Below are 57,671 nucleotides of genomic sequence, written 5' to 3'. Positions count from 1 at the left end.
AACGGGGTCAACTACATCAAGCGCTTCAGCTTCAAGCGCGGCGAGTACGACCTGACCGTTACCTACCTGATCGATAACCAGAGCGCCCAGCCCTGGAGCGGTAACCTGTTCGCTCAGTTGAAGCGTGACGCCAGCTCGGATCCATCCTCGAGCACCGCCACCGGTACCGCGACCTACCTGGGTGCGGCCCTGTGGACAAGTTCGGAGCCCTACAAGAAGGTGTCGATGAAAGACATCGACAAGGGAAATCTGAAAGAAAATGTTACCGGTGGTTGGGTAGCCTGGCTGCAGCACTACTTCGTCACCGCCTGGATTCCAAACAAGTCTGACAACAACATCGTTCAGACCCGCAAGGACAGCCAGGGCAACTACATCATCGGTTTCACCGGCCCGGCGCTCAACGTAGCCCCTGGTGCCAAAGCCGAAACCAGCACCATGCTGTATGCCGGTCCGAAGATCCAGGAACGCCTGAAAGAGTTGTCCCCAGGCCTGGAACTGACCGTCGACTACGGCATCCTGTGGTTCATTGCCCAGCCGATCTTCTGGCTGCTGCAACATATCCACAGCCTGCTCGGCAACTGGGGCTGGTCGATCATCGTCCTGACCATGCTGATCAAGGGCCTGTTCTTCCCGCTGTCCGCCGCCAGCTACCGTTCGATGGCGCGCATGCGTGCCGTGGCGCCGAAACTGGCTGCCCTGAAAGAGCAACATGGCGATGACCGGCAGAAAATGTCGCAAGCCATGATGGAGCTGTACAAGAAAGAGAAGATCAACCCGCTGGGCGGCTGCCTGCCGATCCTGGTGCAGATGCCGGTCTTCCTCTCGCTGTACTGGGTTCTGCTGGAAAGCGTCGAGATGCGTCAGGCACCTTGGATGTTCTGGATCACCGACCTGTCGATCAAGGATCCGTTCTTCATCCTGCCGATCATCATGGGCGCGACCATGTTCATCCAGCAGCGTCTGAACCCGACTCCGCCGGATCCGATGCAGGCCAAGGTGATGAAAATGATGCCGATCATCTTCACCTTCTTCTTCCTGTGGTTCCCTGCAGGTCTGGTGCTGTACTGGGTTGTGAACAACGTGCTGTCGATCGCACAGCAGTGGTACATCACCCGCAGCATCGAAGCAGCTACCAAGAAAGCTGCCGCTTGACGGGTTAGCCAGCTAACCTGTGGAAAAACGCCCCCTCGTGGGGCGTTTTGCTATCTGTCGTTTTTGTCGTGAGGCCTTCGAGCATGAACACTGTGCGTGAAACCATCGCCGCCATCGCTACCGCCCAGGGACGTGGGGGGGTGGGGATCGTGCGGCTTTCCGGCCCCCTGGCGCAGCAGGCGGGCCTGGCCATCTGCGGACGCAGCTTGACCCCGCGCCACGCCCACTACGGTCCATTCCGCGCCGAAGACGGGCTGGTCCTGGATGAAGGCATTGCGCTGTTTTTCCCGGGCCCCAACTCGTTCACCGGCGAAGACGTGCTGGAACTCCAGGGCCATGGTGGCCCGGTGGTGCTGGATATGCTCCTGCAGCGCTGTGTACAACTCGGTTGCCGACTGGCCCGTCCCGGTGAATTCAGCGAGCGGGCCTTCCTCAATGACAAGCTCGACCTCGCCCAGGCCGAGGCCATCGCCGACCTGATCGAAGCCAGTTCTGCACAGGCCGCCCGCAACGCCTTGCGCTCGTTGCAGGGGGAATTTTCCCGACGTGTGGATAACCTCACCGAGAAGTTGATCAGCCTGCGCATCTACGTGGAAGCTGCCATCGACTTCCCCGAGGAAGAAATCGACTTCCTCGCCGATGGCCATGTGTTGAGCATGCTCGATGACGTGCGCGGCAATCTGTCCACAGTGCAGCGCGAAGCCGGGCAGGGTGCCTTGCTACGTGACGGTATGACGGTGGTCATCGCCGGTCGTCCGAATGCCGGCAAATCCAGCCTGCTCAATGTCCTGGCCGGACGCGAGGCGGCTATCGTCACCGACATCGCCGGCACCACCCGGGACATCCTGCGCGAACATATCCACATCGACGGCATGCCGCTGCATGTGGTGGATACCGCGGGGCTGCGCGATACCGATGACCATGTGGAAAAGATTGGCGTGGAGCGTGCGCTCAAGGCCATCACCGAAGCCGATCGGGTGTTGCTGGTGGTGGATTCGACCGCACCTGAAGCCAGCGATCCTTTCGCCCTGTGGCCGGAATTCCTCGACCTGCGTCCGGATCCGGCCAAGGTCACGCTGATTCGCAACAAGGCTGACCTCAGCGGCGAAGCCATCGCCATGGAGCAGAGTGAAGATGGTCACGTCACCATCACCCTCAGCGCCAAGGACACGGACATGGGCCTGGAGTTGCTGCGTGAGCACCTGAAAGCCTGCATGGGTTATGAACAGACGGCCGAAAGCAGTTTCAGCGCGCGCAGAAGGCACCTGGAGGCACTACGCCAGGCCAGCGCACACCTTGAGCATGGCCGTGCCCAACTGACACTGGCCGGGGCAGGGGAGCTGCTGGCGGAAGACCTGCGCCAGGCTCAACAAGCCCTGGGCGAGATTACCGGTGCCTTCAGCTCTGACGACCTGCTGGGTCGCATCTTCTCCAGCTTCTGCATCGGCAAGTAAGCGTTCTTATCCACACCCGGGCCTGCCCAAGGCCTGGGTGCTGACCCAACCTCTGCATTTTTCCTTTCCTCCCAGGACCACCTTGCGTGGTGCTGCGATTTTTCCTGCCCGTCTGTCCACATTCTGGCGAAATAAGCCCTGTGGAAAACTCAGCCTCAGCTCCGTTGATAACTGGCCTTCAAGCCTGGAGATAATCTCGCTTGTGGGTAACTGGTACTTTCATCCACAGGCTTAAAGCGCTTATCCAGAACGCTCATGAGCGGTAGACCACAGGGTTATAAATCTCTGTACATCACGTCATTCAAAGGCTGTAGAACCTTATCCACAGATAGGGTGGTGCATAAGAATAAACATAAAAACAAAGCTTTAATAAATTTCTCTCTTTTAATTTCTATTGCTCGCCATTCATCCACAGCCTGGTTAAATTTTGTCCAAGCGGTTCCTTTAGAGGGGGGTAAGTCCCTATACTTGTGCGTTATCCCTATCTATTCCCGAAACAGGCACGAGGTGCGTGGTGGATTTCCCTTCCCGTTTTGAAGTGATCGTCATCGGCGGCGGCCATGCCGGTACCGAGGCTGCGCTTGCGTCTGCACGCATGGGCGTAAAAACCCTGCTGCTGACCCACAACGTGGAAACCCTCGGTCATATGAGTTGCAACCCGGCCATCGGTGGCATCGGCAAGAGCCACCTGGTCAAGGAAATCGATGCGCTCGGCGGCGCCATGGCGCTGGCCACTGACAAGAGCGGTATCCAGTTCCGTGTATTGAACAACCGCAAGGGCCCGGCGGTGCGTGCGACACGCGCCCAGGCCGACCGCGCCATCTACAAGGCTGTAGTGCGCGAAATTCTCGAGAACCAGCCCAACCTGTGGATATTCCAGCAGTCCTGCGATGACCTGATCGTCGAGCAGGACCAGGTACGCGGTGTGGTGACGCAAATGGGCCTGCGTTTCTTCGCAGACTCCGTGGTGCTGACCACTGGCACCTTCCTCGCTGGACTTATCCACATTGGTCTGCAGAACTATTCCGGCGGTCGCGCCGGCGATCCGCCCGCCATCGCCCTGGCTCACCGCCTGCGCGAGCTGCCGCTGCGGGTCGGTCGCCTGAAAACCGGTACGCCGCCGCGTATCGACGGTCGCTCTGTGGATTTCTCGGTAATGACCGAGCAACCTGGCGATACGCCGATCCCGGTAATGTCGTTCATGGGCGACAAGGCCATGCATCCGCGCCAGGTCAGTTGCTGGATTACCCACACCAACGCCCGTACCCACGAGATCATCGCCTCGAACCTCGACCGTTCGCCGATGTACTCGGGGGTGATCGAAGGTATCGGCCCGCGCTATTGCCCGTCGATCGAAGACAAGATCCACCGCTTTGCCGACAAGGAAAGCCACCAGGTGTTCATCGAGCCTGAAGGCTTGAACACCCACGAGCTGTACCCGAACGGGATATCCACATCCTTGCCGTTCGATGTGCAGCTGGAGATCGTCCGTTCGATCCGCGGCATGGAAAACGCCCACATCGTGCGTCCGGGCTACGCCATCGAATACGACTACTTCGATCCGCGCGACCTCAAGTACAGCCTGGAAACCAAGGTGATCGGCGGCCTGTTCTTCGCCGGCCAGATCAACGGCACCACCGGTTACGAAGAAGCCGGCGCCCAGGGCCTGCTCGCCGGTACCAACGCCGCGCTGCGTGCCCAGGGCCGTGAAAGCTGGTGCCCGCGTCGGGACGAGGCGTACATCGGGGTACTGGTCGACGACCTGATTACCCTCGGTACCCAGGAGCCGTACCGCATGTTCACTTCACGTGCCGAGTACCGGCTGATCCTGCGTGAAGACAACGCCGACCTGCGCCTGACCGAAAAAGGTCGCGAGCTGGGTCTGGTCGATGACGAACGCTGGGCCGCCTTCAGCGCCAAGCGCGAGGGCATCGTCCAGGAAGAACAGCGCCTGAAATCCACCTGGGTACGCCCGGGTACCGCGCAAGGCGAGGCCATTGCCGAGAAGTTCGGCACGCCGTTGAGCCATGAGTACAACCTGCTCAACCTGTTGTCCCGCCCGGAAATCGACTATGCCGGCCTGATGGAAGTGACCGGCGGTGCAGAAATCGATCCACAGGTGGCCGAACAGGTCGAGATCAAGACCAAATACGCCGGTTACATCGACCGGCAACAGGAAGAAATCGCCCGGCTGCGTGCCAGCGAAGACACCCGCCTGCCCGACGACATCGACTACAGTGGTATTTCCGGTCTGTCCAAGGAGATCCAGGGCAAGCTCGGCCAGACCCGGCCGGAAACCCTGGGCCAGGCATCGCGTATCCCCGGCGTGACCCCGGCGGCGATTTCCCTGTTGCTGATTCATTTGAAAAAACGTGGCGCAGGCCGCGAGTTGGAGCAAAGCGCTTGAGTTCTCTGGTCACCCCGCAACACGCCGAAGAGTTGTCCACAGGCGCCCGCCAGCTCGGTGTCGAGCTGAGCGAAGGCCAGCACGCCCAGCTGCTGGCCTACCTGGCCTTGCTGATCAAGTGGAACAAGGCCTACAACCTGACCGCCGTGCGCAATCCGGACGAAATGGTTTCCCGCCACCTGCTCGACAGCCTGAGCGTCATGCCGTTTATCCACAGCGAGCGCTGGCTCGATGTCGGCAGCGGCGGCGGCATGCCCGGCATTCCCCTGGCTATCCTGCATCCGGACAAGCAAGTCACGGTGCTCGACAGCAATGGCAAGAAGACCCGCTTCCTGACCCAGGTGAAGATGGAGCTCAAGCTGGACAACCTGCAAGTTATCCACAAGCGGGTGGAGGAGTACCAACCGGCCCAGCCATTCACCGGAATTGTTTCCCGGGCTTTCAGCAGCATGGAGAACTTTACCAACTGGACCCGCCACCTCGGCGACGAGAAGACGCAGTGGCTGGCAATGAAAGGGCTGCATCCTGCCGATGAACTGGTAGCATTGCCGGCAGATTTCAAAGTGGATAGCGAGCAGGCCTTGACCGTTCCGGGTTGCCAAGGCCAGCGCCATCTGCTGATACTGCGCCGCACGGCATGACTGGGAACACAAGCAAGAATGGCTAAGGTATTCGCAATCGCGAACCAGAAGGGTGGTGTGGGCAAGACCACCACCTGTATCAATCTCGCAGCATCGCTGGTGGCCACCAAGCGCCGCGTGCTGCTGATCGATCTCGATCCACAGGGCAACGCCACCATGGGCAGTGGTGTGGATAAACACGTCCTGGAACATTCGGTCTACGACCTGTTGATCGGTGAATGCGACCTGGCCCAGGCCATGCATTTCTCCGAGCACGGTGGTTATCAGCTGCTGCCGGCCAACCGCGACCTGACCGCCGCGGAAGTGGTGCTGCTGGAAATGCAGATGAAGGAGAGCCGTCTGCGCACCGCGCTGGCGCCGATCCGCGAGAACTACGACTACATCCTCATCGACTGCCCGCCGTCGCTGTCGATGCTGACCCTCAACGCCTTGGTCGCCGCCGATGGCGTGATCATTCCAATGCAATGTGAATACTTTGCCCTGGAAGGCTTGAGCGACCTTGTGGATAACATCAAGCGCATCGCTGAACGCCTGAACCCGAACCTGAAGGTCGAAGGCCTGCTGCGGACCATGTACGACCCGCGCCTGAGCCTGATCAACGATGTGTCGGCGCAGCTCAAGGAACACTTCGGTGACCAGCTGTACGACACGGTGATCCCGCGCAACGTGCGCCTGGCCGAGGCGCCGAGTTTCGGCATGCCGGCGCTGGCCTATGACAAGCAATCGCGTGGCGCACTGGCTTACCTGGCCCTGGCCGGGGAACTCGTACGCCGTCAGCGGCGTCAATCCCGCACTGCACAAACAACTTAAGGAATCCGTATGGCCGTTAAGAAACGGGGTCTCGGACGCGGGTTGGATGCACTGCTCAGTGGTCCGACCGTCAGCGCGCTCGAAGAGCAGGCTGTGAAGGTCGACCAGAAAGAACTGCAACATCTGCCCCTCGACCTGATCGAGCGCGGCAAGTACCAGCCACGCCGGGACATGGACCCGCAAGCGTTGGAGGAACTGGCTCAGTCGATCCGCAACCAGGGCGTGATGCAGCCGATCGTGGTGCGCCCGATTGCCGAGGACCGCTACGAGATCATCGCCGGTGAGCGCCGCTGGCGCGCCAGCCAGCAGGCCGGCCTGGACACCATCCCGGCCATGGTCCGCGAGGTGCCCGACGAGGCGGCCATCGCCATGGCCCTGATCGAGAACATCCAGCGCGAAGACCTCAACCCGGTGGAAGAGGCCATCGCCCTGCAGCGCCTGCAGGTGGAGTTCCAGCTGACCCAGCAGCAGGTCGCCGATGCCGTGGGCAAGTCGCGGGTGACCGTGGCCAACCTGCTGCGCCTGATTTCGCTACCGGATGTGATCAAGACCATGTTGTCCCATGGCGACCTGGAAATGGGTCATGCCCGGGCGTTGCTTGGCTTGCCGGAAGAACAACAGGTCGATGGGGCGCGTCATGTTGTCGCACGCGGCCTGACCGTGCGCCAGACCGAAGCACTGGTTCGCCAGTGGCTCAATGGCAAGCCGGAACCGGTGGAACCGGCCAAGCCGGACCCGGACATTACCCGCCTCGAACAGCGTCTGGCAGAGCGTTTGGGCTCGGCAGTACAGATACGCCACGGCAACAAGGGCAAAGGCCAGTTAGTTATCCGCTACAACTCGTTAGATGAGTTGCAAGGTGTGCTAGCTCACATCCGCTGAAACAATTCCATTTGTAGCGCGCAGTCGGAAATCACTACCCGACAGTTGAATAGGGGTTAAACCGCCCCTATACTCTGCGCGCATTTTGTCGGCACAAATTATGCCAAGTCATTGCTGACTGGTTGGTCGACTTTCGAGGAGCAGTTGTGATGGAAACCCGCACGCCAAACCGCTTGCCTTTCCATCGCTGGGCGGTTTTTCCGGTACTGCTGGCTCAATGTGTCGTGTTTCTGCTGGCAACTTTGGCGTTGTGGCAGTGGCACGGGGCGGTCAGTGGATATTCAGCGCTCTGCGGAGGGTTGATCGCCTGGCTGCCAAATGTGTATTTCGCCTGGAAGGCATTCCGTTACACGGGCGCCAGGGCAGCGCAGGCCATCGTCAAGTCGTTTTACGCGGGCGAGGCAGGCAAATTGATTTTGACGGCAGTGCTGTTTGCACTGACGTTTGCAGGAGTGAAGCCATTGGCGCCGTTAGCAGTGTTCGGCGTCTTTCTGCTGACTCAGTTGGTCAGCTGGTTCGCGCCCCTGCTGATGAATATAAGACTTTCGAGACCTTAGGGCGTTTGAGGCAACCATGGCAGCAGAAACCGCTTCGGGCTATATCCAGCACCACTTGCAGAACCTGACCTTCGGTCAACTACCAGACGGCGGTTGGGGCTTTGCCCATTCCGCAGCAGAAGCCAAGGCAATGGGCTTCTGGGCTTTCCACCTGGATACCCTGGGTTGGTCGGTCGCGCTGGGTCTGCTTTTCGTATTCCTGTTCCGCATGGCAGCCAAGAAGGCGACTTCTGGCCAGCCTGGCGGCCTGCAGAACTTCGTTGAAGTGCTGGTAGAGTTCGTCGACGGCAGCGTCAAGGACAGCTTCCACGGTCGCAGCCCGGTGATCGCCCCACTGGCGCTGACCATTTTCGTCTGGGTCTTCCTGATGAACGCCATCGACCTGATCCCGGTCGACTGGATTCCTCAGCTGGCCATCCTGATCTCCGGTGATCCGCACATTCCGTTCCGCGCGGTATCGACCACCGACCCGAACGCCACCCTGGCCATGGCCTTCAGCGTGTTCGCCCTGATCATTTTCTACAGCATCAAGGTCAAGGGCATCGGCGGCTTCATCGGCGAGCTGACCCTGCACCCGTTCGGCAGCAAGAACATCTTCGTTCAGATCCTGCTGATTCCGGTCAACTTCCTGCTCGAATTCGTCACCCTGATCGCCAAGCCGATCTCGCTGGCCCTGCGTCTGTTCGGCAACATGTACGCCGGCGAGCTGGTGTTCATCCTGATCGCCGTGATGTTCGGTTCCGGCCTGCTGTGGCTGAGTGGCCTGGGTGTGGTGCTGCAATGGGCGTGGGCTGTGTTCCACATCCTGATCATCACCCTGCAAGCGTTCATCTTCATGATGCTTACCATCGTCTACCTGTCGATGGCTCACGAAGATAACCATTAAGACCGCCTGGCGTGTCTGATGACCCTTCCGCCTGTATCGGGGAGGGTCGAAATCGTCCGCAAGGGCAGCTGTAAAAAACGATTTTGTTTTACCGCTTCAAACTAAAAAACCTAACCAATACGACGTAAAAGTCGGGAGGAAAGATGGAAACTGTAGTTGGTCTTACCGCTATCGCTGTTGCTCTGCTGATCGGCCTGGGTGCTCTGGGTACCGCCATTGGTTTCGGCCTGCTGGGCGGCAAGTTCCTGGAAGGCGCTGCTCGCCAGCCAGAGATGGTTCCAATGCTGCAAGTCAAAATGTTCATCGTTGCCGGTCTGCTCGACGCCGTAACCATGATCGGTGTTGGTATCGCTCTGTTCTTCACCTTCGCGAATCCCTTCGTTGGTCAAATCGCTGGCTAATCACTCGGATTCTCGAGTGGATTGGTGTGATGGACAAAGAACGAGCGAGGTGTTGGCGTGAACATTAATGCAACCCTGATTGGCCAGTCCGTTGCGTTCTTCATCTTTGTGCTGTTCTGCATGAAGTTCGTGTGGCCTCCGGTCATCGCGGCATTGCAAGAACGTCAGAAGAAGATCGCGGATGGACTGGACGCTGCCAACCGAGCAGCTCGCGACCTGGAGTTGGCCCAAGACAAAGTGGGTCAGCAACTGCGCGAAGCGAAAGCTCAGGCAGCCGAAATCATTGAGCAAGCAAAGAAACGCGGTGCTCAGATCGTCGAGGAAGCCCGTGATCAGGCCCGCGTCGAAGCTGACCGTGTGAAGGCTCAGGCTCAAGCCGAGATCGAACAGGAAATCAACAGCGTCAAAGACGCGCTGCGCGCCCAAGTGGGTAGCCTGGCCGTTGGCGGTGCTGCGAAGATCCTTGGCGCCACAATCGATCAAAACGCGCATGCGGAGCTGGTTGACAAACTGGCCGCTGAAATTTAAGCGAGGGCGATCATGGCAGAACTGACCACGTTGGCCCGACCTTACGCTAAGGCTGCCTTTGAGCATGCCCAGGCCCATCAGCAACTGGCCAATTGGTCAGCCATGCTCGGCCTGGCTGCTGCGGTGTCGCAAGACGGCACCATGCAGCGCCTGCTCAAGGCCCCGCGACTGACGAGCGCAGAAAAGGCCGCCGCGTTTATTGACGTGTGCGGTGACAAGTTCGATGCACAGGCACAGAATTTCATTCATGTTGCCGCGGAAAACGACCGTCTCCTGCTGTTGCCGGAGATTTCGGCTTTGTTCGAGCTGTTCAAGGCCGAACAAGAGAAATCCGTGGACGTGGAAGTCACCAGTGCTTTTGCGTTGAACCAAGAACAGCAAGACAAACTCGCCAAGGTTCTCAGTGCACGGCTCAGCCGGGAAGTGCGCCTGCATGCGACGGAGGATGCCACCCTGATCGGTGGTGTCGTGATCCGCGCCGGCGACCTGGTAATCGATGGCTCGGTTCGCGGCAAACTCGCGAAACTGGCCGAAGCATTGAAATCTTGAGTTTGAAGGGGCAGCAGAGCAATGCAGCAACTCAATCCTTCCGAAATTAGTGAAATCATCAAGGGCCGCATCGAGAACCTCGATGTAGCCTCTCAAGCCCGCAACGAAGGTACCGTCGTCAGCGTTTCTGACGGTATCGTGCGGATTCACGGTCTGGCCGACGTCATGTACGGCGAAATGATCGAGTTTCCAGGTGGCGTGTACGGTATGGCCCTCAACCTGGAGCAAGACTCCGTTGGTGCGGTAGTACTGGGCGCATACGACACCCTCGCCGAAGGCATGAGCGCCAAGTGCACCGGCCGCATCCTCGAAGTTCCGGTTGGTAAGGAACTGCTGGGTCGCGTTGTCGACGCACTGGGCAACCCAATCGACGGCAAAGGCCCACTGGGCAACACTCAGACCGACGCGGTCGAGAAAGTTGCTCCAGGCGTGATCTGGCGTAAGTCGGTAGACCAGCCTGTACAGACTGGCTACAAATCCGTCGACGCCATGATCCCGGTTGGCCGTGGCCAGCGCGAGCTGATCATCGGTGACCGTCAGATCGGTAAGACCGCCATGGCGATCGACGCCATCATCAACCAGAAAGACTCCGGTATTTTCTGTGTTTATGTTGCTGTCGGCCAGAAGCGTTCCACCGTTGCCAACATCGTTCGCAAGCTGGAAGAAAACGGCGCCCTGGCCAACACCATCGTGGTCGTTGCCAGTGCTTCGGAATCCGCCGCACTGCAATTCCTGGCGCCATACGCCGGTTGCACCATGGGCGAGTTCTTCCGTGACCGCGGTGAAGACGCGCTGATCGTATACGATGACCTGTCCAAGCAGGCCGTTGCCTACCGTCAGATCTCCCTGCTGCTGCGCCGTCCACCAGGACGTGAAGCGTACCCAGGTGACGTGTTCTATCTCCACTCCCGTCTGCTGGAGCGTGCATCGCGCGTTTCCGAAGAGTACGTCGAGAAGTTCACCAACGGTGCTGTAACTGGCAAGACCGGTTCCCTGACCGCACTGCCGATCATCGAAACCCAGGCTGGCGACGTTTCCGCGTTCGTTCCGACCAACGTGATTTCCATCACCGACGGTCAGATCTTCCTGGAATCGGCCATGTTCAACTCGGGCATCCGCCCTGCAGTTAACGCCGGTGTTTCGGTATCCCGTGTGGGTGGTGCCGCTCAGACCAAGATCATCAAGAAGCTCTCCGGTGGTATCCGTACCGCTCTGGCTCAGTACCGTGAACTGGCTGCATTCGCCCAGTTCGCTTCTGACCTGGACGAAGCCACCCGTAAGCAACTCGAGCACGGCCAACGTGTTACCGAGCTGATGAAGCAGAAGCAATACGCTCCAATGTCCATCGCTGACATGGCGCTGTCGCTGTATGCCGCTGAGCGTGGGTTCCTGACCGACGTTGAAATCGCCAAGATCGGCAGCTTCGAGCAAGCGCTGATTGCTTACTTCAACCGTGATCACGCCGACCTGATGGCGAAGATCAACGTGAAGGGTGACTTCAACGACGAAATCGACGCTGGCATCAAAGCCGGTATCGAGAAGTTCAAGGCCACCCAAACCTGGTAAGCCGCAGCGGGGGCTTTGCAGCCCCCGCTTGCTAACCTGATAGGTGTTACATGGCAGGCGCAAAAGAGATTCGCAGTAAGATTGCGAGCATCAAAAGCACGCAAAAAATTACCAGCGCCATGGAAAAAGTGGCGGTCAGCAAGATGCGCAAGGCACAAATGCGCATGGCTGCTAGCCGTCCTTACGCGGAGCGCATCCGCCAGGTGATTGGTCATCTGGCCAACGCCAACCCGGAATACCGCCACCCGTTCATGATCGACCGCCCTGTAAAGCGCGCCGGTTATGTCGTGGTGAGCAGTGACCGTGGTCTGTGCGGCGGCTTGAACACCAACCTGTTCAAGGCCCTGGTCAAGGACATGGCGGTAACCCGCGAGCAAGGCATCGAGATCGACCTGTGCGTGATCGGCAGCAAAGGTGCGGCATTCTTCCGCAACTTCGGCGGTAACGTCGTAGCTGCAATCAGCCACCTGGGCGAAGAGCCGTCGATCAACGATCTGATCGGCAGCGTCAAGGTGATGCTGGACGCTTACCTGGATGGCCGTATCGATCGCCTGTCCGTGGTATCGAACAAGTTCATCAATACCATGACGCAAACGCCAACGGTCGAGCAGTTGATTCCGTTGGTTGCAACCCCGGATCAAGAACTCAAGCACCACTGGGACTACCTCTACGAACCTGACGCCAAAGAGCTGCTGGACGGCCTGATGGTGCGTTACGTGGAGTCGCAGGTCTACCAGGCGGTGGTCGAGAACAACGCAGCTGAACAAGCTGCCCGGATGATCGCAATGAAGAACGCCACCGATAACGCCGGCGACCTGATCAAAGAGCTTCAGTTGATCTACAACAAGGCGCGTCAGGCAGCGATCACCCAAGAGATCTCGGAAATCGTCGGCGGCGCTGCCGCGGTTTAACGGTTCAAATATTCAGAGGATCCAGCTATGAGTAGCGGACGTATCGTTCAAATCATCGGCGCCGTCATCGACGTGGAATTCCCACGCGACGTGGTGCCGAATGTTTACAACGCGCTGAAAGTACAAGGCGCGGAAACCACCCTGGAAGTTCAGCAGCAGCTGGGCGACGGCGTGGTTCGTACTATTGCGATGGGCTCCACCGAAGGCCTGAAGCGCGGTCTCGACGTTGTCGACACCGGCGCAGCCATCTCCGTACCGGTCGGTAAAGCGACCCTGGGCCGGATCATGGACGTCCTCGGCAACCCGATCGACGAAGCTGGCCCGATTGGTGAAGAAGAGCGCTGGGGCATCCACCGTGATGCGCCGTCCTTCGCTGACCAGGCAGGCGGCAACGACCTGCTGGAAACCGGCATCAAGGTTATCGACCTGGTTTGCCCGTTCGCCAAGGGTGGTAAGGTTGGTCTGTTCGGTGGTGCCGGTGTAGGCAAGACCGTAAACATGATGGAACTGATCCGTAACATCGCCATCGAGCACAGCGGTTACTCCGTGTTCGCCGGTGTGGGTGAGCGTACTCGTGAGGGTAACGACTTCTACCACGAGATGAAGGACTCCAACGTTCTCGACAAAGTAGCACTGGTCTACGGTCAGATGAACGAGCCACCAGGAAACCGTCTGCGCGTAGCGCTGACCGGCCTGACCATGGCCGAGAAGTTCCGTGACGAAGGTAACGACGTTCTGCTGTTCGTCGACAACATCTACCGTTACACCCTGGCCGGTACCGAAGTATCCGCACTGCTGGGCCGTATGCCTTCGGCAGTAGGTTACCAGCCGACCCTGGCTGAAGAGATGGGCGTTCTGCAAGAGCGCATCACTTCGACCAAGGAAGGTTCGATCACCTCGATCCAGGCCGTATACGTACCTGCGGACGACCTGACCGACCCGTCGCCAGCGACCACCTTCGCCCACCTGGACGCCACCGTCGTACTGTCCCGTGACATCGCCTCCCTGGGTATCTACCCAGCGGTCGACCCACTGGACTCGACTTCGCGCCAGCTGGACCCACTGGTTATCGGCAACGAGCACTACGAGACCGCTCGTGGCGTTCAGTTCGTACTGCAGCGCTACAAAGAGCTGAAGGACATCATTGCTATTCTGGGTATGGACGAACTGTCCGAGTCCGACAAGCAACTGGTAGCCCGTGCTCGTAAGATCCAGCGCTTCCTGTCCCAGCCGTTCTTCGTGGCAGAAGTCTTCACTGGTTCTCCAGGCAAATACGTTTCCCTGAAAGACACCATTGCTGGCTTCAGCGGCATCCTCAAAGGTGACTACGACCACCTGCCAGAACAAGCGTTCTACATGGTCGGCAGCATCGAGGAAGCAATCGAGAAAGCCAAGAAACTGTAATCCCGGCGCCCCGCAAGGGGCGCTAATCAGGTTGAGGCAAGCAAATGGCTATGACAGTCCATTGCGATATCGTCAGCGCGGAAGGAGAAATTTTCTCCGGTCTGGTCGAGATGGTGGTTGCGCACGGTAACCTGGGTGATCTTGGTATCGCTCCAGGCCACGCGCCGCTGATCACTAATCTGAAGCCAGGTCCGATCACGCTGACCAAGCAGGGTGGCGCCCAGGAGGTGTTCTACATCTCCGGTGGTTTCCTCGAGGTTCAGCCGAACATGGTCAAGGTGCTTGCCGATACCGTGCAACGTGCTGCTGACCTGGATGAAGCTCAGGCTAAGGAAGCCCTCAAGGCTGCCGAGAACGCCCTGAATACCAAAGGCGCGGACTTTGACTACGGCGCCGCTGCTTCACGTCTGGCCGAAGCCGCAGCCCAGCTGCGCACCGTCCAGCAAATGCGCAGGAAGTAATTTGGCCTTCGAGCCGATTGCTTCAGGCGTGATTGAGTTAAAGGGTAGCCTCGGCTACCCTTTTTCTTTTTCTGATTTTCCTCTTTTGGTCACAGCGCTGACCACCCAGGATTGGTAGCCCGTCAATGTCTCTCGATATCGTTATTCTCGCCGCAGGCCAAGGCACCCGCATGCGTTCGGCGCTGCCCAAGGTTCTGCACCCGGTCGCCGGCGACTCCATGCTGGGCCATGTTATCCACAGCGCTCGGGCGCTCGAGCCACAAGGCATTCATGTGGTGATCGGGCACGGCGCCGAGCTGGTTCGTGAGCGTCTGGCCGCCGACGACCTGAACTTCGTCCTGCAGGACAAGCAACTGGGTACCGGTCATGCGGTCGCGCAAGCCCTGCCGGCACTGAGCGCCGATACCGTGCTGATCCTCTACGGCGATGTGCCGCTGATCGAGGTCGACACCCTCAAGCGCCTGCTGGCCAAGGTCACCCCGGAGCAACTGGGCCTGCTGACCGTCACCCTCGATGACCCGACCGGCTATGGCCGCATCGTGCGTGATGCCCAGGGCCAGGTGGCGGCGATCGTCGAGCACAAGGATGCCAGCGACGCGCAGAAAGCCATCAAGGAAGGCAACACCGGCATTCTCGCGGTGCCGGGTGCACGCCTGGCCGAGTGGCTGGGCCGTCTGTCGAACAACAACGCCCAGGGCGAGTACTACCTGACCGACGTGATCGCCATGGCCGTTGCCGATGGCCTGGTGGTTGCCACCGAGCAGCCGCACGACCCGATGGAAGTGCAGGGCGCCAACGACCGTCGCCAACTGGCGGAACTTGAGCGTCACTACCAGTTGCGCGAAGGCCGCCGCCTGATGGCCCAGGGGGTGACCCTGCGTGACCCGGCGCGTTTCGATGTGCGTGGTGAAGTGACCGTTGGTCGTGATGTGCTCATCGATATCAACGTGATCCTCGAAGGCCGCGTGATCATTGAAGATGACGTAGTGATCGGCCCGAACTGCGTGATCAAGAACAGCACCCTGCGCAAAGGGGTGGTGGTCAAGGCCAACAGCCACCTGGAAGGCGCCGTCATGGGCGAGGGCAGCGATGCAGGTCCTTTTGCCCGCCTGCGTCCGGGCAGCGTGCTGGACGCCCGTGCCCATGTGGGTAACTTCGTCGAACTGAAGAATGCCCACCTGGGCGAAGGCGCCAAGGCCGGCCACCTGGCCTACCTGGGCGATGCCGAGATCGGTGCGCGCACCAATATCGGCGCCGGCACCATCACCTGCAACTATGATGGCGCGAACAAGTTCAAGACCACCCTCGGCGAGGACGTGTTCATCGGCTCCAACAACTCGCTGGTCGCCCCTGTGGATATCCTTGCGGGCGCCACCACGGCGGCCGGTTCGACCATTACCCAGACGGTCGAAGCCGGCCAACTGGCTGTGGGTCGTGCACGCCAGCGCAACATCGACGGCTGGAAGCGTCCAGAGAAGATCAAGAAGGGCTGAAGTTACCCACAGCCATGAAGCGGGGCCGACTGTACGGTGTATAAGTCGGCCCTTTTTCCTTCTGTGGATAAGCCGGTCCTGTGGATCAAGTTATACACATAGGAATTTCATCGGATCAGCTTGACGCATCCAGTGCTTTAGGTTTTGATTGGCATCATTATCTTTCGAAACGAAACTTAATTGCCAAATGTCGAAACGAAACACCCCGCAACGTCGCCACAACATCCTGGCTTTGCTCAATGAGCAGGGTGAGGTGAGCGTCGATGCCCTGGCCAAGCGTTTCGAAACGTCGGAAGTGACCATCCGCAAGGATCTTGCCGCCCTGGAAGCCAATGGCCTGCTGCTGCGCCGCTACGGTGGCGCGGTGACCATGCCCCAGGAGCTGATCGCCGACCAGGGCCAGCCGGTTTCTCTTTATAAGCAGGCGATCGCCAGGGCCGCGGTGGGTCGTATCCGTGAACACGCGCGTATCATCATCGACAGTGGCAGCACCACCGCGGCCATGATCCCGGAACTGGGCCATCAGCCAGGCCTGGTGGTGATGACCAACTCGCTGAATGTCGCCCGTGCCCTGAGCGAACTGGAGCACGAGCCGGTGCTGTTGATGACCGGCGGTACCTGGGACCCGCATTCCGAGTCCTTCCAGGGCCAGGTCGCCGAGCAGGTCCTGCGCTCCTACGATTTCGACCAGCTGTTCATCGGTGCCGATGGCATCGACCTGGAGCGGGGCACCACAACTTTCAATGAGTTGCTCGGTCTGAGCCGGGTCATGGCCGAAGTGGCCCGTGAAGTGATCGTGATGGTCGAGTCCGACAAGGTCGGACGCAAGATTCCCAACCTTGAGCTGCCCTGGGGCAGCGTCAACACCCTGATTACCGATGAGCGCTTGCCCGTTGAGGCGCGCGAACAAATTGAAGCCCGCGGCGTCCATGTGATTTGCGCCGCTCTCTCCAAGGAGCATGTCTAAATGTGTGGAATCGTTGGTGCCGTCGCCGAACGTAATATCACTGCCATCCTGATCGAAGGCCTCAAGCGCCTGGAATACCGCGGCTATGACAGCGCAGGCCTGGCGGTCTTCACCCAGCAGGGCGCACTTGAACGCCGCCGCCGCATCGGCAAGGTCAGCGAGCTGGAAGCGGCCGTCGCCGCCGAACCACTGACCGGCTTCCTGGGCATCGCCCACACCCGCTGGGCCACCCACGGTGCGCCGAGCGAGCACAATGCCCACCCGCACTTCTCGGGCCATGACCTGGCCGTGGTGCACAACGGCATCATCGAAAACCACGAAGAACTGCGTGAGCACCTCAAGGGCCTGGGCTACGTCTTCAGCTCCGAGACCGACACCGAAGTCATCGTCCACCTGCTGCACCACACCCTCAAGACCCTGCCGGACCTGGCCGACGCCCTCAAGGCTGCGGTCAAGCAACTGCACGGTGCCTATGGCCTGGCCGTGATCAGCGCCAAGCAGCCGGACCGTCTGCTGGCCGCCCGCAGTGGCAGCCCGCTGGTGATCGGCCTGGGCCTGGGGGAAAATTTCCTGGCTTCGGACCAACTGGCCCTGCGCCAGGTCACCGACCGTTTCATGTACCTGGAAGAAGGCGACATCGCCGAGATCCGTCGCGAGCAGGTGACCATCTGGGACGTCGCCGGTACCAAGGTCCAGCGTGAAACCGTGCAGTACCACGAAGGTGCCGAAGCGGCCGACAAGGGCGAATACCGCCACTTCATGCTCAAGGAAATCCACGAGCAGCCAACCGTGGTGCAACGCACCCTGGAAGGCCGCCTGGGCAAGGACCACGTCATGGTCCAGGCCTTCGGTCCGCAAGCCGCCGAGCTGTTCGCCAAAGTGCGCAATGTGCAGATCGTCGCCTGCGGCACCAGCTACCACGCCGGTATGGTTGCCCGTTACTGGCTCGAAGGCCTGGCCGGCATTCCGTGCCAGGTCGAAGTGGCCAGCGAGTTCCGCTACCGCAAGGTGGTGGTGCAGCCGGACACCCTGTTCGTCTCGATCTCCCAGTCCGGTGAAACCGCCGACACCCTGGCCGCTCTGCGCAACGCCAAGGAACTGGGCTTCCTCGGCAGCCTGGCGATCTGCAACGTCGGTATCAGCTCGCTGGTACGTGAGTCTGACCTGACCCTGCTGACCCAGGCCGGCCCGGAAATCGGCGTAGCCTCGACCAAGGCCTTTACCACCCAGCTGGTCTCGCTGATGCTCCTGACCCTGTCCCTGGGCCAGGTACGCGGCACCCTGGAAGCCGGTGTCGAAGCCGAGCTGGTCGAAGAACTGCGTCGCCTGCCGACCCGCCTGGGCGAAGCCCTGGCCATGGACGCGACCGTCGAGAAAACCGCAGAGCTGTTCGCCGACAAGCACCACACCCTGTTCCTCGGCCGTGGCGCCCAGTTCCCGGTGGCGATGGAAGGCGCGCTCAAGCTCAAGGAAATCTCCTACATTCACGCCGAGGCCTACCCGGCCGGCGAGCTCAAGCATGGCCCGCTGGCCCTGGTCGACAACGACATGCCGGTGGTCACCGTGGCGCCGAACAACGAACTGCTGGAGAAGCTCAAGTCCAACCTGCAGGAAGTGCGCGCCCGTGGCGGCCAACTGATCGTCTTCGCCGACCAGGCCGCCGGCATGAGCAACGGCGAAGGCACGCATGTGATTGCCGTGCCCCACATCATCGATGCCCTGGCGCCGATCCTCTACACCATCCCGCTGCAACTGCTGTCGTACTACGTGGCCGTGCTCAAGGGCACCGACGTCGACCAGCCGCGTAACCTGGCGAAATCGGTAACTGTCGAGTAACGGTTGCTGTTGTAACGCCCAGATTTGGTTTTAGAGAATTAAAACTGTCGCTAGCTAATAAAAACTGTCGCAGCGTGAAGGGAGCTACCCGTCGGCTCCCTTCCGCGACAGATCGCCGCCTCCCCCGATTGCTCGACGGGTACACATCCCGACCCATCTCCCATGCTCTTGAAAATACAACCCGACGAATCGCTCACTTCTTATGTAAGGCGGAACCTCTTCCTCAGCTGGTATGCGCCTGGTGTCGCGGTTTTCAAAGAGCTGGCAAAACGTCCTGCATTTTGGAAAGCAGAGGTCCAAGCGATCGCTTCGGCGTTTGGATGGCCAGGTTGTTACGGCTTCAATCGTCTGATTCACCAGCACACCATGCTGGCGGCTATCTACGTCATTAAAAATGCCCAAGACTTTTCTTATTCTGAAAATCAGTATGCTTCTGAGGATTTCCGCTTATGTAATTGGGACGCTTCATACTGCCCTGACTGCGTGAGAGAAGATCTTGAGAGCCTCGGGTTTTCGTACTGGAGACGCTTCTGCTCCCCCCACGTGAAGGTCTGTCACAAGCACAACACCGTTCTTTTGGACCATTGCCCCTTTTGTGGAAAGTCGTTTTCGCGCTACGGGCATACTCTGGATGTGATGTGGCGAAAGTGTGAAGGCAGGCATCTTGGTGATGCGTCATCAATCCCTAACGATGACCCAGCGGCACTAAGACGGGCCATTGTGTTTCATGGAATATGTTCGTCCCCACATCACATCAGTGATGTGGGAGCACTCCGCGTCTTACGAGACAAGGCAGCATCACTCATTCCGATGCTGTCGGGCGATCTTGCCTTGGAATGAATCGCCCCGGATTCTCTAGACACCTTGCAAGCTCACGGTCTGGTTGGGGTATTCGACAAGTCGCCATCACCCAGCCGTGAAAGTGCAGCGGATAGCCATTTAATTGATTGGCTATTTAGTTAATGGCAATTCATTTCAATGAGCTCATGACAACGGTCTAGCCTTTGCAATCTAGGGATTGCTACCTATGACTAGGACAGTGTTCTCAAGCTTGGTATCACCTTGGAGTGAATTTTTCGTGCTGTTCTCTCACGTTGGGTGAGCCATAGCCTCATTGAGGAGACATTTACTATGGATCCGTGCCGGACAGAAGAAAAATTGGTAATTGAATTGACGCAGCCCGTTCATGACGAGCACGACCTATTGCCTTGCGAGGTTCCTAAACCGCCCCGGCTTCACTTCACTGGGAGCGGCGAGGGGTGGCCACCCCGGCCGGTTGGCCAAAGCGAAGTACATTACCTCGAGGCAACCCCAATCTCTGGCTCCTTAAACGGTGCCTTTGAAGCGGAAGTAAAGCGGGCAGCACTCGAGGACCGGCAAGTCCGGAACCTGTTGGGTGATTGCTTTGTCCACATCCATACCGACACGCTTACCTCATGCAAGGGACGAGACCGTGATTTACGGCAGCCCCTGGCTACACGCCTCGTCTTTTTCAGTCATACCAATAATGTGGCCGTCGAGGTCGAAATGGGGGGGATGCACGTCCATGACGCATTGGCAGTTCCCGCGTTCCAACCCCCGGAGGCGATCGAAGAGGTAGTGGATGCGGTCGCAATCGCACGGGCTGATCCGCGACTGAGCCATCGCGTAAGGGATCTTGAGGGAGTGGCGCTCTTGAATACCTTTGATGCCGAAGATCCATGTCATGGCCTTCGCGTCCTGTGGGTCACCTTTGTTGAGGCTGGGGAGCATGAAGATGAGATAGCAGCTTGTTTTGGCGCCGCGGTGGACATCATTAATCGCCGTGTGCTCGTAATCCGGGAGGAGCCTGCACTGGTTCGACTAGAGGACGGATCCTCTGAGGAGGTAGGCCGTGCCTAACACCAAATCCGGCCACGTCCACTGGGGCTCCTGGGACTTCGATTACGATGTCAGTGGGTTCGAGGGGCTCTCCCTTTTGAATGGTTTCTATCGCGGTCGCTCGGCAATCGGAAAGTTCAGCATGCCAGTGATCCGGGTGCGCTACCTCGTCAATGGTGGTGCATTAGATTGGCGACGGGCAGTCGGCAAAGGCGCGGGCCCCTATGCGGACAGAATTCGCTGGAAGCTCGGCGGCAATTATGGGTTGCAGAAAATAAGCAACCGGAATGACCAATATGTAGGGCTCTTGTACTACATAATGGACGGAGTTCAGTGGCTAGAAATAAGCGTGTACGCACGCATCGGGGCTTATCACCTCTACCAGTGTTGGCATCTGAGTGAGGATGGGTGGATCGCGCCGCGCATCTGGAGTAAAGGGCTCACCATTAATATGGATCATTGGCATCATCCTTATTGGCGCTTGGACTTCGATATTGATGGGGCGGATAATCATCGGGTGTTTGTGCGAAATTTTGGCGCCTGGCGCTTCTATACACGTGAAACGAACGATGCAAAGAACTCTGATCCGCGGGCAAACACAGCCTGGTTCGTGCGCAACGAGCAGACCAACCAGGGCGCGTGGATAATCCCGGGTGACAACGATGGTGTCGCCGATACCTTTTCGCGGATCGACATGGGCGTGAGGCGCTACAACCAAGAAGAGGAACTCCATCCTTGGCGATACGAAAAGTCGCCCTTTGGGAGTTGGGATTGGCAGTTTGACACGGGCGGTTTGCGCTTCGACAATGGGGAAAGCGTTGACCAGACTGATATTGTGTTCTGGTACGTTTCCCACATGTCCCACCACGCAAATGAGGGGAAGGACCACTGGGGCTCGTCGGGGCCTTGGATTAAGTTTGACTACAATGCGCCACCAGCGCGTCCAACGCGGGACTTTGGTATCGTTGTCGACGTCAAACGCAACCAGACAGGCAACGACACGACCGTTCGCGGACGCGGATTCACGCCTGGTGGGTCTGTGGTCATCACCTTCAATGGCATACCGAACCGAGCGCAGACTGTCCGCTCGCGGACTGCGGATGGATCGGGCAAGTTCATCCTAACCGAAGCGTTTGGTTATACGAGCCGGAACCAAGACGATGCTTTTGGGAAGGTTGATATTTACGCCTTCGATGTGACGACAGGCGCGATGGCTACCTACACAGTGACGTCGGCATATTGGGTTCCGTGAAATCTGCGGGCTGAGTCCAGCCGTAGTATGCCGGTGGCTGGAGCCCGCGTACGGAAATAACTATACAAGCTCAATTGTGGAGCTTGGTTGGATGTTCGCTGAGGGCACAACAGCCTTGATGGATGGTGCCTTCGACTCAAGTCGGACCCTCGGGCATGTAGCGGCAAAAGTGAGTGAGGGGCGCACGGAAGATTGTCGTAGACTAATTTGGTTGATGTCCCAGGGATTGAGCGAAGGAAATCTCCCTTAATCCACTCTGCGTCGATCACCTCAGGAATGAAGCACAATTGATCGAAACCGGCGCGCGGTTGCTGACTTGCTCAAGCTTGAGCAGTTCGCTGAACAAATTCATGAGTTGGTCGACCGATTCGACAAAGTTAATCCTGCACTTTTGACTTAGCTGAAAGTTGCTGGCGTTCTATAGCTGGATAGGTGTTTGAATAGCCTTGCTTCAATCACGTCTCCATGCGTAGTCTGTCAGAAACACCTATGGAGACTTTTTATGTCCGATGATTCAACCCCTTTCGACCGTCTCATGGAAGGGCCTATGCTCACCCCTCCGAACCCAACCACTCTCGGGCACTTCATCACGCTACTGCTGGGAGTCGAGAAGCAGTTGGGCCGGAAGCTGTCGGAGGGGGAAGTTGAAACCATCCAGACACTCTCCAAAGGCTCTAGTAACACTGTGGACCAAGCCCTTGCAGCTATCAGGGGTGACCAAGGTAAGAAGCCACGCCTCCCGCAGACAGATAGCGGTCTGACGATCTAATCATCGGGCCCTCCGTATCAATATGACTGTTGGCGCTGATGCGATTTTGACCCTGGCTGCCGGAAATCGTTAACCCACTCGAATACATCAGTAAACGATGTTTTGGCGCGGGATTTCATAGGCCGAATTTAGGTCAGGCAAAATCAGCAGTCTGGGTCAAAATCGCATCAGCGCTATCACCTTTCGGACTCTGTAAGGCGCTTCGCAACAGCCATTTCCTGCATCACACGCGCACCTCGCTATGGTGCGCACACGCTAAGGATGAGGTCAAAGCACGACGAAACGATCGGGGCGTGTACCACGGCTCCTGGATTTGTGAAGCTATCGAGCCGTGGGCGCAGTGTCCTGGCCAAATTGAGATATAGTGAGGTAGCTATCTAATTGCCTCCCGAGGAATCAAACGTCCCGTCTTGCAGAATTTCGCTTCCTGGAACAACAACTTGCTGCTCAGCTTGCTGAGCTTGAGCAACTGAAAAACGATGGCGCGTTAAAGGCTGAGATGGAGTTCGAGGAAAAGCTCCGGGCGCTGTTGGCTGAGTACGGCTTCAGTCTTCGAGACATCGTGAGTATCCTCGATCCCCAAGCTATTCAGCGGCAGACCATCCCTGCCCCCGAGGGCAAGCGCAGTCGCAAACTTCGCGATGTGAAGACCTACAAAAATCCCCATAACGGCGAAGTCGTTCAAACGAAGGGCGGCAACCACGCCGTGCTCAAAGCGTGGAAGGCCCAGTACGGTGGCGACGCCGTTGAGTCGTGGCTCCAGTAATCGTTCAAGTGAAGGGGGCTTCTGCAGGAGAATCCGCAGATAGTCATCAAGCAGTGAGTGGGGCCTGCTCGCAGGTGCTGCTGAAAGGTTGGCTGAGCGGTAGCTTATGAATCGACCCTGGTTTCCTAGACGCCTCCAAACCATCGTTAAGTTTGGAGGCGTCTAGGAAACCAGGGGCGATTCAAGCTTTTTCAACTGCGTGTCCGCTTCGCATCAACCCAGCCCGCGGATATTGTCGCATGTCGTTTTCTGCGCAAACGCTGATTAGTGTTGAAACAAATAGTATGTTGCCCCCTCAAGGGTGCGCCTGACTTATGGCGTTCGAACGCCGCCACGTGTCCAATAGATCCTGTGCGCCGTGCATCAGGGGAGCAAGTTGTTCCCATTGAACGCCAACATTGCGCATATCCTGGAGCAGATCAGGCAGCAGGCCGACATGTTGTAGACCGTCGAGGTTGAAATCCCATCCGCTTCGAAATTTCTTCCAGCGCTTCATCGGGGCAAGCTGAGCCCCTGGCACGTTCCCTCCGTAGTGCCAATCCTCGGAATAGTCCGCCCCGCGATTGTTGTACGTCACGAGATCCTTGATGGGCTTGCCATCAGAGTATGTCTGGAACTTGGGAGCTCTATCCTCTCGATCCTCTGTGCTATCCCGCGCCACTACTTCCTTCCAGCGCTTGGGCATCTGACTGTCCGGCTCCGACCAGTCTTTGGCCCATCGGGAGCTAACCGGAGCTCGACTGGCATAGTCCTCGTACCAGACAGCGCTGTGCTCGATGAGCTGCCGCGCTAACATGATAGCGGGCCACTGCTCCATGCCCGTACTAGTGCCGCGCCCAAACTGGCCGCATGCCGACTTGCCTGGTATTGCGACTCCGAAACGAGGATTGTGCTGACTTGCCATCCCATTAAAGTCGGTAGTCAGCGTCAATCCGTGCCCGGACATCGCCTCTAGCATCCAAAGATACTTGGTTGCGAAGGTCTTCGACGAGCCATCACAATCGTTCACAATGCCGGTGGGCAGCTTGAAGGACCTAAGTGTAAGCTCGGATGCGGTCTGCGACTTACACATCCCGCTTTGGCAAGCACCTCCACTTCCATAACTACCATCCCACGCTGCGCAGTCGCTGTCCCTCGTGCACTGACCACCCGCGGTATTTGGGGCGATGAAGTTCGGCCGTGGAAAAACGCCGACGGTGCCGCCATTAGTGCTCACATAAGCGATCTCCTTGGGCGTGCGGGTCGACTCATCGTTCGAACCAAACGACGCCTGCAGTGGTATTGTGGATGAGCCCTCTTTCTCGAGATCTCGCACAGTCGTGTGCACGCCCATTACTGGGTAGTCTCCGCATGTCTGGCCTTGCGGGCAACCGGCAGCAGCGATACCAGCCTCTCTCGCATAGGTAGCGGCTAACGTATAGACCTGCCCACGCATTCTCTCCGACATGTGGTCGACGTCCAGAAGTATCCCCTTTTTCATCGCGGCTCTAAAAAATGCGATTCCGTCCTCTCCGCCATCTACAAAGATACCTTGCATGTTCCGATGACCCGCCACGTTGACGTATTGAGTGTCGACAGGCTCACCGAACTTATCAACAAACGCTGGAATAAAGGTATTGTGGAGGTCACATCGGCCACTTGCTTGCAGGACACGCGCTAGGTCGTTGCCGACGTACATCTGCAAGATCTGATGGTTCAGCACCTCTGATGGAGTTTTCCAACTTCCATCGCTGTGAAGCAATGTGCGAGGAGCATTTGGACTATCTGGTCGGATCCCACCTTGACCAACTCGGTATGTAACCGGATAGTCGCTGCCGATCACCGGGTCCGGGGTGCTTGTATCGAACTCGAACCAACCTTGAGGGTTCCAGGGCTGTCGGCCATCGCCGCCTAGTTTCTTCGTCAAGCTAAAATCCCCAAAAGCAGCCTTGAGCGGGATGCCCCCGAGACTCATATCAAAAATCAGATTTGTGAGCGGTCCGGAGGACTCCAACGGCGTACCGTCGAGAGGTGTTCCGTTGAGGAAGTAGTTGTTTGCAACGTACCTATCGTCAAATATTGCGGCTCCTCCAATTGGATTGTTGACTGCATGCACCGGCGATATCTTGCGGATACCAAGCGCCCATAAGTCATCGATCTGCTTCTGCATGCTGTCAAAACCAACAAGGGGGGAGCGCGGCCAAGGGAGGCCGCTCGGCCTCATTCGACCGAGCTCGTCTACCTCGCTGCCCAGGATGACCGCCATCCGGCCAGACCGAATGGTTGCTTCAGCTTCCTCCGGGGTATAGACAATTTTCGCGATATGCGAGAGCTTCGTACTCACAACTCGCTTTGCAGCATCTGTCTGGTCTTTTAATGCTTGCCAGTCAGAAGCGACGCCATTGCCATCGCCAACGATAGCCAGAGCGCGACTGTTGACGACATCCCAAACACCAAGACGCATACCACCCTCGTAGGCCCGGCGGATCATATCGGCTTGGTACTGGTTGTGCGTCTTTCCCTGCCCTATGTAACTGTGCCAACCCTCTTCTTCCTTCGGATACCAGGCCAACGTAGGGGTCGCGGCAGGCCATGTGTCGGTTTCGGCGATCAACCCCTTGTTGAACGAGGCGTTAACTTGGACCCCAAGGTTACCGACCGCCCGTGTGTAGCCAAGCCAAGACTCCGAGAGTATGCCGCCGAAGAGCAAAGCCCCGCTGGTTAGCTTTTGCCCCCCATGCAGCGTTAACCCTTCAACGACAGGAGTGGTAAGCAGCAAAGCCGCTGCTGTGCCGGCGACGGTGGCTTGGCACTGAACTGCGGCTCCAAATCCAAACACTGGCACCAAAAATAGCGGGGAGCACACCGATGTAGCCGCTGCGGCACTGACAAAGAGTGTGACCTCTCCGGATAGATAGCATGCGCTCTCTTCGGACGGACTCGCAATCGCTGTCCGGCCACCAGCCCCAAGAATCGCAGGTAGCGGCCGCGAGCAGTCGTAAACGTCTTCGAGAGAATCACTTACATCGCCCCAAATGACGTGCCCGCCAAAGGCCAGGTTTGCCATCGGATGGGCATGAGCGTCGGTGAATCCCCATAAAGGCGGGGACGAAGGTACTACTCCTATGGGCCCACAGCCGCCTGAATTGACTCGCCGCGAGTTGCAAGGTCCACGTCCGACAGGAAGCCAATGAACGTTCTCAGGTGCTGTTTCGGTAAATCGAAAGTCGTCGACATTGATGTGCTCGGGCCTGTACGTGAGGCAGCCCCGCTCCGCCCGTTTCAAGCACTCGGAACGAGCATCGTCAACCACTCGAATTTGGACCTCTCTTCCCACGAATGGTCGAAGATCGAAGACATATACTTGCATCCAGTCGGTCTCATCGTGGTCCACCGACGTTACGGACCGAACGACAGTCCAGGGACCAATGAGCGGAGGAAAGTGTTGAGCGGCAGGCGGCGCTGCCAGCATCTGTGTCGCGGCCCCTAAGAGTTGTGGAAACGAGATTCCTGCATACTGGCTCGCATCGGCGCCTCGTACGAGCAGCTCAACTCGTTGCGAAGGCGAGCGGCCGCCACTCAAGCGGAAGGTAAGAAATGGAGCTTGTAACTCGCAAGGCGGGGACCGTAGTGTTCCTGTAGCCTCCTCGGGTCTCTTGTCACCCGGATGCTGGCGCCACGATGGTCGTAAATACCGTGAGCTGATCCAGAAGTCGCCGTGATGATTTGGGCTCTGACTGAATCGCCAGTAATCGCCACCGATCGTGTCGGCAATCTCCGGCAGCCATCCTGGTGGTTTGATGTTCTCAATAGGGCTAGCGTGTCCATACACGGGAGCGGCCACGATTTTCTGATCAACATTATTGATGTCCTTAAATACCGAAGTCCCTGGATCGTCGCTTTTCCAACCTGCGAAGTCAGCGCGAACCCCATCCCCTTCGTAAATGAGCGACTCAAAGTCCCACCCGTTGCCAGGCGCGCAAACTGAATCCGGTCTAGGGAGCGGATTCACCGCGAAAGGATTAAAGGGTTTGTCCACCGAAGGCTGTGGCGGCGGTGGAAGGTGTATGGGCGGGGCATCGACATCCGGTGATGGTGGCGGTCGCTTGCTATCCAAAGTCACCGGACGATCCGGTAGGGCCACCGGCTGCCTGACCTCCGTAACCCTGAGGCAGCCGCTAGTGGGCAGAGCGTAGCAAGTCTGTCCATCACCGCACGGGAACGTAGTTGCCCAGGGCGGTACGCCATCCTCAGGTACATAACTCCATTCAGTCGCTTTTGAACCGTCAGCACACAGAGGGGACGTTGATGCGGTCAATTGGGCCGACGCAGCACCAACGCCAAGAGCCCCGATGAACAACCCAATGGTCAGCCACCTTGAAATGGCGCCGTGCCTGCCCTCCATTCGCAATAGGGTTGCGCTGAGTTGCTTACCAGCGCCTTTTATTGAAGGCATGTTGTTCCTCCCTAATGGAAGCGCAGCCCCACAATAAAACATACCCATAGCCTCGCCGTTTTGGGAGGGATTCCCCCAACAGCGCTCAACGAGAAACCGCAACAGCGCTGACACCTTTGGTGGCCGAAAGCGCTTGCGGTATTGCTATCTATTAAACTTAGACAACCGCTTGCTAGATGCAACAATTGGCACCTGCCGACCACGTATAAATCTGGTCTGTCTGTAGTGGTCTAATGATTCCGGACACCCATTTAGGCGAGATTGCTCGCCACAGAGAGGTGTCTGATGACCAAGCAACGCCGTACCTTTACCCCCGAGTTCAAGCGCGAAGCTGCCAGCCTGGTGCTCGACCAGGGCTACAGCCACATCGACGCAGCCCGTTCGCTCGGACTGGTGGAATCGGCCCTGCGCCGATGGGTTAACCAGCTCCAGGAAGAGCGAAACGGTGTGACGCCGGCTAGCAAAGCGCTGACGCCCGAACAGCAGAAAATCCAGGAGCTGGAAGCTCGGATCAATCGCCTGGAACGGGAAAAAAGTATATTAAAAAAGGCCACCGCGCTCTTGATGGCCGAGGAACACGAGCGTTCGCGTTAATTGATCAACTCCGTGCTCAAGAGCCTGTTGATCTGTTGTGCTCGGTATTTGAAGTCACCCGATCCTGCTATTACGCGCACTGTCGCAAGCGCCGATTTCCAGACGTTAAGCGGCTGATTCTGCGCAGTCGAGTCAACGAACTGTTTATCCAAAGCCTCAGCGCGGCGGGCAGCCGAAGCATCATGTTCATGATGCGCGAGGACGGCATAGCAATTGGCCGATTCAAGGTGCGCAAGCTGATGAATGAGATGAAGCTGATCAGCAAACAGCCTGGCTCACACGCTTACAAAAAAGCGACGGTGGAGCGACCAGATATCCCTAACGTGCTGGATCGAGCGTTCACCGTGTCGGCGCCGAATGAAGTCTGGTGTGGGGACATCACCTATGTCTGGGCTCAAGGTCGCTGGCACTATGTGGCGGCCGTGATCGATCTTTTCGCTCGTCGTGTAGTGGGCTGGGCGTTTTCATCGAAGCCCGATGCTGAGCTAGTCATCAAGGCTTTGGACATGGCCTATAAGCAGCGTGGCCGGCCTCAGAATGTGCTGTTTCACAGTGACCAAGGATGCCAATACGGCAGCCGAAGCTTCCGTCAGCGGCTGTGGCGTTATCGTTTCAAGCAGAGCATGAGTCGGCGTGGAAACTGCCACGACAATGCACCGATGGAACGGTTGTTTCGCAGCCTGAAAACGGAATGGGTACCGACCGTGGGCTACATGAGCGCTTCGCTAGCACAGCAGGATATCGGCCGGTTTTTGATGCAACGCTACAACTGGCAACGGCCACATCAATTTAACAGCGGGCTGGCGCCCGCTGTGGCCGAGGAAAAACTTAACGCAGTGTCCGGGATTAGTTGACCACTACAACTGAGTTTTAACGGCCGCCGCTTATCCTCGCCCGCTCAATGCTATTAAGGGCTTACTGCCGGGGGGAGCTAGACGAATCAAGCCCTTCAACTCCTCGATTGAATGTTCAGAGGGATCCCACCGGACGACCTCATGCTTGAGGGTGTTGATCAAGCCGTTCACTGAACGTACCTTGTAACACAAATCCCTGAGCACTCGAGCCATTTTCAGCTCATTTTGATCCGGAACACGATAGCGAGTCACCACCTCCATATAACGATCGTTATGCCCATGCGTAACTTCACAGCTATTGCCGCTACGCAGCACGACTAGACGCAGATCTTCCTTGCTTTCAAAATTCGGTAGCAGCTGGCTATAGCTGTCAATGACGCAATTCTCAACGAATGCCAGATGGAACAATAAGGAGTCGTTTTCCAACTTAAACCTATCATTGTAAGTAGAGTAATCAAGGACTTGAGCCAATAAGCCCTCCAGCACTGCAAGCAGCCGTCTACAGTACTCGCCAAGCACCACGTCCCTCTTGAATGAGGCAATCTCTAGAGATGCCTTGGAATGAATAAAACAGAGTAGCGTATCAATGACAATATTCACCTCTTTCTCTAGCGCCAAGATGACCCTGAGATTTTCACTCGACTCGACTATTCTACGACTTTTATAGGCCCGACGGTGCTCGGCTATCCTGTCTTCGAGAGTTGCCAGCAACTCGTTGGCAGCTACCGATAGGCTCTCACATTTGGGCAGCCTGATCCGAAAATCGCTGTACGATATGGAATCATGCCAGTAGCTGTACATGGACTTATATTTGCTGATAACCGTCTGATCACCGGCATCTTTGTGCAACGCGTGAAGCGTCTCAATCACCGGTGCAAAATCAACGAGAACCCGTTCCTGGTGATCCAAGGGCCGCACCATCTCGAAAAACTCAGGAATTGAGAGGCTTTCTGAGAGGTATCCTATCTGGCCGTTGGCTTTTCTAAGCCCTACAAACAGCTGAGTTTTCTTTCCTTTTTCGTCTTCCATTTCGCACCTATTGATCAAGAAAAATCACGCAACCCCCGCAGCAAAACAGGTCGTTGGTCTGTTCCGGATTGAATAAGGAGGATAAGGAGGATTAGTCGATGTGGCTAGGCCTGTGTGCTGCATCGACCGGTTGAGTCCACAGTCGATTGCAGCCATTTGCGACCGAGCGCTATCGCCCCAAAGAGGAAACCATCGCGGTTCACTAAATCGCAGTTCTTTATGCTGACTCAGCCCACACTGTCACAGTAATTGCTCCACGGCGCGGAGTCATTACCATGAGGCTGCGCTTGGTCAATAAGGGGCTTGATCTGAGCCTGGGCAGGCTTGAGACGCTTATGCTAGAGGCAGACAGTCTCAGGATGATTGGTTTATCATAAGTCGGTTGCGAGTTTCCAATTCTCCGGATGGAGTGGGTAATGCTGTTTTATGTCCAGCAGGTGAACAAGGAAAAGGCCTCTGGCCTCCATCAAGTTGTCCTCGATTTCGCGACATCGCAAGATCATGTGAGGTTTGCTCGCACCCTCAACGCCCGATCTACCTTGGATGGTTTGGCGCAAAACAGTAGTCCCTCAATGATCCGCTTTTCCTACGATCCAGTTGGATACAGGAGTTTTCGAGAGGGCTCTTGGTATAACATCGATCCCCGAGCCTTTGACGGTGCAGAGTATGTTCCGGCAGATGTGAATGCTGCTGGCAGTTTGTTCTTGGGCGCGGAAATCAAAAATGTTCCTTGGGATAACGTTTCACGTCTTAAGAATCTTTCCTCGCCTCAAATCGCCAAGGTCTCCACTGCCCCTATTCAATTTCTCACCAATCCGGACACAACTGGCACAATCACTCTTACCGTTGTGGAGTGCGGACATGCAAACTGGAACGAAGTGTTGACCCCGAGCGACAGAATCATTTACGACGTTGGAGCTAGTCGCCTTTTCACCAAGGCCCAAGTTAGAGCCATAGTCGAGAGTCGTAAAATTAGTACTGAAACACGGCCAATATGCCTATTCATTAGTCACTGGGATATCGACCATTATTTGGCATTACTCGAATTCACACCACTAGAACTGGCTAAATTACGCATTGTGGTGGTTCCAAGTCAGGTCCCCAATACGGCAACATTTCAACGCGTAAGCCGTCTACTAGCTAGCAACAATGTAACTTTGACGGCCATTCCTCCAGCGACAAGAGCTCCCAATTCGTCCCGAGCGATCGTTCTTGCACAACATTGGCGTCAAGGCGCGTTTACCTTGTTTCGCGCAACGCCGGGACGTGCTCGTAACCAGACAGGTATTGTGCTGGCTGTTCAAGGGGCGAATCAGGTGGCACTGCTGACGGGGGATCACCATTACGACAAAGTACTGAGCGCCGCGACGGATGTTCCGACCTTCAGGAAATCTCCTTGTGTACTAGTGACACCTCACCATGGCGGTGCTGCCGGCGAGGTATCAGCTGTAGGCTGGAAGAGCTTTTTTTCAAAGTTGACTACGCCGATTTCATGTGGCGTCAATACCTATGGCCATCCGATCGATAAGGTGGAAACGGCGCTGGTCTCTATGCAAGGAGGAACTGAGCTTTGGCGTACTGACCAAAAAGGGACATGGACCACGACGTTGTGATTACGAATATCTCGGAGCTCATACTTGGGGTGGCCGTTAGCCCGTTCCTTGACTGCTATCGACACAGCCGACAATCTGCAAGCTGCTCAACACCGGGCCCCACTAGGCCGTCCAAAAGTTCGTAGTTGTGCTGCTTAATGATTCTGCTGTCTCAACCTATAATCCGTCACTCAATTCAAAATGCACCTGAGACTGTAAGCAAAGGAGTACTTAATGTTCATTGGTCCGGAACAGTATCGAAAGGCTCTTCGCTCGATGGTCGCCCAAGAGGCTTCGTTGGACGTGGCTGTCGCATTCTGGGGTGATGGCGCAGAGGCGATCATCCATCCCGAGGACGGGAAGGCGCTGCGAGTCATCTGCAACCTCAGAAGTGGCGGGACAAATCCTGCGGTGATCAAACTGCTAGTTGATCGAGCAAAGACAATGGATCATGTCCAGATTCGTCAGTGCGACCGGCTACACGCGAAACTAGTTGTGGGGCCTAACTCGGCAATCATTGGCTCAGCAAACATATCCGCAAATGGCTTGGGCTTTGAAGGGTCTGAAGTTGCGCACTGGCTTGAGGCCGCAATTCAAACCGTCGACAAACAGGAAGTCGAGTCAGCACAGAAGTGGTTCGAGCAGCTTTGGCTGTCGAGTGACAGCAGACCTATCACAGCTCAGGACCTAGCCGACGCAGCCGACGCCTATGCGAAGAATCGGGATCGACGCCCTGATTACAGCAGGAAGGTGCCTTTCTCTTTCGATAACTACTCAGTGGCTGATCTAGAGGACCGGAACGCCTACGCTCTTCTGTACACGTCAAGGCCTGGCCCTGAGGCAGAAGCCAGGGCTAAGCAACACGAAGACCAAGAGCGAATTGAGCATGGAGGCGACAGTCAGAACGGCGAGGGCATAGAGCGTTGGTCGTTTGAGAGCTGGCCAGACTCTCTCGACACCACAGAGAAGAACGAATACCTCTGTATTATCTGGAACGAGAACGGTGGTGTAACTGTTGACGGTGCATGTCGTATGACAGGTACAAAACTCAATTTTACTTATAAGGAAAGTAACGAGGAGGGTTGGGTCGATCTCGCCAAACCGTCAACTACGCTGCTTGGTAGGCGTCTTGTTCAAGTAGATCGTCAACGGGTCGCGAGGGCAGTGAGGCCAAAGATCGACGCTATTTGGAACGCTGCCGAGCCGCTTGATGCCGACGCCAGACGCATTCACCTTTCCACGCTTAAACTAATACTTCAAGCGCAATAGAAATTCGTGGAGCCGTGAGCGCCAGGCTTGGGTGATCCCCCACCTTAGGCATTTCGCGGCTAGTCTTCGCTTCGGTGTGAGGTCATTTTTAACCGCTCATGAGCAGCAGCTGATTGCAATCCTACGTGACAGGCAGCAATCGATAGCTGCCATTCGACAAAAATTGCTCAAGCCGCACGGTGTCGAGGCCTATTGAACCAATAGGAGGCCAAGCCGCGAGGATGAGGTTGAGATGGCCTTGGCGTTTGGAATATATTCGAGATGCTGTATCCCCAACCTAATCAAGAGGTTGCTTGACCCATGAACCACCCACGGTCTGAATTGACGAGTAACGGAGGAGTCATCACGTATGACCCCGCTGTGTCATCGTGGGGGGAGAAGGAAACAGCTCGTGAAATTGCGCTTCTTGAAGCATTGGTACTGGAAGACGACATTTGTCGTGCGATTGAGACGGCGTTCCATGCCGTCGAAAATGGCCATTCTGCGAGCGAGCATGATCCTGGCTACAGAGGAACCGGGGCGCTAGCCAGAGAGATCATTCCAGTTGATGTCGATGGAGAAGTGAAACAGTCCTACCTTGATTACGCGATGTACGTGATCTTGGAGGGCCATGTCTCATTACGCAAAGCTGTCACAGTTCTCCGAACACTCTCCCGACGGGCGTTAAGAGCATGCCCATATTTGTCCCATGGTCTAGCTGCTGCTCTAGCTATCCGCCAAATCACCTCTGCACAGAAAAACCTATCTTCGCTTCTGTCCACCCTCAGCCAATCGGCTGATGCTGCCTTCTATCGCATCCCTCTCTTTGCCGACGGTCCAGAGCTCAGCGAGTTTCGGCACCGCCACCGTTAACGCCTCCTCTTCACCAAAAAGATCAGGAATTAACCTTTCTTTATATAGAGGACGGGTCAGTTATGACTTTCCGTACCATTTCCGCTGGCCTTCTGCATGGCGGAACGATTCGTTGTGAACATTGCTTCGACCTAGAAGCGTCTGTCATTGAGCTCTCGTATGCCCATGAGCACGATACTAGGGAGCATCTGGTTCTGTGCCGCGAGTGCAGCAGGCTTGCAGGACTGCTGCGTTGCAAGGGGTGTCACCCTGAAGCATCGATCCAAGTCATGGCTGGGGAAATCAATAGAAGGCTCATTCCCATGTATGCCCCTGCTGATCTGCAGGCTGGGCGGTGCAGTCGACACCTTGCGATTGACTAACGCGGTTACACTCCAGAGGTGATTCCGTAGAACTATCCCCCTGTGAAGGAAAGCGAAGAGGCGACCTTCAACAGGGGCTAGGGGCTTGTACCACTGACCGGAATTACCTGTAACGTCAGGAGTGTCTGAGGGCCAGGAGCTTCGATGGGCTTGGAGCGTACATATTCAGCTGAGGCGATTTCGTCTGAATTCGTCAACTTGATGGTCAACACCCATAAATACGAAGTCAAGGCAGTCACAAGCCAATCCCGGCTTTGACCTTCTCCCCCTGTCCGGAGAATCGGCCATGTACACTATGTTCCTGTTCCCAGGTGACACCCCGGTCGACAGTTCAACCCACGTCTGGTTGATGACCATCGGTCTCGTTGCCTACTTCATCCCTCGTCGATGATTCAGTCACCGGCGGCCGACCAGCCGCCGGTGATCTTGAAAGCGCATGAAAGCCGCGTCGTTTCTGCCTGTGACAGTTTTAATTCTCTAACGCATCAGTCCGATCCGGCGTTTTGGGCGATTGCGACAGTTTTGCGTTTCCTCTCCAAGAGGCTGCAGGCCGCGAAGGACGGGAGCCTCCCGCGACAGTTTTAATTCTCTAAAATCACAGATTGTTGGGGCAGAATCAAAAAAAGGGCCATCGCGGCCCTTTTTTTTCGACATCACATCAGCTTAGAAAGCAAAGCACGAACAGCCCAGCGCACCCCAGAAACCCTGGAAGTCGTTCACCGGTACACTCGATTGACGCGCCTTCTCATGGCTGTGCGCATGAACCCCGCACGGCCCCGAGCACTGGTGCACGGCTGCCGCCAGCGACGGCGTGCCCACGCGCCAGTGCCCCGGCACCTTGGCCACGGGCGACCACTCCGGCAGCACTGGCACCTGTGGTGGGCCGAGGCGATCGAATTCGCCCGCCGCATACACCACCTTGCCGTCGACGATGGTCAGCACCGATTCGATGCCCTTGATCGCTTCTTCTTCGACGCTGAAGAAGTCCAGCGACAGCGCTGCCAAGTCGGCCAGTTGGCCTACCTTGATCTGCCCCTTCTTGCCCTGCTCGCTGGAGAACCAGGCGCTGCCTTGGGTGAAGAGCTGCAGTGCGGTGTCGCGGTCCAGGCCTTCCGGGTACAGCTCCATGCCACCAACGGTCTTGCCGCTAACCAGCCAGTACAGCGAAGTCCAGGGGTTGTAGCTGGACACGCGGGTGGCGTCGGTACCGGCGCCCACCGGCACGCCCATTTCGAGCATGCGCTTGATCGGTGGGGTCTGCTCGGCAGCTTTAGCGCCGTAACGGTCGACGAAGTACTCACCCTGGAAGGCCATGCGGTCCTGAATGGCGATACCACCGCCCAGGGCACGCACGCGCTCGATGTTCTGCGGGGTGATGGTTTCGGCGTGGTCGAAGAACCACGGCAGGCCGTTGAACGGGATGTCGCGGTTGACCTTCTCGAACACGTCGAGCATGCGCGTGATCGATTCGTTGTAGGTGGCGTGCAGGCGGAACGGCCAGCGTTGCTCGACCAGGTGGCGCACCACCGGCTCCAGCTCTTCTTCCATGGTCTGTGGCAGGTCCGGACGCGGCTCGAGGAAGTCCTCGAAGTCGGCGGCGGAGAACACTAGCATCTCGCCGGCGCCGTTGTGGCGCAGGAAGTCAGTACCGCTGTGCAGCTTGACGCTGGAGGTCCACTTGCGGAAGTCGTCCAGCTCTTCCTTGGGCTTCTGGGTGAACAGGTTGTAGGCGATGCGCACGGTCAGCTGGTTGTTGTCGGCCAGCGCTTGGATCACCGAGTAGTCGTCGGGGAAGTTCTGGTAGCCGCCACCGGCGTCGATGGCGCTGGTCAGGCCCAAGCGGTTCAGCTCACGCATGAACTGGCGGGTGGAGTTGACTTGGTACTCCAGCGGCAGCTTCGGCCCTTTGGCCAGGGTGGCGTAGAGGATCATTGCGTTGGGACGGGCGATCAGCATGCCGGTCGGGTTGCCGAATTTATCGCGCTGGATCTCGCCACCCGGCGGGTTCGGGGTGGTCTTGTCGTAGCCGACGGCCTTGAGCGCGGCGCGGTTGAGTAGCGCACGGTCGTACAGGTGCAGCAGGAACACTGGGGTGTCAGGGGCGGCCTGGTTGATTTCTTCCAGGGTCGGCATGCGTTTTTCAGCGAACTGGAATTCGTTCCAGCCACCGACCACGCGCACCCACTGCGGGGTGGGTGTGCGTGCCGCTTGATCCTTGAGCATGCGCAGGGCATCGGCCACCGACGGCACGCCTTCCCAGCGCAGCTCCAGGTTGTAGTTCAGACCGCCGCGGATCAGGTGCAGGTGCGAGTCGTTCAGGCCCGGGATCACCGTGCGCTGCTTCAGGTCGATGATCTGGGTGGCGCTACCCTTGTGGGCCATGGCCTCGGCGTCGTTGCCAACGGCGATGAAGCGGCCATCCTTGATGGCGACTGCAGTGGCCGTGGGCTTCTCACGGTCGACCGTGTGCAGTTTGCCGTTGAACAGAATCAGGTCGGCGGTCATGGAACCTCCTTGAATGGATGCTTGGGCGGAGCCGGCAGCGCCGGTGAAGGGCAATGCAGACCAGATCGCGCCGGCGGCACCGAGTACGGTGCTGGTGGCGAGGAACTGGCGACGAGTCTTGTCGTTGTGATCCTGGGACATATTCCACTCCGTGTGGGTGCGGCGGCGACAGGCGTAACCGCAGAGCATGCCAGCTGATAGATGGCTGAGGGTTGGACGGATGTGCGGTTGGCTATTGCTCAGCCACGCAGCCAGTTCGCACAGCGACGAGTTACCCAAGGCATGATGTAGAACACCACGGGCAAGATGACGAACACGTTGACGATCAGGTTGCTAGTGATTACGCCGCCCAGCTGCGCGAAGCGTGCGAAGAACGGGGCCAGCAGCTGCGGAATGATCATGGTCATCGGGCAAATCACGAGGTAGGTCAGCAGCGCTTGCTTCCAGCGCGGCGGTTGCCGCGCGCTGACGCTCGGCGGGGTGAACCAGAACTCTGGGTCCTCATGTACCTGGGTATGGTCGCCACCTTCGATTAGCGGCAGCACTTCCTCTACCAGCGCTTGGCGTTCCGTTGAATTGACCCAGGCCTGCAGCAGGCTGGAGTCGGCGAAGCGGACCACGGTGGTGTAATGCAAGCCACCATCGTCGGGACGGATAACGTTGACATCTAAATGACCAGGCTGGCGACGCGCAGCGCTTACCGTGCGCTTGAGCCATTGCTCGTAATTTGCCAGCGAGTCAGGACGAGCCTTGTGCTGGATAACCAAAGTAACCACGTTGCGGTTGACTGGGAGTGCGGTGTTCATCGACGTTCCTTGGGATGAGCTTGCCCGCATCCACCGTGCAATGGCGGACGGGCGGAGATTGCGATGGGGGTGCTACCCATAGCGGGTACCGACTGGCGGTGCCCGGGGCGGTCGGCTTACTTGTTGGCGTTGAAGGCGTTGTAGCTGGTCATCAGGTTGCGGTAGTCCGGGATGTGGTTGGAGCACAGCGCAGCCAGGCCTTCGATGTCATCTTCCATGGCATACATCTCCGGTCTTGAGTGGGCGTCACTTCAAATGAACCTTCAGCGCTTCGCAAGCCTGCAGCATTGCAGAGCGTACCGCCGGAACCTGGCTGACCACGTTCAGCAAGCCGTAGTCATGGATCATGCCGTTGTAGCGCACCGCAGTGACCGGAACGCCGGCTTGGTCCAGTTTGCGAGCGTAGGCTTCCCCTTCGTCACGCAGCACATCGGCACTCGCGGTCTGGACCAGTGCTGGCGGCAGGCCTTTCAACTGCTCAGTGGTAGCGCGCAGCGGCGAGGCGTAGATCTCGGCACGTTGCTTGGGGTCGGTGGTGTAGTTGTCCCAGAACCACTTCATCATGTTCTTGGTGAGGAAGTGCCCCTCGGCGTACTGGTTGTACGACGCTGTCTCGAAGTTGGCGTCGGTCACTGGCCATAGCAGCACCTGGTACTTAATGGCCGGGGTACCTTTATCCTTGGCCATCAGGCTGACCACGGCTGCCATGTTGCCGCCGACGCTGTTGCCTGCTACAGCCAGGCGCTTACCGTCGACATTGATTTCCTTGCCGTGCTCGGCCACCCATTTGGTTGCCCCGTAGGCCTGGTTGATCGCTGTCGGGTAGTGCGCTTCAGGGGACGGGGTGTAATTGACGAACACCGCCACCGCCCCGGACCCGACGACCAGATCACGCACCAGGCGCTCATGGGTCGGGAAGTCGCCGAGCACCCAGCCACCGCCGTGGAAGTACATGAACACAGGCAAGGTCCCCTTCACACCCGCCGGACGCACGATGGTCAAGCTGATGTCCTGGCCGTCGACGGTGATGGTCTTCTCGCTGACATCCGCCTCGGGCAGTGTCAGTTTTACCCCGGCCTGAGCGCCGGTCAGTACCGCGCGGGCGTCCTTCGGCGAAAGCTGCTCGATGGGTTTACCACTGCCTGAGTTCAGAACATCGAGGAATGCCTGGGTGTTGTGTTCGACGCCAGAGTCAGCGAATGCGTTACCGATCGACAAGGCAAGGAGCGAGCCAACGAGTGCTTTGGTCAAAACGTTCAATTCATATCTCCTGTTTCTGGTGAGGCGGGAAGTTAGACGGTGACGTGCAGACGGACATCGACGTTGCCACGGGTTGCGTTGGAGTACGGGCACACTTGGTGGGCCGCCTCCACCAACGCTTGTGCATCGGCTTGCTCCAGGCCTGGCAGGTTGATGTTCAGATCGATATCCAGGCCAAAGCCGCCTGGGATCTGGCCAATGCCGACCCGCGCAGTGATCGAGGCGTCGGCGGGCATGCTGCGTTTGCTCTGGCTGGCGACGAACTTCAGTGCACCGATGAAGCAGGCCGAGTAACCCGCGGCGAACAGTTGCTCAGGGTTGGTGGCATCACCACCGGCACCGCCCAATTCCTTCGGAGTGGACAGTTTCACGTCGAGGTTCTTGTCGCTGGAGATGGCTCGGCCATCACGACCACCGGTTGCGGTTGCGACTGCGGTGTAGAGAACTTTCATGGCTTTCCTTACTTTTGAATGTCTTCGGGAACAGGATGCGAGCGCCTGACCCGAACAGCGCTGGGCACTGGAAACCCCCAGAGGTTCCAGGCCAGGCTCGTTGACTCGGTTCAGTCGACTGCGCACCCTTCGCAAGTCTGTAAACAGCCCCCAGGGCAGGGGCTGGCGATGGCTCAGACAGATGCAGCGACAGGCGCCAAGGTGGGGCCATGCTGAACGCGCTCAGGCGCCTTGTGCACCATGGTGTAGGCGTAGTCGACGCCCATGCCATATGCGCCAGAATGTTCCTTTACCAGTTCCATTACGGCGTCGTAGGTGTCGCGGTTCTTCCAGTCCCGTTGCCATTCCAGCAGCACCTGCTGCCAGGTCACCGGCACCACGCCGGCCTGGATCATGCGCTGCATGGCGTAATCGTGGGCTTCCTTGGTGGTGCCGCCGGAGGCGTCTGCGACCATATAGATTTCATAGCCGGCATCGTTCATTGCCGACAGGGCGAAGGTGGCGTTGCAGACCTCGGTCCACAAGCCGGAGACGATGATCTTGTTGCGGCCATTTCGCTTGAGTGCGTCACGCACCTTCTGGTCATCCCAGGAGTTCATCGAGGTGCGCTCCAGCAGCGGGGCGTCCGGGAACACAGCGAGCAGCTCGGGGTAGGTGTGGCCTGAGAAGCTGTGTGTCTCGACCGTGGTGAAGGTGGTGGGGATATTAAAAATCTTCGCGGCCTTGGCCAGGCCAACGGTGTTGTTCTTGAGTGTTTGCCGATCAATGCTCTGAACGCCGAAGGCCATCTGTGGCTGCTGATCGATGAAGATCAGTTGGCTGTTAAGCGGGGTCAGGACTTCAGTCTTAGGATTGCTCATTGTTGTTTCCTTTCAGTTTGATGAAGTTCAATCGCACCCGTTTCGGGGCCCGCACGTTGCAGGCATCACCGTAGCCACGAGTGCTCGCCTCAGCGTCATTGCTTGAGGACGAGCAAAAGATAACGAAACAAAGCGCCTGTCGGTGGCGCACTTTTGCGCCTCTACCGGCTCATTTTTGCGCCATGGAATACGCAGCCACGCTGCTAGCATTCGCCTTTCCATTCGGATCAAGCCGGTCCGTCATGTGCAGGAGAATGCAATGGCAGCTTCACAACCGTTCAACAAGCAGACCGCCTACTGGGGCGTTTCCTGGGAGGAGGCGTATGGCTATCCGCAGGCACGGCGGGTAGGGAACGAGATCTACGTATCAGGTCAATTCAACCATGATGAGGAAGGTCATCTGGTAGCCCCGGCGCCGCTGAACGCCGACGGTAAGCCCAGTGATTTCTCTTCGATGGGAGAGCAGATGCGGGTCTCTTACGACAACATTTCGAAGCTGCTCGCCTTGTATGGTGCAACTATGCAAGATGTTGTCGAGGAAACGCTTTATGTGCTGGATATGGACGCGGCATTCGCGGTGGTCGGCAAAGTGCGCAAGGCGGCCTATGGCACTGAGCGGCCTCAGTGCGCGAGCAATATCATTGGGGTGTCGAGACTTGCCCAGCGTCCGCAGCTGATTGAGATCGTGTGCAAGGCGGTGATTGGCGCCCGAGACATCTGAGCTGCACTCCCGGTTGCGATCTAGGTGGCCGGGAGTATCAATTGCCCCTCGACCAAGGGCTTTTGACTGGCCACGGCAGCGGCGCAGAAGGTCATGAATGCTTTGACCCGCCACGACTTTCGAATGTCCTGGTGAGTCAGTAGCCACAACTCATCCTGAAGCTCTGGCACCACCGGGCCGGCGCGTACCAACCCTGGGGTTATGTCGCCCAACATGCAGGGAAGGAATCCAAATCCCAGACCCGCCGCGATTGCAGTGCTTGCTGCTGCAACAGAATCGGTGCGGTACGCTATGTGCTCAGCAGCGACTCTGCTTTCGACATAGCTTGTCGCCTTCAAACCGCAGAGCGCTGAGGAGTATGACACCCATGCCTGGCCCTCTTCGAAAAGGGGCAAGGCCGTCATCTGCTTGGCGCAGCAGTAAGGTGCCCAGGCAATGTTCGCCAGTTTACGTCCCACCAGGCTTTCTGCAGGTTTTCTCGTCGCTCGAATCGCGATATCCGATTCATCCCGGGCGAGGCTAAGGGTTTCATTGCCCACCAGTACCTCGATGGTGATCCCCTCGTTCAGGGCCTTGAAGTCCGCGATGATGGGGGTGAAGAAGTACAGCAGCAGCGAGTCGCTGGTGGTAATTCTAAGTTTCCCGAGGGGGCCTTGGCCTGAACGTGAAACACGCCGCGTGACGCTGACGATATCCAGCTCCACTCGCTCGGCGAGTGCTCGCAATTCAGCACCCTCGGCGGTGAGCAGATACCCTGATTTGCGGTGATCGAACAGCGCGATGCCGAGCGTTCGCTCAACTTGAGCAACTCGGCGCGAAACGGTGGATACATTGATGCCAAGCTTCTTGGCCGTAGCCGAACGATTGCCGCAATCACTGAGCGTCTTGATGATGCGCAAGTCGTCCCACGAGAGCTGATTGACAGCCTCGCCTACGTCCCACTTCGTCCCATCAGGGGCGGCCGGAGCTTTTTCAGTTGGCGATTTCACACAGTTCGTTCCAGATTCGGAGGCGCTGATGATACGAGAAGGGGTTGGGTGAAGCAGCCATATTGTTTTGGCGATCGGTTGAAAACTATTGTGCCGACTGGCTGCTATGGGTCGATTCTGTTGAAAAAGTAGCTCCCCTGTCTGGCCTTCCAGCGATTCACCCCGGCATTTTGGGTAATCGCGACAGTTTTGCGATTTCTCTCAACGAGGCTGCAGACCGCGAAATTCTTGACCCTCCTGCGACAGTTTTAATTCTCTAAATCCAGGGGTTGGCTTGCTGCCAGGGCTTTGTACCGGCGGGGGCTGTGCGCTTGAGCGTCGTAGCTAACAGGTCGAACTCTTGCGCGCGCGGATGGGTCCGACGCCATACCAGCCCGATGCGCCGATGTTCATCACCACGCAACGGCTTCACGGTCAATCGTGCGCTGTCGGCATTGATGGCCGCCAAGGCTGGCAGCAACGTACAACCACGACCGGCGGCGACCAGATGTTGCAGGGTTTCCAGGCTGGTGGCCCGGCAGTCCGCCGAGTCACCTGCCTGAACCTCACTCATGCCGCATGCTTGCAGAGCCTGCCCACGCAGACAATGACCATCGGTGAGCAGCAACAACTTCAGCTCGCTCAATGCCTCGACCGCCACATCGGTGCCGGCGCCAAGCTTATGCCCCAACGGCAGTGCCGCCCAAAAAGGCTCATCGAACAGCACACGCTCATCATAGGCTTCAGGATCGAGCAGTCGCGGCCCACCCTGCACGGCCGCTTCGCATCGCAGACACTCCGCAGACCCCGACATCGTCTGATAGAGCGGCCGAGGGAGTGCCAGCAATGCGCTGTCGATGGACTGATCGTTGAGCCGCTCGCACAAGTCAGCGGTAAAGCTCTCCTGTATTACCAACTGCAATTTGGGATGGGCGGCTTCTACGGCCTCCAATAGATGCGGCAAGTAATAGGGCGCCAAGGTCGGGATGATGCCCAGGGTAAGAATGCCTTCCAGCGGGTCACGGCGCGCACGGGTCAGGGCAAGAATGGTGTCGGCTTCGGCAAGGATATGCCGTGCGCGCTCGACGATCTGCTCTCCACTGGGCGTGAGGGTGAATTTCTTGGCGTTGCGGTCCACCAACACCTGGCCAAGGTAGTTCTCCAGCTTGCGCAATTGAGTGGACAACGTGGATTGAGTGACATGACAGGCGTCGGCGGCACGGCCGAAGTGACGGTGCTCCGCCAGCGCGACGAGATAACGGAGTTCGCGTAAGGTCATCAACATATCCTTGGAAAAGCGCGCAGCAGAGTTGGCTTCCAGATTGGTTCGCCAAAAGCGATTTTACTTTTTGTAATAGATGGGTGGGTTTCAACTAGAGCAGCAAGGCTGCCAAACAGGGTCTACACAGTGAAATTAAAAAAAGTCATGACCTGCATTGAAATAAATTTCGCCACACTTATTACAAACGATAGTTCAGCACTCCCGTAAGGAGACGTTGAACCACTAACCCGTCCGCAGCGTCACCTTAAGCGTGTTTCTCGAATTGGCATCAGTCAGGTTATCAATCGGTCCCGTTTATAACCTCAATTGTTCGCTTTACGGTGCGCAATTAAAGTTTGTATTGAGTATGCACCCAAGTTACTTCCCTACCTGACTCGATGCCAGTTTCCAGACCAGGTTATTGATTGGCCTGATTTACACTCTTACAAGGATTAAGCCCCCATGCGCATGAAACAGCTGCCCTTGGCGATTGCCCTGATAGTTGGCTTTTCACCCATTGTTCACGCCGATAATACCGGCGCCGCCTCTTTGGCTGGCAAGCACGAACAGATGACCAACAGGGATTGGTGGCCAAATCGCCTGGATCTTTCCTTGTTGCGACAACACAATCCGGCCTCCAGCCCTGCCGACGCTGATTTCAACTATGCCAAGGCGTTCAACAGCCTTGACTTGAGTGCGGTGAAAAAGGATATCGCTGCAACCTTGACCCAGTCGCAAGACTGGTGGCCAGCGGACTATGGCAACTATGGTCCGTTCTTTATCCGTATGGCCTGGCACAGCGCCGGTACCTACCGCGCGATGGACGGCCGTGGTGGTTCCGACGGTGGTCAACAGCGTTTCGACCCGCTCAACAACTGGCCTGATAACGTCAGCCTCGATAAAGCACGGCGCTTGTTGTGGCCTGTGAAAGAAAAATACGGCGCGAGTATTTCCTGGGGCGACCTGATGGTGCTGGCGGGCACCGTGGCGATGGAATCGATGGGGATGAAAACCTACGGCTTTGCTGGCGGTCGTGAAGATGACTGGGAGCCTGATCTGGTCTATTGGGGCCCTGAAAGCACCTGGCTCGGTGATGAGCGCTACCACGGCAAGCGTGAGCTGCAAAAGCCGTTGGCTGCCGTGCAAATGGGGCTTATCTACGTGAACCCGGAAGGTCCGAATGGCAAGCCGGATCCGCTGGCTGCCGCCAAGGACATTCGCGATACGTTTGCGCGCATGGGCATGAACGACGAAGAAACGGTTGCACTGATCGCCGGTGGTCACACCTTCGGCAAGGCGCACGGTGCGCACAAGCCTGAAGGCTGCCTGGGCGCAGACCCTGCCAGCGCACCTACCGAGCAACAAGGCTTGGGCTGGAAAAGTACCTGCGGTAAAGGAAACGCGGAAGACACCATCACCAGCGGCCTGGAAGGTGCGTGGACCTCAAGTCCTGTGAATTTCACCAATCAGTACCTGGCCAACCTCTTCGGCTGGACATGGGTTCAGACCAAGAGCCCGGCAGGTGCAATCCAGTGGATTCCGTCCGATCCATCCGCTGCGGTCATGGTTCCCGACGCACACGTCAAAGACAAGCGTCATGCACCCATCATGTTCACCACTGACCTTGCGCTGCGTTTCGATCCCGCTTACGAGAAAGTTGCGCGTCGCTTCCTGGACAACCCCAAGGAATTCGAACTTGCCTTTGCCAAGGCCTGGTTCAAGCTGACTCACCGTGACCTCGGCCCACGTACCCACTACCTGGGGGCCGATGTACCCAAGGAAGACCTGATCTGGCAAGACCCGATCCCGGCGCTGGACCATAAGCTGATCGACACCAAGGACATCGAAGCGCTCAAGGCCAAGGTACTCGCTTCGGGTCTCAATACCGGCGAGTTGGTGCGTACTGCCTGGGCCTCGGCTTCTTCGTTCCGAGGTTCCGACATGCGCGGTGGCGCCAACGGTGCACGTGTGCGTCTTGCCCCGCAGAAAGACTGGAACGCCAACAACCCGGCCGAACTGAGCAAAGTGCTCGCCACGTTGGAAGCTATCCAGAAGGACTTCAACAGCAACCTCAAAGGCGGCAAGAACGTCTCGCTTGCTGACCTGATTGTGATCTCGGGTTCTGCAGCGATTGAGTCTGCCGCGAAGAAAGGGGGTTACAACGTTCAAGTCCCGGTCACCCTGGGTCGTATGGACACTACCCAGGACAAGACTGACGTCAATTCCTTTGCGGTGCTGGAACCCAAGGCTGATGGTTTCCGTAACTACTACAGCGCTGACGCTCGCCTCTCACCGACCGAAATGCTGGTCGACAAGGCCAGCTTGTTGACCCTCACTGCACCGGAAATGACAGTGCTTGTCGGTGGCATGCGAGCGCTCGGGGCGAATACCGACGGTAGTAAAAATGGCGTGCTCACTACGCGTCCTGGCACATTGTCCAACGACTTCTTCGTCAACCTGATGGACATGTCGACTGTTTGGTCGAAGTCTTCTACCGAGGGCTTGTATGAAGGTCGCGACCGCAAGACTGGCGAGGTCAAGTGGTCAGCCACGCCAGTCGACCTGGTATTCGGTTCCAACTCGGAGCTGCGTGCGGTCTCCGAGTTCTATGCCGCCAGCGATGCCAAGGAAAAGTTCGTCAAGGACTTCGCCAAAGCATGGACCAAGGTCATGAACCTCGACCGTTTCGATATCTGATCGAACGCTCAAGTCGGTGTTTGAGAGCCCCGTGTGAAGGGCCCTCTCGCTGCTAAACACCTGTGAAGCCCTCGCGAATCACTGATTTTCGGGGGCTTTTTCTCGAAGGTGGTTATGGCCCCGAGTCGTTCGAGCTGTGTCACTTTTTATGGCGAAGCAGAAGGGAGACACCACACCCAGGGTCTGCGCGAGCTCCCGGAAGTAATTCAGATGGCGCAGCTCAATGATACCTAAAAGGTATTGTTTCCGACCCAACAGATATTGGACTGCCTGCCATTGCTGACGCAAGCTCATACCCTGTGGATAACCAGACCCTGTGGATATCCTCCAGCAAGAACAAAAAGAGGGCAGCCCGTGAGCAGCCACCTGTTGAGCGAGCGCAGCTGCGTGTTTGAGCGCGCCGATCCTTATGCCGTGTCCGAATACGTCAACCAGCATGTCGGTGGTCACAGCCTGCGCCTGCCCAGGACCGGTGACCTGCAGGCCAGCATCAATCATCGCAAGTTCGCCAGCCTCGACCTGTGTCGCCTGAGCTACGGGGGCAAGGCGCGGATCACCTCGCCGGCGTTGGGCACCCTGTTTCACTTGCAGATCCTGCTCCAGGGGCATTGCCTGTCCAGTTTTCGTGGCAACGAACACCACTATGTGCCCGGTGAACTGTTGCTGATCAACCCGGACGATCCGGTCGACCTGACCTATTCGGCCGACTGCGAGAAATTCATTCTCAAGCTGCCGGTGGGGTTGCTGGAACAAGCCTGTGTGGAACAACGCTGGCAGGTGCCCGATGGCGGTATCCGCTTCACCAGCGCGCGTCATGTCACCGGTGAGCTGGAAGGCTTTATCGGCCTGCTTGGGCTGATCTGCGCCGAAGCCGAATCCGTCGACTCGTTGCCGCAGGTGCAAGAGCACTATGGGCGCATCGTCGCCAGCAAGCTGCTCAGCCTGCTCGGCAACAATGTCCAGCGCGGCGAGCCGGCGGTACAGATGCATTCGTTCGAGCAACTGGCGGAGTACATCGACAGCCATTTGCAGCAGGACATCAGCGTCACCCAGTTGATGGAGGTGGCGCGGGTCAGTGAGCGCACGCTGTATTCACTGTTCGAGCGCCATGCCGGCCAGTCGCCCAAAGGCTATGTGCGCCAGCGCAAGCTGGAGCGAATCCATGCAGCCCTGCAGGACCCGGCCAGCCCGGTGCGCAATGTCACCGAGATCGCCCTGGACTATGGCTTCCTGCACCTGGGACGCTTTGCCGAAAGCTACCGCCAGCGCTTCGGCGAGCTGCCTTCGGTCACCTTCAAGCGCTACCGCTGACCCTCTGTCCTGCGTTGCGCAAACTGGATAGCGATTCGCAGGAAACGGCTATTGGCTCTTTTGCACTGCTCCTAACCTGAGGCTGCGAACCCTGCCCGGCAGGTTCGCCCCCCAGGTTCGGATAACAACAACAAAAGAGACACGCCTCATGCGAACGATCGATATCAATAGCCTGGTCGATCAGGCGAAGTTCAATTCCTTTCACTGGCGTGTGCTGTTCTGGTGCGCGCTGATCATCATCTTCGACGGCTACGACCTGGTCATCTATGGCGTGGTACTGCCGGCGTTGATGCAAGAGTGGGGCATGACCCCGCTGCAGGCTGGCGCCCTGGGCAGCTATGCACTGTTCGGCATGATGTTCGGGGCCCTGGTGTTCGGCCCGCTGTCGGACCGGATCGGGCGCAAGAAAGCCATCATGATCTGCGTGATCCTGTTCAGCGGTTTCACCGTGCTCAACGGCTTTGCCCGCAACCCCACGGAATTCGGAATCTGTCGCTTCCTGGCGGGGCTCGGGATCGGCGGGGTGATGCCCAACGTCGTGGCACTGATGAACGAATACGCGCCCAAGCGCATGCGCAGCACCCTGGTGGCGATCATGTTCAGCGGCTACTCGGTGGGCGGCATGCTCTCGGCGGGCCTGGGCATGCTGCTGTTGCCGGCGTTCGGCTGGCAGTCGGTGTTCTATGTGGCGGTCATCCCCTTGCTGGTGCTGCCGTTGATCCTGCGTTTTTTGCCCGAGTCCCTGGGCTTTCTGGTGCGCCAGGGCCGTACCGAGCAAGCCGGCCAGTTGCTGCAGCGGGTGGAGCCCAGCTACCAGCCGCAGGCCGGCGATCGCCTGGAAGTGCTGACCGGCGTCGCCCAGGGTGGCTCGGTGCCGCAGCTGTTTCGCGAGGGCCGGGCGCTGAGCACGCTGATGCTCTGGGTGGCGTTCTTCTGCTGCCTGTTGATGGTCTACGCCCTCAACTCCTGGTTGCCGAAACTGATGAACAACGCCGGTTACGGCCTGGGTTCGAGCCTGGCGTTCCTGCTGGTGCTCAACTTCGGGGCGATCTTTGGCGCGGTAGGCGGTGGCTGGATCGGTGACCGCTTCAGGCTCGATCGGGTACTGGTGGTGTTCTTCGCCATCGCCGCGCTGTCGATCAGCCTGCTGGGTTTCAAGAGCCCGACGCCAGTGCTGTACCTGTTGATCGCCATTGCCGGGGCGACCACGATCGGTACGCAAATCCTGGCCTACGCCTGCGTGGCCCAGTACTACCCGATGGGCATTCGTTCCACCGGGCTTGGCTGGGCCTCGGGGATCGGACGTAGCGGGGCGATTGTCGGGCCGCTGTTGGGAGGAATGCTGCTGGGCATCCAATTGCCGCTGGCGCTGAACTTCATGGCCTTTGCGGTACCGGGTGCGGTGGCGGCGGTGGCGATGATGGTGTTTGCCAGCCGGGGCGCGCTGAAGGCCGGGGCCGGGGTGCAGTCGGCAGCCTGATCGCCCTCATCGCAGGCTCCGCCAGCGCCCACTGTAGGAGCTGGCGAAGCCTGCGATACAGGCGCCGCCGAATAAACGTCAAAACAACAATAACAAGAGCGCACGTACCATGAACAACCTCCGTCCAACCGGGTTGCTGTCTTTGCTCGCCCTGAGTTTCACCGCCCAGGCCGCCGAACCTGATTTCTTCAAGGACGCCACCGCCACCCTGCAGGCGCGTAACTACTACTTCAGCCGCGACTTCTCCGGCATCGTCGGCGCCAACCAGCAGTCCAAGGCCGAGGAGTGGGGCCAGGGTTTCATCCTCAACGTCAAATCCGGCTATACCCCGGGCGTGATCGGCGTCGGTGTCGATGCCATTGGCCTGCTGGGCCTGAAGCTCGACAGCAGCCCGGACCGTACCGGCACCGGCCTGTTGCCGGTACAGGATGATGGCCGTGCGGCGGATGAATACAGCCGGGCCGGCGCCACCTTGAAAGTGCGCTATTCGAAGACCGAGCTGAAGGTCGGCGAGTTGCAGACCAACCTGCCGATCCTGCAGTACAACGACTCGCGCCTGCTGCCGCCCACCTACCAGGGCGCCAGCATCAGTTCGAGCGAGATCGACGGCCTGACCCTGCAGGCCGGCCACTTGAGTTCCACCAGCCTGCGCAACGAGGCGGGCGATGAAAAACTGATCGCCATGCTCGGCCACCTGCCCCAGCGCCAGGCCGATAGCGATGCTTTCAATTTCGCCGGCGGCGACTACAGCTTCAACGCCAACCGCAGCACCTTGAGCCTCTGGTATGGCCGCCTGGAAGATATCTACCAGCAGGGCTTCGTCGGCCTCAAGCACAGCCAGCCGGTGGGTGACTGGGTGCTGGGCGCCAACCTGGGTTACTTCACGGCCAGCGAGGAGGGCGAAAGCCGTATCGGTGACATCGACAACCAGGCGTTCTACTCATTGCTCTCGGCCAAGCGCGGCGGGCATACCTTCAGCGTCGGTTATCAGGGGATCTATGGCGACGATGCCTTTCCCCGGGTGTTCCCGAACATTTCGCCACTGGGCAACGAAGTGCCGACCTATGAGTTCGCCTTTGCCGACGAGCGCTCCTGGCAGGTGCGTTACGACTACGACTTCGTCGCCATGGGCATTCCGGGGCTGACGGCGACGGTGCGCTACCTGACGGGCAACAATGTCGACACCGGGCAGGGCTTCGAGGGCAAGGAGCACGAGCGCGACCTGGACCTGGGGTATGCGGTGCAGAGCGGGGTGTTCAAGGGGCTGGGGATACGTGTGCGCAATGCCATGGCGCGCTCGAACTACCGTTCGGACATTGATGAGAACCGACTGATTCTGACCTACACCTGGACCTTGTTGTAAGGCTTGGCGGCGCTATCGCGGGGCAAGCCCGCTCCTACAGGGTTATCCACAATCCCGGTGGGAGCGGGCTTGCCCCGCGATGCGTTTGGTAACACACCGCCCATCCCCCGATTGGTCCACAAGCGCTGCGATCGCTTAGACTCCGAGGATAACTACAACGAGTGTCCTGGTATGGAGAGTCCCCTGCTCAGCGAGCGCAGCCGGGTTTTCGATCGTGCCGATCCTTATGCCGTGTCGACCTACGTCAATCAGCATGTGGGCGTGCACCACATCCGCCTGCCGCAAAACGGGCATCCCGAGGCGTGCCTCGACCACCGCAAGTTCGCCAGCCTCGATCTGTGCCGGATCAGCTACGGTGGCGAAGTGCGGGTGATGTCGGCCGCCCTGGAAAACGTCTTCCACCTGCAGATCCTGCTGCGTGGCCATTGCCTGTGGCGCCGCGGTCGCGCCGAACGCTTGCTCGGCCCTGGCGAGCTGCTGCTGATCAATCCGGACGAGCCGGTCGACCTGGCCTACTCGGCCGACTGCGAAAAGTTCATCCTCAAACTGCCCAACCGCCTGCTCGAAAGCGTCTGCGATGAACAACGCTGGCAACGCCCGGGGGAGGGCGTGCGTTTCGTCCAGAACCACTACCAGTTGCTGGCGCTGGAAGGGTTCTCAGGGTTGTTGGCGATGGTCTGCCATGAAGCCGAAGCCAGTGAACCGCTGCTGCGGGTACAGGAACACTACAGCCAGATTGTTGCCAGCAAGTTACTGACCCTGATGCCGACCAACATCAGCCGCGAGGCACCGGGTGGGCCGGCGGCATCGTTCGAGCGGATCGCCGAATTCATCGACAGCCACCTCAAGCAGGACATCGCCAGCGAACAACTGGCCCGCCAGGCCAGCATGAGCCTGCGTTCGCTCTACGCCCTGTTCGAACGCAACGCCGGCACCACGCCGAAGATGTACATCCGCCAGAAAAAACTCGAGCGCATCCGCGCCAGCCTCAGCGACCCGCAGTGCACGGTGCGCAACATCACCGAACTGGCCATGGACTACGGCTTCGTCCACCTGGGCCGCTTCTCGGAACACTACAAGTCGCTGTTCGGCGAACTGCCCTCCGATACCCTCAAGCGTCGTTCCTGACACTTTGCAGAAAACGGATAAAGGTCTGCACAAAGCGGATATTTGCCGTGCCCCTCGCTCCCTAACCTGACATGGCCTGACCACAATAACAACGGAGGCCCCGGCCATGTCCCTGGGATTCGATTACCTTAATGCCCTGCTTGAAGAAGATCAGGAGAAGGGCGTCTTTCGCTGCAAGCGCGAGATGTTCACCGACCCCCGTCTGTTCGAACTGGAAATGAAACACATCTTCGAAGGCAACTGGCTGTACCTTGCCCACGAAAGCCAGATTCCTGAAAAGAACGACTACCTCACCACCACCATGGGGCGCCAGCCGATCTTTATCGCGCGCAACAAGGATGGGGTGCTCAATGCGTTCCTCAATGCCTGCAGCCACCGCGGTGCGATGCTCTGCCGGCACAAGAGCGGTAACCGCTCGTCCTACACCTGCCCGTTCCACGGCTGGACCTTCAACAACTCCGGCAAGCTGCTCAAGGTCAAGGATCCGGTGGATGCCGGCTACCCAGCCAGCTTCAACTGCGAAGGCTCCCACGACCTGACCAAGGTCGCCCGTTTCGAGTCCTACCGTGGTTTCCTGTTCGGCAGCCTGAATCCGGACGTGGTGCCGCTGGTGGAGCACCTGGGCGAGTCGGCCAAGATCATCGACATGATCGTCGACCAGTCACCGGAAGGCCTGGAAGTGCTGCGCGGCTCTTCGTCCTACATCTACGAAGGCAACTGGAAGCTGACCGCCGAGAACGGTGCCGACGGCTACCACGTCAGCGCCGTGCACTGGAACTACGCCGCCACCCAGAACCAGCGCAAGCAGCGCGAGGCGGGCAGTGAAGTGAAAACCATGAGCGCTGGCGGCTGGGCCAAGAGCGGGGGTGGTTTCTACTCCTTCGACAAAGGGCACCTGCTGCTCTGGACCCGCTGGGCCAACCCCGAGGATCGTCCGCTGTTCGAGCGCCGTGACGAGCTGGCCGCCGACTTCGGCCAGGCCCGCGCCAACTGGATGATCGAGAACTCGCGCAACTTGTGCCTGTACCCGAACGTGTACCTGATGGACCAGTTCAGCTCGCAGATCCGCATCGCCCGGCCGATCGCCGTGGACAAGACCGAGATCACCATCTACTGCATCGCGCCCAAGGGCGAGAGCGATGAAGCACGCGCCCAGCGCATCCGTCAGTACGAAGACTTCTTCAACGTCAGTGGCATGGCCACCCCGGACGACCTGGAAGAATTCCGCTCCTGCCAGATGGGCTACCAGGGCGGGCGTGGATGGAACGACATGTCCCGTGGTGCCACGCACTGGGTCGACGGCGCCGATGCCGCCGCCCAGGAAATCGACCTGCACCCGCAAATGAGCGGCGTGCGTACCGAAGATGAAGGCCTGTTCGTGCTGCAACACAAGTACTGGCAGGAAACCATGCTCAAGGCGCTTGCCGACGAGCAGCAACTGATCCCTGTGGAGGCCGTGCAATGAGCATTTCCTTCGAGCAAGTGCGCGATTTCCTCTACGAAGAAGCGCGCTACCTGGACGACAGCCAGTGGGACAGCTGGCTGGAGTGCTACGCCGCCGACGCCACCTTCTGGATGCCGGCCTGGGACGACAACGACCAGCTTACCGAAGACCCGCAACGGGAAATCTCGCTGATCTGGTACGGCAACCGTGGCGGCCTGGAAGACCGCGTATTCCGGATCAAGACCGAACGCTCCAGTGCGACCATGCCCGACACCCGGACCTCGCACAACATCAGCAACATCGAACTGCTGGAACAGAACGATGGCGTCTGCAAGGTGCGCTTCAACTGGCACACCCTGAGCTTTCGCTACAAGACAGTGGACAGTCACTTCGGCACCAGCTTCTACACCCTGGATGTACGCGGCGAGCGGCCGCTGATCAAGGCCAAGAAGGTCGTGCTCAAGAACGACTACGTACGTCAGGTCATCGACGTTTACCACATCTGAATCCAGCTTTCTGCGAGGTGTGCCATGCACAAGATCGCCTTGAATTTCGAGGACGGGGTCACCCGTTTCATTGACGCCACCGCCGACGAGACCGTGGCCGATGCCGCCTACCGCCAGGGCATCAACATTCCACTGGACTGCCGCGACGGCGCCTGCGGTACCTGCAAGTGCTTTGCCGAGGCCGGTCGCTACGACCTGGGCCAGGAATACATCGAAGACGCCTTGAGCGAGGAAGAAGCCACCCAGGGTTACGTGCTGACCTGCCAGATGCGCGCCGAGAGCGATTGCGTGGTGCGGGTGCCGGCCTCGTCACAGGTGTGCAAGACCGAACAGTCCAGCTACCAGGCCAGCATCAGTGCCGTGCGCCAGCTGTCCGACAGCACCATCGCCCTGTCGATCAAGGGCGAGGCCCTGAGCCGCCTGGCGTTCCTGCCGGGGCAGTACGTCAACCTCGGCGTGCCCGGCAGCGAGCAGACCCGTGCCTACTCCTTCAGTTCGTTGCAGAAGGATGGCGAGGTCAGCTTCCTGATCCGCAACGTGCCAGGCGGTTTGATGAGCAGCTTCCTCACCGGCCTGGCCAAGGCCGGCGACAGCATGACCCTGGCCGGCCCGTTGGGCAGTTTCTACCTGCGCGATATCCGCCGTCCGCTGCTGTTGCTGGCCGGTGGCACGGGGCTGGCGCCGTTCACCGCGATGCTGGAAAAGATCGCCGAAGAGGGCAGTGAGCATCCGCTGCACCTGATCTACGGCGTGACCAACGACTTCGACCTGGTCGAACTGGACCGCCTGCAGGCCTTTGCCGAGCGCATCCCCAACTTCAGTTTCAGCGCCTGTGTCGCCAACCCCGAGAGCCAGCATCCGCTCAAGGGTTACGTGACCCAGCACATCGAGCCACGCCACCTCAACGAAGGCGACGTTGATGTGTACCTGTGCGGCCCACCACCGATGGTCGAGGCGGTCAGCCAGTACATCCGCGAACAGGGCATCACCCCGGCGAACTTCTACTACGAAAAATTCGCCGCCGCCGCTGCCTGAAGCCGATTTACGGGGCCGGGCGCATCGTGCGGGTACGGTCGGTCCCTTTTTTATTCGAGGTTGTCATGCACAACAGATTCGACAACAAGATCGCGCTGGTCACCGGCGCGGCGCAGGGCATCGGCCGCCGTCTGTGCGAGCGTCTGCTCGAAGAAGGCGCAACCCTGGTGGCGGTGGACCGCTCGGAGCTGGTTCACGAACTGCAAGGCGAGGGCGTGCTGACCCTGACCGCCGACCTTGAGCAACACAGCGATTGCAGCCGGGTCATGGCGGCGGCGGTGGAGCGCTTCGGCCGGCTCGATGTGCTGGTCAACAACGTCGGCGGCACCATCTGGGCCAAGCCCTTCGAACACTACGAGGCGGCACAGATCGAGGCCGAAGTGCGGCGCTCGCTGTTCCCCACCCTGTGGTGCTGCCATGCGGCGCTGCCGTACATGCTCGAGCAGGGCAGCGGGGCGATCGTCAACGTTTCTTCGATCGCCACCCGCAGCGTCAATCGCGTCCCTTACGGCGCGGCCAAGGGCGGCGTGAATGCGCTGACCGCCTGCCTGGCCTTCGAAACTGCCGGCCGCGGTGTGCGGGTCAATGCCACGGCACCCGGTGGCACCGAGGCACCGGCACGGCGGGTGCCGCGCAACAGCGCCGAGCAGAGTGCCGAGGAGAAAGTCTGGTACCAGCAGATCGTCGACCAGACCCTCGACAGCAGCCTGATGAAGCGCTACGGCAACCTCGACGAGCAGGTTGGCGCCATCCTTTTCCTGGCCTCCGACGAGGCTTCCTACATCACCGGCACGGTCCTGCCGGTCGGTGGCGGCGACCTCGGTTGAACCCCTGGAGAACCTCGATGAGTCATCCCCTGATTGAACGCATCTCGACCCTGATCGTCGACTTGCCCACCATTCGCCCGCACAAGCTGGCGATGCACACCATGCAGCAGCAGACCCTGGTGATCATCCGCCTGCACTGCTCCGACGGCATCGAAGGCCTGGGCGAGGCCACCACCATCGGTGGCCTGGCCTACGGCAACGAAAGCCCGGAAAGCATCAAGCAGAACATCGACAGCTATTTCGCACCGCTGCTGATCGGCCAGGACGCCAGCAACATCAACGCCGCCATGCAGCGCCTGGACAAGGTGATCAAAGGCAACACCTTCGCCCGCTCCGGTATCGAAAGCGCCTTGCTCGATGCCCAGGGCAAGCGCCTGGGGCTGCCGGTCAGCGAACTGCTGGGCGGGCGTGTGCGCGACAGCCTGGAAGTGGCCTGGACCCTGGCCAGTGGCGACACTGCACGCGACATCGCCGAAGCCGAACAGATGCTCGACCTGCGCCGTCACCGCATCTTCAAGCTGAAGATCGGTGCCAACGAAGTGGCCCACGACCTGCGCCATGTGATCGCGATCAAGCAGGCCCTGGGCGACCGCGCCAGCGTGCGTGTCGACGTCAACCAGTACTGGGACGAATCCCAGGCGATTCGCGCCTGCCAGGTGCTGGGCGACAACGGCATCGACCTGGTCGAGCAGCCGATCTCGCGCATCAACCGTGCCGGCCAGGTGCGCCTGAACCAGCGCAGCCCGGCGCCGATCATGGCCGACGAGTCGATCGAAAGCGTCGAGGACGCCTTCAGCCTGGCCGCCGACGGTGCCGCCAGCATCTTCGCCCTGAAGATCGCCAAGAACGGCGGCCCGCGCGCCGTGCTGCGCACTGCGCAAATCGCCGAGGCTGCCGGCATTGCCCTGTATGGCGGGACCATGCTCGAAGGCTCGATCGGCACCCTGGCCTCGGCCCATGCCTTCCTCACCCTGCGCCAGCTGACCTGGGGTACCGAGTTGTTCGGCCCGTTGCTGCTGACCGAAGAGATCGTCGTCGAGGCGCCGGTGTACCGAGATTTTGCCCTGCATGTGCCGCGCACCCCCGGCCTGGGCCTGACCCTGGACGAAGAGCGCCTGGCGTTCTTCAGCCGCAAGTAAGGAGAGACGCCATGTTGTTCCACGTGAAGATGACAGTGAAGTTGCCCCTCGACATGGACCCGGCCCTGGCCGCCCGGCTCAAGGCGGACGAGAAAGAACTGGCCCAGCGCCTGCAGCGCGAAGGCCAGTGGCGCCACCTGTGGCGCATCGCCGGGCACTACGCCAACTACAGCGTGTTCGACCTGCCCAGCGTCGAGGCCCTGCACGACACCCTGATGCAGCTGCCGCTGTTCCCCTACATGGACATCGAGATCGACGGCCTGTGCCGCCACCCGTCTTCGATCCACAGCGACGATCGCTGAACCCTGAACGCCGATAACAACAATTCGAGGTACCTGTCATGACCGTGAAGATTGCTCACACTGCCGATATCCAGAAATTCTTCGAAGAAGTCAGTGGCCTGAACAACGACCTGGGCAGCCCACGCCTGAAACTGCTGACCAACCGCATCGTCAACGATGTGGCGCGCATCATCGAAGACCTGCAAGTGACCCCCGACGAATTCTGGAAGGCGGTGGATTACCTCAACCGCCTGGGTGCCCGCCAGGAAGCCGGCCTGCTGGTCGCCGGCCTTGGCGTCGAGCACTACCTGGACCTGCAACTGGATGCCCAGGATGCCGAGGCCGGCATCACCGGTGGCACCCCACGGACCATCGAAGGCCCGCTGTATGTCGCCGGCGCGCCGATGGCCGAAGGCGAAGTGCGGATGGACGATGGCCGCGACCCGGGCACCGTGATGTTCCTCCAGGGCCGCGTGCTGGACGACAAGGGCCAGCCGGTGGCCGGTGCGGTGGTCGACCTGTGGCATGCCAACACCCAGGGTACTTACTCGTACTTCGACAGCACCCAGTCCGACTACAACCTGCGCCGCCGTATCGTCACCGATGCCGAAGGCCGCTACCGTGCCCGCAGCATCGTGCCGTCCGGCTATGGCTGCCCGGCCGATGGCCCGACCCAGGCATGGCTCGATCAGCTGGGCCGTCACGGCAACCGTCCGGCGCACATTCACTTCTTCATCTCGGCGCCGGGCTTCCGTCACCTGACCACCCAGATCAACCTGGCCGGTGACCAGTACCTGTGGGACGACTTTGCCTACGCCACCCGTGATGGCCTGATTGGCGAGCTGCGCTTCGTCGAAGACGCGAAAGCGGCCGATGCCCGTGGTATACAAGGACGCTTTGCCGAAATGGACTTCGACTTCCAGCTGCAGAGCGCACCGAAGCCTGCTTGCGAGAAGCGCAGCAAGCGGCCGCGGGCGTTGCAGGACGCTTGAGTCCGGGTTGAATCCATCGCGGGGCAAGCCCGCTCCCACTGGTGGGAGCGGGCTTGCCCCGCGATGCTTTTCAGGTACGCACTAGTGTAAATTGAT

The 57,671-nt window shown here is 58.7% G+C and carries 47 protein-coding genes and 2 pseudogenes (1 of these 49 running past the window's edge); 38 read left to right on the top strand and 11 right to left on the bottom strand.

Annotation, left to right across the window (positions count from 1 at the left end):
- The 19 genes from yidC to M2D63_RS14580 form a co-directional block, all read left to right on the top strand.
- Nucleotides 1-1,152, top strand: the 3' portion of a protein-coding gene (gene yidC / locus M2D63_RS14670) for a membrane protein insertase YidC (protein WP_285863651.1). The gene continues 531 nt to the left of window position 1, outside the view; the window shows 1,152 of its 1,683 coding nt (coding positions 532-1,683); the start codon falls outside the window, past its left edge; the stop codon is at nucleotides 1,150-1,152.
- Nucleotides 1,153-1,235: 83 nt separating this feature from the next.
- On the top strand, nucleotides 1,236-2,606 hold the full coding sequence (gene mnmE / locus M2D63_RS14665; RefSeq protein WP_285863650.1) for a tRNA uridine-5-carboxymethylaminomethyl(34) synthesis GTPase MnmE: 1,371 nt from the start codon (nucleotides 1,236-1,238) through the stop codon (nucleotides 2,604-2,606).
- 514 nt (nucleotides 2,607-3,120) lie between these two features.
- The gene (gene mnmG, locus M2D63_RS14660) at nucleotides 3,121-5,013 is read left to right on the top strand and encodes a tRNA uridine-5-carboxymethylaminomethyl(34) synthesis enzyme MnmG (RefSeq protein ID WP_285863649.1); all 1,893 of its coding nucleotides are present in this window, start codon (nucleotides 3,121-3,123) and stop codon (nucleotides 5,011-5,013) included.
- Entirely contained in the window at nucleotides 5,010-5,654 is a 645-nt protein-coding gene (gene rsmG, locus M2D63_RS14655) for a 16S rRNA (guanine(527)-N(7))-methyltransferase RsmG (protein ID WP_285863648.1), read from the top strand. The genes mnmG and rsmG overlap by 4 nt, the downstream gene beginning before the upstream one ends.
- Nucleotides 5,655-5,672: 18 nt before the next feature.
- Nucleotides 5,673-6,464: a ParA family protein gene (locus M2D63_RS14650; protein WP_285863647.1), complete on the top strand. Its 792-nt coding sequence runs from the start codon at nucleotides 5,673-5,675 to the stop codon at nucleotides 6,462-6,464.
- Between the two features lie 9 nt (nucleotides 6,465-6,473).
- Entirely contained in the window at nucleotides 6,474-7,346 is an 873-nt protein-coding gene (locus M2D63_RS14645) for a ParB/RepB/Spo0J family partition protein (protein WP_285863646.1), read from the top strand.
- A gap of 149 nt (nucleotides 7,347-7,495) precedes the next feature.
- The gene (locus tag M2D63_RS14640; RefSeq protein WP_010222722.1) at nucleotides 7,496-7,903 is read left to right on the top strand and encodes a F0F1 ATP synthase subunit I; all 408 of its coding nucleotides are present in this window, start codon (nucleotides 7,496-7,498) and stop codon (nucleotides 7,901-7,903) included.
- A 16-nt stretch (nucleotides 7,904-7,919) separates the two neighbouring features.
- Nucleotides 7,920-8,789, top strand: coding sequence for a F0F1 ATP synthase subunit A (gene atpB / locus M2D63_RS14635; protein ID WP_133213605.1), 870 nt, complete (start codon nucleotides 7,920-7,922; stop codon nucleotides 8,787-8,789).
- Nucleotides 8,790-8,932: 143 nt separating this feature from the next.
- Nucleotides 8,933-9,190, top strand: a complete 258-nt coding sequence (gene atpE, locus M2D63_RS14630; RefSeq protein WP_003097235.1) for a F0F1 ATP synthase subunit C — start codon at nucleotides 8,933-8,935, stop codon at nucleotides 9,188-9,190.
- A gap of 57 nt (nucleotides 9,191-9,247) precedes the next feature.
- Nucleotides 9,248-9,718, top strand: coding sequence for a F0F1 ATP synthase subunit B (locus tag M2D63_RS14625; RefSeq protein WP_285863645.1), 471 nt, complete (start codon nucleotides 9,248-9,250; stop codon nucleotides 9,716-9,718).
- Between the two features lie 12 nt (nucleotides 9,719-9,730).
- Nucleotides 9,731-10,267, top strand: a complete 537-nt coding sequence (locus M2D63_RS14620; protein ID WP_285863644.1) for a F0F1 ATP synthase subunit delta — start codon at nucleotides 9,731-9,733, stop codon at nucleotides 10,265-10,267.
- Between the two features lie 21 nt (nucleotides 10,268-10,288).
- The gene (gene atpA, locus M2D63_RS14615; protein ID WP_285863643.1) at nucleotides 10,289-11,833 is read left to right on the top strand and encodes a F0F1 ATP synthase subunit alpha; all 1,545 of its coding nucleotides are present in this window, start codon (nucleotides 10,289-10,291) and stop codon (nucleotides 11,831-11,833) included.
- Nucleotides 11,834-11,883: 50 nt separating this feature from the next.
- Nucleotides 11,884-12,744 (top strand): F0F1 ATP synthase subunit gamma, encoded by an 861-nt coding sequence (atpG, locus tag M2D63_RS14610; protein WP_285863642.1) that lies wholly within the window; start codon nucleotides 11,884-11,886, stop codon nucleotides 12,742-12,744.
- A 27-nt stretch (nucleotides 12,745-12,771) separates the two neighbouring features.
- Complete coding sequence (gene atpD / locus M2D63_RS14605; protein WP_285863641.1) at nucleotides 12,772-14,148, top strand: F0F1 ATP synthase subunit beta; 1,377 nt, start codon at nucleotides 12,772-12,774, stop codon at nucleotides 14,146-14,148.
- A 44-nt stretch (nucleotides 14,149-14,192) separates the two neighbouring features.
- Entirely contained in the window at nucleotides 14,193-14,609 is a 417-nt protein-coding gene (locus tag M2D63_RS14600) for a F0F1 ATP synthase subunit epsilon (RefSeq protein WP_285863640.1), read from the top strand.
- Nucleotides 14,610-14,734: 125 nt separating this feature from the next.
- Nucleotides 14,735-16,102: a bifunctional UDP-N-acetylglucosamine diphosphorylase/glucosamine-1-phosphate N-acetyltransferase GlmU gene (gene glmU / locus M2D63_RS14595; protein WP_285863639.1), complete on the top strand. Its 1,368-nt coding sequence runs from the start codon at nucleotides 14,735-14,737 to the stop codon at nucleotides 16,100-16,102.
- Nucleotides 16,103-16,289: 187 nt separating this feature from the next.
- Nucleotides 16,290-17,069, top strand: coding sequence for a DeoR/GlpR family DNA-binding transcription regulator (locus M2D63_RS14590; protein WP_285863638.1), 780 nt, complete (start codon nucleotides 16,290-16,292; stop codon nucleotides 17,067-17,069).
- Nucleotides 17,070-18,905 carry a glutamine--fructose-6-phosphate transaminase (isomerizing) gene (glmS, locus tag M2D63_RS14585; protein WP_285863637.1) on the top strand — a complete coding sequence of 612 codons (1,836 nt, stop codon included), beginning with the start codon at nucleotides 17,070-17,072 and terminating at the stop codon, nucleotides 18,903-18,905. It begins immediately after the preceding gene.
- A gap of 162 nt (nucleotides 18,906-19,067) precedes the next feature.
- The gene (locus M2D63_RS14580) at nucleotides 19,068-19,745 is read left to right on the top strand and encodes a TniQ family protein (RefSeq protein WP_285863636.1); all 678 of its coding nucleotides are present in this window, start codon (nucleotides 19,068-19,070) and stop codon (nucleotides 19,743-19,745) included.
- A 618-nt stretch (nucleotides 19,746-20,363) separates the two neighbouring features.
- Here the strand turns inward: M2D63_RS14580 and M2D63_RS14575 are convergent.
- Complete coding sequence (locus tag M2D63_RS14575; RefSeq protein ID WP_285863635.1) at nucleotides 20,364-20,612, bottom strand: hypothetical protein; 249 nt, start codon at nucleotides 20,610-20,612, stop codon at nucleotides 20,364-20,366.
- A gap of 166 nt (nucleotides 20,613-20,778) precedes the next feature.
- Between M2D63_RS14575 and M2D63_RS14570 the strand changes: the two genes are divergently transcribed.
- Both M2D63_RS14570 and M2D63_RS14565 read left to right on the top strand, forming a co-directional pair.
- Complete coding sequence (locus tag M2D63_RS14570) at nucleotides 20,779-22,017, top strand: hypothetical protein (protein WP_285863634.1); 1,239 nt, start codon at nucleotides 20,779-20,781, stop codon at nucleotides 22,015-22,017.
- A 1,172-nt stretch (nucleotides 22,018-23,189) separates the two neighbouring features.
- A pseudogene (locus M2D63_RS14565) lies at nucleotides 23,190-23,552 on the top strand (histone-like nucleoid-structuring protein, MvaT/MvaU family); the annotation flags it as partial.
- A 295-nt stretch (nucleotides 23,553-23,847) separates the two neighbouring features.
- Here M2D63_RS14565 and M2D63_RS14560 read toward each other — a convergent pair.
- Nucleotides 23,848-26,598, bottom strand: a complete 2,751-nt coding sequence (locus tag M2D63_RS14560) for a hypothetical protein (RefSeq protein WP_285863633.1) — start codon at nucleotides 26,596-26,598, stop codon at nucleotides 23,848-23,850.
- Nucleotides 26,599-28,272: 1,674 nt separating this feature from the next.
- On the opposite strand from M2D63_RS14560, the gene M2D63_RS14555 reads away from it, so the two are divergent.
- A protein-coding gene (locus tag M2D63_RS14555) for an IS3 family transposase (RefSeq protein ID WP_285863632.1) occupies nucleotides 28,273-29,435 on the top strand; the annotation gives its coding sequence in 2 pieces (ribosomal slippage) (nucleotides 28,273-28,528 and nucleotides 28,528-29,435; 1,164 coding nt in all).
- A 30-nt stretch (nucleotides 29,436-29,465) separates the two neighbouring features.
- Here the strand turns inward: M2D63_RS14555 and M2D63_RS14550 are convergent.
- Entirely contained in the window at nucleotides 29,466-30,464 is a 999-nt protein-coding gene (locus M2D63_RS14550) for a hypothetical protein (protein WP_285863631.1), read from the bottom strand.
- Between the two features lie 416 nt (nucleotides 30,465-30,880).
- Here M2D63_RS14550 and M2D63_RS14545 point away from each other — a divergent pair, with 416 nt between their 5' ends.
- From M2D63_RS14545 to M2D63_RS14535, 3 genes are all read left to right on the top strand, one after another.
- Nucleotides 30,881-32,077 (top strand): hypothetical protein, encoded by a 1,197-nt coding sequence (locus M2D63_RS14545; RefSeq protein ID WP_285863630.1) that lies wholly within the window; start codon nucleotides 30,881-30,883, stop codon nucleotides 32,075-32,077.
- Between the two features lie 213 nt (nucleotides 32,078-32,290).
- On the top strand, nucleotides 32,291-33,325 hold the full coding sequence (locus M2D63_RS14540; RefSeq protein ID WP_285863629.1) for a phospholipase D family protein: 1,035 nt from the start codon (nucleotides 32,291-32,293) through the stop codon (nucleotides 33,323-33,325).
- Nucleotides 33,326-33,625: 300 nt separating this feature from the next.
- Nucleotides 33,626-34,177, top strand: coding sequence for a hypothetical protein (locus tag M2D63_RS14535; protein WP_285863628.1), 552 nt, complete (start codon nucleotides 33,626-33,628; stop codon nucleotides 34,175-34,177).
- A gap of 1,025 nt (nucleotides 34,178-35,202) precedes the next feature.
- On the opposite strand, the gene M2D63_RS14530 is transcribed toward M2D63_RS14535, so the two are convergent.
- From M2D63_RS14530 to M2D63_RS14505, 6 genes and pseudogenes are all read right to left on the bottom strand, one after another.
- Nucleotides 35,203-37,044, bottom strand: a complete 1,842-nt coding sequence (locus tag M2D63_RS14530; RefSeq protein WP_285863687.1) for an amidohydrolase — start codon at nucleotides 37,042-37,044, stop codon at nucleotides 35,203-35,205.
- Between the two features lie 239 nt (nucleotides 37,045-37,283).
- Nucleotides 37,284-37,850, bottom strand: coding sequence for an antibiotic biosynthesis monooxygenase (locus M2D63_RS14525; protein WP_285863627.1), 567 nt, complete (start codon nucleotides 37,848-37,850; stop codon nucleotides 37,284-37,286).
- A gap of 116 nt (nucleotides 37,851-37,966) precedes the next feature.
- Nucleotides 37,967-38,062: pseudogene (locus tag M2D63_RS14520) on the bottom strand (hydrolase); the annotation flags it as partial.
- A gap of 34 nt (nucleotides 38,063-38,096) precedes the next feature.
- Entirely contained in the window at nucleotides 38,097-39,110 is a 1,014-nt protein-coding gene (locus tag M2D63_RS14515; RefSeq protein ID WP_285863626.1) for an alpha/beta hydrolase, read from the bottom strand.
- A 32-nt stretch (nucleotides 39,111-39,142) separates the two neighbouring features.
- Nucleotides 39,143-39,562: an organic hydroperoxide resistance protein gene (locus M2D63_RS14510; RefSeq protein WP_285863625.1), complete on the bottom strand. Its 420-nt coding sequence runs from the start codon at nucleotides 39,560-39,562 to the stop codon at nucleotides 39,143-39,145.
- Between the two features lie 173 nt (nucleotides 39,563-39,735).
- Nucleotides 39,736-40,422, bottom strand: coding sequence for a hydrolase (locus tag M2D63_RS14505; protein ID WP_285863624.1), 687 nt, complete (start codon nucleotides 40,420-40,422; stop codon nucleotides 39,736-39,738).
- Between the two features lie 259 nt (nucleotides 40,423-40,681).
- Between M2D63_RS14505 and M2D63_RS14500 the strand changes: the two genes are divergently transcribed.
- The gene (locus M2D63_RS14500; protein WP_285863623.1) at nucleotides 40,682-41,143 is read left to right on the top strand and encodes a RidA family protein; all 462 of its coding nucleotides are present in this window, start codon (nucleotides 40,682-40,684) and stop codon (nucleotides 41,141-41,143) included.
- A 20-nt stretch (nucleotides 41,144-41,163) separates the two neighbouring features.
- Here M2D63_RS14500 and M2D63_RS14495 read toward each other — a convergent pair whose 3' ends face one another.
- Nucleotides 41,164-42,132, bottom strand: a complete 969-nt coding sequence (locus M2D63_RS14495) for a LysR family transcriptional regulator (protein ID WP_285863622.1) — start codon at nucleotides 42,130-42,132, stop codon at nucleotides 41,164-41,166.
- Between the two features lie 256 nt (nucleotides 42,133-42,388).
- A complete protein-coding gene (locus tag M2D63_RS14490; RefSeq protein ID WP_285863621.1) occupies nucleotides 42,389-43,390 on the bottom strand; it encodes a LysR substrate-binding domain-containing protein in 1,002 nt (333 codons plus the stop codon).
- A 444-nt stretch (nucleotides 43,391-43,834) separates the two neighbouring features.
- Between M2D63_RS14490 and katG the strand changes: the two genes are divergently transcribed.
- The 12 genes from katG to catA all read left to right on the top strand — a co-directional run bounded on the left by katG (nucleotide 43,835) and on the right by catA (nucleotide 57,575).
- A complete protein-coding gene (katG, locus tag M2D63_RS14485; RefSeq protein WP_285863620.1) occupies nucleotides 43,835-46,069 on the top strand; it encodes a catalase/peroxidase HPI in 2,235 nt (744 codons plus the stop codon).
- Between the two features lie 354 nt (nucleotides 46,070-46,423).
- Nucleotides 46,424-47,380, top strand: a complete 957-nt coding sequence (locus tag M2D63_RS14480; RefSeq protein WP_285863619.1) for an AraC family transcriptional regulator — start codon at nucleotides 46,424-46,426, stop codon at nucleotides 47,378-47,380.
- Nucleotides 47,381-47,528: 148 nt separating this feature from the next.
- A complete protein-coding gene (locus tag M2D63_RS14475) occupies nucleotides 47,529-48,860 on the top strand; it encodes an aromatic acid/H+ symport family MFS transporter (protein ID WP_285863618.1) in 1,332 nt (443 codons plus the stop codon).
- Nucleotides 48,861-48,969: 109 nt separating this feature from the next.
- Nucleotides 48,970-50,223, top strand: coding sequence for an OprD family porin (locus M2D63_RS14470; protein WP_285863617.1), 1,254 nt, complete (start codon nucleotides 48,970-48,972; stop codon nucleotides 50,221-50,223).
- A gap of 171 nt (nucleotides 50,224-50,394) precedes the next feature.
- Nucleotides 50,395-51,351 carry an AraC family transcriptional regulator gene (locus M2D63_RS14465; protein ID WP_285863616.1) on the top strand — a complete coding sequence of 319 codons (957 nt, stop codon included), beginning with the start codon at nucleotides 50,395-50,397 and terminating at the stop codon, nucleotides 51,349-51,351.
- Between the two features lie 106 nt (nucleotides 51,352-51,457).
- Nucleotides 51,458-52,816: a benzoate 1,2-dioxygenase large subunit gene (gene benA, locus M2D63_RS14460; RefSeq protein WP_285863615.1), complete on the top strand. Its 1,359-nt coding sequence runs from the start codon at nucleotides 51,458-51,460 to the stop codon at nucleotides 52,814-52,816.
- A complete protein-coding gene (gene benB, locus M2D63_RS14455) occupies nucleotides 52,813-53,301 on the top strand; it encodes a benzoate 1,2-dioxygenase small subunit (RefSeq protein ID WP_285863614.1) in 489 nt (162 codons plus the stop codon). The genes benA and benB overlap by 4 nt, the downstream gene beginning before the upstream one ends.
- Before the next feature lie 24 nt (nucleotides 53,302-53,325).
- Nucleotides 53,326-54,336 (top strand): benzoate 1,2-dioxygenase electron transfer component BenC, encoded by a 1,011-nt coding sequence (gene benC / locus M2D63_RS14450; protein ID WP_285863613.1) that lies wholly within the window; start codon nucleotides 53,326-53,328, stop codon nucleotides 54,334-54,336.
- 65 nt (nucleotides 54,337-54,401) lie between these two features.
- The gene (locus M2D63_RS14445) at nucleotides 54,402-55,163 is read left to right on the top strand and encodes a 1,6-dihydroxycyclohexa-2,4-diene-1-carboxylate dehydrogenase (RefSeq protein WP_285863612.1); all 762 of its coding nucleotides are present in this window, start codon (nucleotides 54,402-54,404) and stop codon (nucleotides 55,161-55,163) included.
- Between the two features lie 17 nt (nucleotides 55,164-55,180).
- The gene (locus tag M2D63_RS14440) at nucleotides 55,181-56,302 is read left to right on the top strand and encodes a muconate cycloisomerase family protein (RefSeq protein WP_285863611.1); all 1,122 of its coding nucleotides are present in this window, start codon (nucleotides 55,181-55,183) and stop codon (nucleotides 56,300-56,302) included.
- A gap of 11 nt (nucleotides 56,303-56,313) precedes the next feature.
- Complete coding sequence (gene catC / locus M2D63_RS14435) at nucleotides 56,314-56,604, top strand: muconolactone Delta-isomerase (protein WP_285863610.1); 291 nt, start codon at nucleotides 56,314-56,316, stop codon at nucleotides 56,602-56,604.
- A gap of 38 nt (nucleotides 56,605-56,642) precedes the next feature.
- A complete protein-coding gene (gene catA, locus M2D63_RS14430; RefSeq protein ID WP_285863609.1) occupies nucleotides 56,643-57,575 on the top strand; it encodes a catechol 1,2-dioxygenase in 933 nt (310 codons plus the stop codon).
- Nucleotides 57,576-57,671 lie beyond the last annotated feature (96 nt).

The organism is Pseudomonas sp. BJa5 (assembly GCF_030272875.2).
Classification (GTDB): domain Bacteria; phylum Pseudomonadota; class Gammaproteobacteria; order Pseudomonadales; family Pseudomonadaceae; genus Aquipseudomonas.
This window is presented reverse-complemented; position numbering and strand designations above follow the sequence as displayed.

Coding starts and splice junctions, on each gene's coding strand:
- mnmE (WP_285863650.1), top strand. CDS start 1,236: ATGAACACTGTGCGTGAAACCATCGCCGCCATCGCTACCGCCCAGGGA.
- M2D63_RS14650 (WP_285863647.1), top strand. CDS start 5,673: ATGGCTAAGGTATTCGCAATCGCGAACCAGAAGGGTGGTGTGGGCAAG.
- M2D63_RS14645 (WP_285863646.1), top strand. CDS start 6,474: ATGGCCGTTAAGAAACGGGGTCTCGGACGCGGGTTGGATGCACTGCTC.
- M2D63_RS14640 (WP_010222722.1), top strand. CDS start 7,496: ATGGAAACCCGCACGCCAAACCGCTTGCCTTTCCATCGCTGGGCGGTT.
- atpB (WP_133213605.1), top strand. CDS start 7,920: ATGGCAGCAGAAACCGCTTCGGGCTATATCCAGCACCACTTGCAGAAC.
- atpE (WP_003097235.1), top strand. CDS start 8,933: ATGGAAACTGTAGTTGGTCTTACCGCTATCGCTGTTGCTCTGCTGATC.
- M2D63_RS14620 (WP_285863644.1), top strand. CDS start 9,731: ATGGCAGAACTGACCACGTTGGCCCGACCTTACGCTAAGGCTGCCTTT.
- atpA (WP_285863643.1), top strand. CDS start 10,289: ATGCAGCAACTCAATCCTTCCGAAATTAGTGAAATCATCAAGGGCCGC.
- atpG (WP_285863642.1), top strand. CDS start 11,884: ATGGCAGGCGCAAAAGAGATTCGCAGTAAGATTGCGAGCATCAAAAGC.
- atpD (WP_285863641.1), top strand. CDS start 12,772: ATGAGTAGCGGACGTATCGTTCAAATCATCGGCGCCGTCATCGACGTG.
- M2D63_RS14600 (WP_285863640.1), top strand. CDS start 14,193: ATGGCTATGACAGTCCATTGCGATATCGTCAGCGCGGAAGGAGAAATT.
- glmU (WP_285863639.1), top strand. CDS start 14,735: ATGTCTCTCGATATCGTTATTCTCGCCGCAGGCCAAGGCACCCGCATG.
- M2D63_RS14590 (WP_285863638.1), top strand. CDS start 16,290: ATGTCGAAACGAAACACCCCGCAACGTCGCCACAACATCCTGGCTTTG.
- glmS (WP_285863637.1), top strand. CDS start 17,070: ATGTGTGGAATCGTTGGTGCCGTCGCCGAACGTAATATCACTGCCATC.
- M2D63_RS14580 (WP_285863636.1), top strand. CDS start 19,068: ATGCTCTTGAAAATACAACCCGACGAATCGCTCACTTCTTATGTAAGG.
- M2D63_RS14575 (WP_285863635.1), bottom strand. CDS start 20,612: ATGACATGGATCTTCGGCATCAAAGGTATTCAAGAGCGCCACTCCCTC.
- M2D63_RS14560 (WP_285863633.1), bottom strand. CDS start 26,598: ATGGCAAACCTGGCCTTTGGCGGGCACGTCATTTGGGGCGATGTAAGT.
- M2D63_RS14550 (WP_285863631.1), bottom strand. CDS start 30,464: ATGGAAGACGAAAAAGGAAAGAAAACTCAGCTGTTTGTAGGGCTTAGA.
- M2D63_RS14545 (WP_285863630.1), top strand. CDS start 30,881: ATGCTGTTTTATGTCCAGCAGGTGAACAAGGAAAAGGCCTCTGGCCTC.
- M2D63_RS14540 (WP_285863629.1), top strand. CDS start 32,291: ATGTTCATTGGTCCGGAACAGTATCGAAAGGCTCTTCGCTCGATGGTC.
- M2D63_RS14535 (WP_285863628.1), top strand. CDS start 33,626: ATGAACCACCCACGGTCTGAATTGACGAGTAACGGAGGAGTCATCACG.
- M2D63_RS14530 (WP_285863687.1), bottom strand. CDS start 37,044: ATGACCGCCGACCTGATTCTGTTCAACGGCAAACTGCACACGGTCGAC.
- M2D63_RS14525 (WP_285863627.1), bottom strand. CDS start 37,850: ATGAACACCGCACTCCCAGTCAACCGCAACGTGGTTACTTTGGTTATC.
- M2D63_RS14510 (WP_285863625.1), bottom strand. CDS start 39,562: ATGAAAGTTCTCTACACCGCAGTCGCAACCGCAACCGGTGGTCGTGAT.
- M2D63_RS14505 (WP_285863624.1), bottom strand. CDS start 40,422: ATGAGCAATCCTAAGACTGAAGTCCTGACCCCGCTTAACAGCCAACTG.
- M2D63_RS14500 (WP_285863623.1), top strand. CDS start 40,682: ATGGCAGCTTCACAACCGTTCAACAAGCAGACCGCCTACTGGGGCGTT.
- M2D63_RS14490 (WP_285863621.1), bottom strand. CDS start 43,390: ATGACCTTACGCGAACTCCGTTATCTCGTCGCGCTGGCGGAGCACCGT.
- katG (WP_285863620.1), top strand. CDS start 43,835: ATGCGCATGAAACAGCTGCCCTTGGCGATTGCCCTGATAGTTGGCTTT.
- M2D63_RS14475 (WP_285863618.1), top strand. CDS start 47,529: ATGCGAACGATCGATATCAATAGCCTGGTCGATCAGGCGAAGTTCAAT.
- M2D63_RS14470 (WP_285863617.1), top strand. CDS start 48,970: ATGAACAACCTCCGTCCAACCGGGTTGCTGTCTTTGCTCGCCCTGAGT.
- M2D63_RS14465 (WP_285863616.1), top strand. CDS start 50,395: ATGGAGAGTCCCCTGCTCAGCGAGCGCAGCCGGGTTTTCGATCGTGCC.
- benA (WP_285863615.1), top strand. CDS start 51,458: ATGTCCCTGGGATTCGATTACCTTAATGCCCTGCTTGAAGAAGATCAG.
- benB (WP_285863614.1), top strand. CDS start 52,813: ATGAGCATTTCCTTCGAGCAAGTGCGCGATTTCCTCTACGAAGAAGCG.
- benC (WP_285863613.1), top strand. CDS start 53,326: ATGCACAAGATCGCCTTGAATTTCGAGGACGGGGTCACCCGTTTCATT.
- M2D63_RS14445 (WP_285863612.1), top strand. CDS start 54,402: ATGCACAACAGATTCGACAACAAGATCGCGCTGGTCACCGGCGCGGCG.
- M2D63_RS14440 (WP_285863611.1), top strand. CDS start 55,181: ATGAGTCATCCCCTGATTGAACGCATCTCGACCCTGATCGTCGACTTG.
- catC (WP_285863610.1), top strand. CDS start 56,314: ATGTTGTTCCACGTGAAGATGACAGTGAAGTTGCCCCTCGACATGGAC.
- catA (WP_285863609.1), top strand. CDS start 56,643: ATGACCGTGAAGATTGCTCACACTGCCGATATCCAGAAATTCTTCGAA.